The following is a 54,486-nucleotide window of genomic DNA, read 5'->3' as shown; positions in this document are numbered from 1 at the left end:
GGGTGTAGCCGCCGGCCAGCCAGTGCACCACGTCCAGGTCGTGGGCGGCCTTCTGCAGCAGCAGCCCGCCGACGTGCGCGCGCTCGGCGTGCCAGTCCTTGAAGTAGAAGTCGCCGCCGTGCCCGACGAAGTGCCGCACCCAGACGGTGCGCACCCGGCCGATGTCGCCGCGCCGGATGAGGTCGCGCATCAGCCGGACGACGGGCATGTGCCGCATGTTGTGCCCCACGTACAGCCTGGTGCCGCTCTCCCGGGCGGCGCGCAGGATCGCGTCGCACCGCTCCAGCGTGATGTCCAGCGGCTTCTCCACGAAGACCGGCACGCCCGCGCGCAGGATCTCGCAGGCGAGGCCGGCGTGGGTGTCGTCGGGAGTGAGCACGAGCACCGCGTCGACCTCGCCCAGCATCAGCCGGTAGTCCTCGTACGCCCGCGCCCCGAAGCGCTCCTCCGCCCGCTCGCGCAGCGACTTGTCCAGCTCGGCCACGGCCACCACCCGCGAGCCTTCGCCCGGCCGATGGGCGACATCGGCCAGGGAGCCGCGCAGGCCCAGCCCGATCACACCGATGCGCAGGTCGTTCATGAGGGCTCCAGGAAGAGTTCGATCACCGGGACCGTGACGTCCGGGCGGGTGATGGGCAGTTGCAGGGTGAGCGTGTCCTCCGGCAGGCCGCGCAGGTAGTGGTGGAAGGGCTCCTTGGGGTCGATCTCGACCAGGGGAACCTCCGAGGCGTCGTGCAGGAACTGCGCGTACCGGACCCGGCCGCCGAGTCCGGCGAGGTGCACGTACTTCATCGGCCAGGACAGCAGATGCAGGTAGAGGCGGTCACCGCGCTGGGTGTAGCGGCAGTCCTGCGGCGGCTCGAACGCCGAGGCGCCGGCGCCGTGAATGGAGCGGGCGTGCAGGCGCATCCACTTCCCGATGCCGCGCAGCCGCTCGATCGCGCGGGGCTCGAACTCGCCGCGCGCGTTGGGGCCCACGTTGAGCAGCATGTTGCCGCCCTTGGAGACGGTGTCGATCAGCATCTTCACCAGCAGGTCCACCGGCTTCCAGTCCTGGTTGTCGCGGTGGTAGCCCCAGCTTCCGTTCAGCGTCTGGCAGGACTCCCACGGGGTGTGGCCGGGCACGCCGCCGGGCGGCATGACCTGCTCCGGGGTGGTGAAGTCGCCGGTGCCGAGCCCGAGCCGGTTGTTGATCAGGATGCCGGGCCGCAGCTCGCGGACGAGCCGCTCCAGTTCCTTGGAGCGCCACTCCGCGGGCCCCTTGGCTCCGAAGCCGCGCCCCTCGTAGGAGAAGTCGAACCACATGGTGTCGATGTCGCCGTAGCGGGTGAGCAGCTCGCGGACCTGGCCGTGCAGGTAGTCCGTATATTTCCGGATGTCGCGGTCGCCAAGGTCATCGTCGCGTTGCGGGTGGTAGAGGTCGTTGGGGAAGTCGGGGTGGTGCCAGTCGAGCAGCGAGTAGTACAGGCCGGTACGCAGGCCGCGTTCCCTGAAGGCGTCGAGCATCGGGGCGAGCAGGTCGCGCCGCGCCTTGTAGTCGGTCAGGCCGGAGTCCCACAGGCAGAAGCCGTCGTGGTGCTTGCTGGTCACCACGGCGTACTTCATGCCCGCGCCGGCCGCCTCGTCCGCCCACGCTCCCGGGTCGTAGAGGTCAGGGTCGAAATGGTGGAAGTAGCGGCTGTACTGCTCTTCGGTGAGCCGCTCGTACGAGCGCACCCACTCGTGGCGGGCGGCGGCGGCGTAGATGCCCCAGTGGATGAACAGACCGAAGCGTGCCTCGGTGAACCAGCTCATTTCCCGTCCTTTTCCTGGACCGCGACCCCCGAGAGCCCGATCCGTCCTGTTCCGATCCGCTGCACCCGCACGTACCGGCCTTCGGCGTTCACCGTGACCAGCGACGGGCGCAGCACCTTGCCCGCCGGCTGCACCACGGTCGCGTCGGCGAAGTCCGGCGTGCGCGAGACCAGCACCTGGACGTCGGCCGTGGTCATGCTCGCGTCGTTCCACAGCTCGACTGTGCCGACCGCGACCTCCTGCCCGAGGTCCACCTGCCACCACGAGCCCTGCCCCGAGGTGGTCCTGCTGTCAGTGACGGTGGAGCCGTCGATGGCGTTGGCGGCCACCGCCGTCCCGTCGGTGGCGGACTGCGAAGCGCTGCCCGCCCTGGCGAGGTCACGTTCGAGCTGCTCGACCGGGCTCGGCCGGGCGCCGGGCGCGGCGGTCCAGGTCACGGTGTGCCCTTCGGGCCCGGAGTCGCGCCGGTCCAGGACGAGCGGCTCGCTCCGCCGGTACACGCCGCCGGTCAGGCGGATCTCGATGTCGCGGTCCATGCCTTCGGTGAGGGCCTGCCGGGCCTTGTCCCTGGCGCCCTCCAGGGAGCAGGGGTGGGGTCTGCTGCAGGCGGCGGAGCGGCCGTCGGGGGCGGCGTAGTAGACCTTCGGTCCCGGTGCCGCCGCCGGGGTCATGGTCAGCAGCAGCACCAGGGCGACCGCGCTGTTCACATGCCCTCCAACGGGGGGTTGTGGGCGCCGTAGAGCCAGTCGCGCAGGAATCCGTCCAAGCCGGGGCGGTGCGTGATGGCGGCGGCATGGGCGATGAAGTCCTCGGTGGAGGCGTTGCCGTTCCTGAAGCGCTTGACCCAGGTGCGCATGATCCGGTCGAAGGCGGCGTCGCCCACCTCGGTGCGCAGCGCGTACAGCACCAGGGCGCCGCCGTCGTAGATGTTGTAGCCGCCCAGCGCCTTGGGCCTGCCGGGCGGGCCGTCCTTGGCGCGGACCGCGTCGAGCTTGCCGTACACGGTGCGCATCCGTTCCAGCAGGGACGGGCCGCCGTGCTCCTCGGCCCACAGGGCCGCGTAGTAGACGGCCGGGCCCTCGTTCAGCCAGGCGTCCTGCCAGGTGGCGGGCGTGACCGAGTCGCCGAACCACTGGTGGACCAGCTCGTGCACCATCGTGTTGGAGTAGGTGGGCTGGTCGAACCAGCCGGTGCCGAACAGCGACAACGTCTGGTTCTCCAGCGCGTTGCGGTAGCCCGGGTAGATGTGGATGCCGTAGGTGGAGAACGGGAAGCGGCCGAACTTCGCCTCGGCCCAGGCGATCTGCTCGCCGGTCTCGGCGGCGATGGGGCCGTAGCGGTCCTCCTGCCCCTGGGGGACGACGTGGCGCAGTGGCAGGCCGTGCGGGCCCTCGCCGTACAGGTAGGCGCCCTTCACCACGGCCAGGGCGATCAGCTCCGAGGCCATCGGCTCGCGCGCCTCGAACCGCCACACGTTGCCCCGCCTGCTGGTCAGCTCGCCGTTGGCGGTGGCGACGTATCCTTCGGGCGCGGTGACGCGGAAGGTCCAGGTGGCCTTGTCCGACGGGTGGTCGTTGACCGGGAAGAACGTGTCGGCCCTGCTGGACTGGGCGGCGGCGGCGAACCCGCCGTCGGGGCCGAAGTTCCATCCCGTCAGGCCGGCGCGCGGTGCTTTGCCGTTGCCGCGGAAACGCACCTCGGCCGTGAACGGCACGTGCTCGCGCAGCGGTGCCGCCGGGGTGACGGTCAGTTCCTGCCCGCTCTGGCCGAGGGAGAGCGACCAGGTGGCGGGTTCGCCGTTGACGGTGACCCCGTCGATGGTGTGGCCGTCGGTGTCGAGGTTGAAGGACGACAGCGCCTGGGTGGCCTTCGCGGTGAACGCGACCGCGCCGGTGAAGTCGTAGGTGGCCGGCGTGAAGTCGAAGGAGACGTCGTAGTGGCGGACGTCGTAACCGCCGTTGCCGAGGGTCGGGAACAGCGGGTCGCCCAGGCCGGGCGCGCCCGGCGCGGGCGCGGCGGGGACAGCGGCGGGGACAGCGGCGGCCGTGCTGAGCAGCGCGGCGGCGGCGAGTAAGACGAGGTGTCTTTTCATGGTCAGCCTGCCTTCGGTGCTTGCTTGAGCGCTTCCTCGAACTCGGCGCGCGCCTTGTCCCCGCCCTTGGCGCGCCAGTCCTTGATCAGCCGGTCCAGGTCGCTGACGGGGGCGCGGCCGGCCACGATGGAGGTGACGCGGTCGTTGCGCATGGTGTAGAGCGACTCGTAGCTGTTCTCGTTGGCCGGCGAGTACGACCCCACGGTCGGGTCCTCGACCCCGACGGCGATCATCTTGCCGATCGCCTCGTGCATGATCTTCACGGCCTCCGCCGAGGAGGAGTCGAACAGGGGCTGGGTCGGCGCGGCGACCATCTTCCACGGCACCGTGGTGTCCCTGCCGCCTTGCTCGGTCAGCACGGGGTTGCCCTTGTCGTCGCGCGTGTGGTCGGCGCCCTCGACGCCGTAGTTGAACAGCGTGTACTCCTCGCTGCCGAACGGCGAGGCGAAGAAGTCGGCCACCCGCAGCAGCTCCTTGGCGCGGGCCTCGTCGCTCTTCTTCATCATGGTGATCGAGACGACGATGTTGTTGAGGTGGGCCTTGGCCGCCGGGCCGATGGGGATCATCGGCCTGGGGTCGGCCTTCTGGTCGATCTTCCTGGAGGTCTGCAGGTAGCCGGTGGGGCCGAGGTAGGCGGGCAGGCCGTCGTAGACGAGCGCCGCGCGGCCCGCGTTGAACTCGTTCTTGCGCTTGAGCCCGTCGAAGCCCTCGGAGCCGGGGTAGATGACGCCTGCCTCGCGCAGCTTGCGCACGTACTCGACGGCGGCCCTGTACTCCTCGGTCTCGATCTGGTGCACGAGCTTGCCGTTGTCCAGCCGCCAGAGGTTGGGCGCGCCGAAGAGCTGGGCGAAGATCGACAGGCCGTAGACGCCGCCGGTGTGGGTGACCAGGCCGTACTGGTTGTCCTTGGGCCGGGTCACCTCCTTGAGCAGCTCGAACAGCCGGTCCAGGTCGGTGACCTGCGCCAGATCGGTGACGCCCGCCCGCGCGAACATGTCGGCGCGGTAGAAGCCGAGCCCGCCCACCATGTTGCGCGGCACGGGGATGCCGTACAGCTTCCCGCCGACGATGCCCTGCTTCCAGAACACCTGCGGGATCGCCGCCAGGTTCGGGTACTCCTTGACCGCGTCGCCGCCGAGCAACGCGGTCAGGTCGGTGCACTGGCTGGCGACGAACGCGGGCAGGTTGTTGACGCCCTGTGTGGAGACGTAGGTGAACAGGTCGGGCAGCGTGCCGCCGGCGACCATGGTGTTGAACTTCGTCGGCCAGTCGTCGGAGGTGACCGGCTGCATGTCGGCCGTCCCGCCGAGCCGCTTCTCGACCTCCTGCCAGGCGGGGTTCTCGGCCCGTCCGGGCGGGGGTGGCGAGAAGGTCTGCACCGCGATGCTGACGGTGCCGCCCGACATGGGTGGCTTGGCCACCGCCTTGAACAACTCCTTGGGATAGGTGAAGTACCCGTCGGGCACGCCCGTGGCGTTGCCGGGCAGGTCGGGCTTGAGCGCGCCGGACAGCGGCGTGTACGCAGGCAGTGTGATGGCCAGCCCCTGGGCCTTGGCGGCGGGGGCGGCCGATCCGCCGCCGCAGGCGGACAGCGCGGCGGCGCCGGCGGCGGACACGGCCGCGGCGGCGCCGAGGCGCAGGAAACCGCGGCGGGAGACGGGTTCTCTCATGACGATCTTTCCTTGGGTCGGGGGGTTCAGCCCTTGATGGCGCCGGTGAGCACACCCTTGGTGAAGTAGCGCTGGAGGAAGGGGTAGACGAGCAGGATCGGCACGATCGCCACCACGAGCACGGCCATCTGGATGGCCTGCACCGGCGCGGGCGCCTCGGCGGCGGCCAGGGAGTCCAGCGTCCTGCCCTGCAGGACGAAGGTGCGCAGGATCAGCGGGAGCGGGAACTTGTCCGAGTCGTTGAGATAGAGCAGGGCGTTGAAGAAGGCGTTCCAGTAGCCGACGGCGTAGAAGAGCGAGATGACCGCGAGCACCGCCTTCGACAGCGGCAGCACGATCCTGACGAGGATGCCGAAGTCGCCGGCCCCGTCGATGCGCGCGCTCTCCAGCAGTTCGCGGGGCAGGCCCATGAAGAACGAGCGGAGCACCACCAGGTTGAACGCGCTGACCAGGCCGGGCAGGATCAGCGCGCCGAAGGTGTCGATCAGCCCGACCTGCTTGACCAGCAGGAAGTTGGCGATCAGGCCGGGGTTGAAGAGCATGGTGAGCAGGGCGATCAGCAGGATCCAGCGGGCGCCGGTCACCTCGCGGCGGCTCAGCCCGTACGCCATGCCGATCGTGGCCAGCATGCTGGCGGCCGTGCCGATCACCGTCACCAGCACGCTGACCAGCAGCGCCCGGGTGACGGTGCCGCCGTTGAAGACGGTCTCGTAGGCCGAGAGGCTGGGCGAGGTGGGCAGGAGCACGAAGCCGCCGCTCCTGGCGATGTCGCTCTCCGTCGACAGGCTGGTGCCGATCACGCCGACGAACGGGTAGGCCACCAGCAGGACCACGGTGAGCAGGATCAGGCCCTTGACGACCAGGCCGATCGTGGAGGGCCGCTCCATCCAGGCGGGACGGCTACTTGTCGGCACCGCGGTACACCCCCTCGTGGCCGAACAGATGGGCCACCTTGTTCGCGCCGAGCACCAGTGCGGTGCCGACGATGGTCTTGACCAGGCCGACCGCGGCGGCGGCGCCCCACTGGCCGTCCTTGACGCCGTTGAAGTAGACGAAGGTGTCGAGCACCTCCCCCGCGTCGGGGCCGACGTTGTCGCGCTGGAGCAGGATCTGTTCGAAGCCGACCGACAGGATGCTGCCGAGGTTGAGGATGAGCAGCAGGATGATGATCGGGGTGATGCCGGGCAGCGTGACGTGCCAGAGACGGCGCCAGCGGCCCGCCCCGTCCATGGCCGCGGCCTCGTACAGGCCCTGGTCGATGGAGAGCAGCGCGGCCAGGAAGATGATCGTGGCCCAGCCGGCGTCCTTCCAGATCACCTGCAACGTCACCAGCAGCGGGAAGACGTCCGGGTCGGTCATCATGTCGTAGCGCGGCAGCCCGACGCTCTCCAGGAAGTTCGGCAGCGCTCCCGCGCCGCCGAGGATCTGCTGGAACACCGAGACGATGATCACCCAGCCGATGAAGTGCGGGAGGTAGACCACGCTCTGCACGAACCTGCGCACCTTGTCGCTGAGCACGCTGTTGAGCAGCAGCGCCAGCGCGATGGGCGCGGGGAAGAACAGGACGAGCTGGGTGAGGGTGATCTTGAGCGTGTTGCCCAGGGCGTTCCAGACGCCCGGGTCCGCGAAGACGCTGACGAAGTTCTGCAGGCCCACCCATGGGCTGTCCACGAACCCGATGTAGGGCTGATAGTCCTTGAACGCGACCACGTAGCCGAACAACGGCCCGTAGTGGAAGACCAGGAAATAGAGCAGCCCGGGCAGCGCCAGCAGGAGCATCACCCGGTCGCGCCGGAGGCGGCGCCACAGCGACAGCTTGGGTGGCGTCCGGCGCCGCTCGGAGGCGGCCTCGGTGGGTGGAGCGTCGAGGGTAGCGGTCATGCGCTGTGGTCCTTCCGGTTGGCGAGGAAGTTAGTAAGCGCTTTCGATCCCGTCAAGACCTATAACGGAAAATATCCGCTTCCTGCTGCGCCTGGCTTGACCTTTCCGCAGGTGGAGTCCTAACGTGCGTGCTCGATGTATAGAATGCGCTTACTATCAGAAGGGACGCCGGTGAAACCTCCGCAGCCCCGGCTGAGACCGCGCGCCGTCCTCGCGATGGCGCCCGGAGTCCGAGAGGAGGTGTTCGGCGGCGGAACGCTGCGCAGGCTCGGCGATCTGGTCGAGGTCCACGATCAGGTGCTGCACGAGCTGAGCTCGGCCGGCGCGCTGGACACGATCGCCGGGGCGGAGGTCCTCGTCACCGGGTGGGGCTGCCCGAGGATCGGCGCCGACCTGCTCGACCGGGCACCCGCCCTGCGCCTCATCGCGCACGCGGCGGGCACGGTGAAGACCTTCCTCGACCCCGCGGTCCTCGACCGCGGGGTACGGGTGACCAGCGCCGCCGACGCCAACGCGGTGCCCGTGGCCGAGTTCACCTACGCCGCCATCGTCTTCGGCGCCAAGCGCGCCTTCACCCTGGCCCACCGCTACCGCGAGTCGGGCAGCCGGCGCGACTTCACCGGCCTGGCCTGGCTCGGCACCCGCGACATCACGGTCGGGCTGGTCGGGCTGTCGCGGATCGGGCGCCGGGTCATGGAGCTGTTGCGCGGGCTCGACGCCGAGGTGCTGGTGTACGACCCGTACGCCGAGCCCGCCGAGGTGGCCGCGCTCGGCGGCACGGCCGTCGACCTCGACACGCTGGTCAGGCGGTCACATGTGGTCAGCCTGCACGCCCCGCAGACCCGCGAGACCCACCAGATGCTCGACGCCAGACGGCTGTCGCTGCTCGGAGACGGCGCCGTCGTGATCAACACCGCCCGCGGCGGCCTGATCGACACCGAGGCGCTGGTCAAGGAGGTACGCAGCGGCCGGTTGGACGCGATACTTGATGTCAGCGACCCCGAACCACTGCCGGGCGGACACCCGTTGTTCGACCTGCCCAACGCGTTCGTGACCCCGCACCTCGCCGGTGCCCAGGGCAACGAGCTCACGAGGCTGGCCGAGTCGACGCTCGCGGAGATCGCGCGCTACACGACCGGGGAGCCGCTGCTTCACCAGATCCATCGCGACGAGCTCGACCGAATGGCATGATCGTCAGCCACGGAAAGGAGGGGCCGGTGACCGAGCAGAGCCTGGCGACCATGGCGGATGTGGCGGCGCGTGCCGGGGTCTCCAGCGCGACCGTCTCCCGGGTGATCAACGGCAACTATCCCGTCTCGGCCGCGACCAGGCAGCGGGTCGAGCAGGCCATCGCCGAGCTCGGATACGTCGCCAACGCGCATGCCAGGGCACTGGCGGGAGTCACCAACAGGACCGTCGGCATCATCATCAACGACCTGGTGGACCCCTTCTACGCCTACATCGCCCGCGGGGTCGAGCGCGAGGCGACCGCGCACGGCCGGCTGTGCATGGTCTGCTGCACCAAGGGCAGCCACGAGCAGGAGCTGGCGCTGATCGACCTGTTGCACGAGCAGCGCGCCGACGCGGTGATCCTGGTGGGCGGCGCCTACGAAGACCGTTCCTACGCCGCGCAGGTCGCCCGCAGGGCCCGGGCGCTGCACGCCAGCGGCTCCACGCTGGTGCTGTGCGGGCGCCCCTCGCTCGGCGAGGACGTGCCGACCAGGACCGTGGAGTACGACAACGAGGGCGGCGCCTTCGCCATCACCGACTACCTCATCACCCAGGGCCACCGGCGCATCGTCTTCCTCGGCGGCCCGCCGAACCTGTCCACCACCATCGCCCGCCTGGCCGGCCACCGCCGGGCGCTGCGCTTCCGCGACCTGCCCCATGACAAGGGGCTGATCCACACCGGCCAGCTCAGTCGCAGGTTCGGCTACGAACGGATGAAGGCGCTGCTGGCCGAGCGTGCCGACTTCACCGCGGTGTTCTGCGCCAACGACACCGTCGCCGCCGGCGCGATGCAGGCGCTGGAACTGGCGGGGGTGCCCGTGCCCGAGGCGATCTCGGTGGTCGGCTACGACGACGTGCCCATCGCGCAGGAGCTGCGCCCCCAGCTCACCACGGTGCGCATCCCGCTGGAGGAGATGGGCCGCCAGGCGGTCCGCCTCGGCCTGGACGTCGGAGAGGACAACGACTACCTCTCCCCCGTGCAGACCGTCGCCGTGGTCGGCACGAACATCGTGGTCCGGGCCTCGGTCGCGCCTGCCAGGTAGCAAGCGCGTACTCCCCTCTCCGACATTCGGCCCAGGCAACTGGGCCAGAAAGCCGTAGAAAGATTCAGTAAGCCCTTGACCGCCTTAGAAAGCGCTTACAAACTCCCTCCCATGACCCCCCTCAGCCGCAGATCCTTCCTCATGGCGGGCGGCACGGGCGCCGCCCTGCTCCTCGCCCGGCCGGCCCTGGCCGAGGAGGCCCGCCACACCGTCGTCCTGCGGGCCCGGCCCGGCGCCGAGAGCGAGCGCCTCCGGCTCCAGCAGGCGCTCAGGACCACCGACTTCCACCCCACCGGCGTCCACCTGCCCGCGAACGCCCCGCTGACGGTCGAGGTGGCGGCGCCCGACGGGCTCCTGCCCACCCTGCACGTCGGCGCCCCGGACACCCACGCCGACGTCACCTACAAGAACCCGCGCGCCTACCCGCTGACCGCGGGCGCCAACACCGTCACCGACCCCGGTGGCGGGCTGGTCTACCTGTCACTGGTCGGCGACGGGCAGCGTGCCAGGGTCCGGTTCCGGTCGGGCGGGGTACGCGTTCCGACGTTCAGGCTGGGCGAGACCACAGAAGAGAGCTTCCAGGCGCAGCTCGACACGCTCACCGACGCACCCCAGGCCGAACTGGTGTCGGAGCGGGCCATCGTCTCGATCAGCCGTGAGGGCATGCTCGCCTGGCGGGATCAGGATCACACGGCCCTGCTCAGGCTCCTGGAGACGATCATCGCTTCGCACGCCGCGATCTCCGGGCTCTCCCCAGCGGAGCGTTCCCCGCTGCCCTTCCACCTCGTCGAGGCCCCACGGATGCCGGCCGGCGCCGGAGCGTACGCCACCCACGGCTGGACCGCCTACCCGCGCACCTACCTGGACCGGCTGATCACCGTGGCCGGCCTGCGCACCAGGGGCTGGGGCGTCTACCACGAGCTGGGCCACCTGCACCAGCAGATGGCCTACAAGCCGGGCGACCTCACCGAGGTCACGGTCAACATCTACTCGCTGGCCGCCCAGCGCACCCTCGGGCAGCCGTCCAACCTGGTCGTCAACGGCTCCTTCGGCACCGCCCTGGCCAAGCTGCCCGCCGCCGACTATCGCAAGCTGGGCGCCTACGAGAAACTCGTGCCCTTCCGCCAGCTCGAACTCGCCTTCGGCGAGGACTTCCACCCGCGGCTGCACCGCCTGGTGCGCGCCGAGCGGCCGGACTCCGACTACACCGAGTCGGCCAGACGCTGGGGGTACCTCGCGCTCTACACCTCCAGGATCGCCCGCGCCGACCTGTCTGCCTTCTGGCGGCGATGGGGCGCTCCGCTGACGGACGAGCACCTCGCTCAGGTGGCGGCGCTCGGCCTGCCCGCCCCCGCCATCGACCCCTCGACGCTGACCGACTAGGAGGCGACCGTGCCCCTCACCCGCAGGACCCTCATCACCGGCCTGACCGCCGCCGGCGCGGCCTCTCTGCTGTCCCGGCCCGCGTCCGCGGCCCCCGTCCCGGCACCCAGGACCGTCGTGCTGCGCGGCCGTCCCGCGGCGGAGGCCGAGCGGCTGCGCATGCAGACCGTCTACCGCACCACCGAGTTCGTGCCGACCGGGCTCTACCTGCCGCCCGGCCGCGCGCTCACGCTGGAGGTGCGGGCGAACGATGGCGTGTTGCCCGTGGCCCACGTCGGCGCGGCCGACACCAACCCTGACACCGCCTACCGGTATCCCCGCGGCTACGCCCTGGCCGAAGGCGTGAACACCATCTCCGACCCGGGCGGCGGCCCGGTCTACCTGTCGATGGCCGGCGACCGGCGGGCGCGGGCCGTGGTGCGGTTCGGACCCGAGGGCGTGCCCACGCCGACGTTCGTGCTGGCGCCGAGCAGTGGGTGCGGCGACCCCGCCCTCGCCACGAGCCGGGCCTGGCAGGGCCGGGCGGGCTTCGCCGCTCCCGTGTTCGCCGCCCGGGGCACCACGGAGGCCGAGTTCCAGGCGCAGGTGGACACGCTGACGGACGCGCCGTTCGTGGAGCTGGTCTCACCGCAGATGATCGTGACGGTCCGGCGGGAGACCTTCCTCCAGGTGCGCGATCAGGACCACGCCGAGCTGATGCGGCTCCTGGAGCAGGTCGAGGACGTCGAAGCGGCCGTCTCGGGGCTCGACGGCTCGTCCGCGCCGCACGCCCCGACCCCGCTCGGGCGGCACCTGATCAACGTACGCCCCGAGTACGGCCCCAAGTCCACGGCGTACGCCACCCACGCCTACACCGCCTACTACGACGCCTACACCACCACTCGCCTCCTGCTGCCCGACAAGGTGCGGACCACGGGGTGGGGCGTCTACCACGAGCTGGGGCACCAGCACCAGCAGATGGCCTGGCGGCCGAGCGAGCTGACCGAGGTGACGGTCAACATCTACAGCCTCGCCGTGCAGCGCCACTTCGGCATGCCGTCCAACCTGGTGACCAACAAGGCGTACGAGACCGCGCTGGCCAAGCTGCCCGTCACGAGCTACGCGGGGCTGGGGGCGTTCGAGAAGCTGGTGCCGTTCAGGCAGCTGGAGCTGGGCTTCGGCGACGGCTTCTACCCTCGCGTGCACCGGCTGGTCAGGGAGGAGAGGCCGGCCTCCTCCTCCGGCGACTCCGCGCGCCGTTTCACGCTGATGGCGCTGTACTTCAGCCGGGCCGCCGGACACGACCTCACCACGTTCCTGCGGGCGTGGGCGTTCCCCGTACCGGAGAGCGGCTACGCGGAGCTGGCCGCGCTGGGGCTGCCCGCGCCCGGCATCGATCTGACGGCGCTGGTGGAGCGATGACCAGCCGCCGCGCCTTCCTCGGCGGCCTGGCCGCCGTGCCTCTCCTCGACCGGCACTCCGGCGCGCAGGCCGGTCAGGACGCCTTCTCGGAGCTGCGGGCCAAGGCCGCCGTCCTGTTCACCGGCGGCGGCGGCCTCGACCCCGGCGACCCCGTCTTCGCCGCGCCCCTGGCCCGGCTGGACGCCGGCGCCCGGGCGCATCGGGCGGCCATGGAGCTGTCGCCCGGCCGTGCCTTCCTCTGGCCCGACCTCCCGCTGACCGGCGTGCCGGGTGACATCGCCGGCAGCTACCAGCGCCTGCGCACGCTCGCCGTCGCGTGGGCCAGTCCGGGCACCTCCACGCATGGGAGCGCGTCGGCGGCCGAGGAGATCCTCTCCGGCCTCGACTTCCTCTACGAGCGCGCCTACAACGAGACCGGGCGCGAGACCGGCAACTGGTGGGCACTGGGAGATCGGCGCGCCCCGTGCCCTGATGGACACGACCGTGATCATGTACGACGTGATCAGCGCCGAGCAGCGGGCGGCGTGGACCCGCGCCGTGGACCGCTTCTGCCCGAACCCCGACCGCAGAACGAACCTCACCGACTTCGCCGAGACCGGCGCCAACCGGGCCGACAAGGCGCTCATCGTGGCCCTGCGCGGCATCGTCGGCGCCGACGCCGCCAAGCTCGCGCTCGCCCGCGACGGCCTGTCCGACACGCGCGACGCCGGCAGGCGCACCCTGTTCGGCCTCGTCACCTCGGGCGACGGCTTCCACGCCGACGGGTCGTTCATCCAGCACGGCGTGGTCGCCTACACCGGCTCGTACGGGGTGGTGCTGCTGCAGTCCCTGGCCACGACCCTGGGGCTGCTCGGCGGCAGCGCCTGGGCGGTCACCGACCCGGCGGTGGGCGTGGTGCTCGACGCGGTCGAGCACGCCTACGCGCCGTGGATCCACGACGGGCTGATGATGGACAGCGTGCGCGGCCGGGCCGTGTCACGGCAGTTCAACCGCGACCACGACGCCGGCCGCGACACCGTCGACGCGATCCTGCAACTCGCCACGGGCGCCGGCGAGCCCTACGCGACCCGGTTCCGGCAACTGGCCAAGGGCTGGATCCGGCGGGGCCGCTTCCTCGACGCCGCGAACGTCGCCGCCACCGCCAGGGCCGCCGCGCTGCTCGGCGACGACGCGGTGACCGCGGCGCCACGCCCGCGCGGCCACCGCGTGTTCGCCGCCATGGACAGGATCGTGCACCGCCGCCCCCGCTGGTCGTACGCGATCAGTCTGTCGTCGCGGCGGATCACCATGTACGAGTGCGGCAACGGCGAGAACTACCGCGCCTGGTACCAGGGCGACGGCGCCACCTACCTCTACCTGGACTCCGACCACTACAGCGACGGCTACTGGCCGACGGTGGACTCCTACCGCCTGGCCGGCACCACCGTGGACACCCGTCACCGCGACCCCGCCGTCTCCGTCAGCGGCACGGGCGCGTTCCGGCCGGCCAACGCCTGGGCGGGCGGCGTCACCGCCGCCGGTTACGGCGTGGCGGGCCTCGACCTGGCGGCGGCGGGCACCACGCTGACCGCCAGGAAGGCCTGGGTGTGCCTGGACGACGCGGTGGTCTGCCTCGGCGCCGGCATCACCAGCTCCGACGGCCGCCCGATCGAGACGGTGGTGGAGAACCGCGCCACCGCCGCCGCCCTGACCACCGGCGACGGCTGGGCCCACCTCGAAGGGGTCGCCGGATACGTCTTCCCGTCCGGCCCCGCGCCGCGGGTCCTGCGGGAACGCCGCACCGGCGCCTGGCTGGAGATCAACGACGGCCCCGGCACCAAGGGCACCGCCGATCCCGTGACCCGCGACTACACCACCCTCTGGTTCGACCACGGGACGAACCCCTCGGACGCGACCTACGCCTACATCCTGCTGCCCGGCGCGACCCGCCGGCGGACCGGGGACTTCGACGGGGCCCGGATCCTCGCCAACACCGGCCGCGTGCAGGCGGTACGCGCCCACGGGCGCTCGGCCGGCGGCGGAGAGGTGCTCGCGGCGCTGTTCTGGGCGGCCGGGGAGGCGGGCGGGGTGTCCGCCTCGTCGCCCTGCGCGGTCCTGATCAGGCGGGCGGCCGGCCGGATCACGGTGGCGGTCTCCGACCCGGGTCGCACGACCGCCACCACCACGCTCACCTTGCCGTACCCGGCGCACCGCCTCATCGAGGCCGGCGATACGGTCTCCGTCACGACGGGCGAGCGGCCCCGGCTCACCGTCGACCTGGCCGGCTCGGCCGGCCGCACCCACACCGCCGTACTGGCCACGGGGCGGAAAGGCTGAACATGATCCCTCCCTACCTGCCACTGCCGCCGTCCGACCGGGTGCTCTCCCCGCGCACCGGCTGGACCCGCGCCCATTGGGAGGCTCTGGCCGACCACCTGCTCGAGGCCGTCACGCCGTACGCCTCGCCGGGACAGGCGCAGATCCGGCTGCCCGGCCGGGCGAGCTGGTCAGGCGTGGCACTGGACGGTCTGGAGGGATTCGCCCGCACGTTCCTGGCCGCCGCGTTCCGGATCGCGGGCGCGCGCGGGAACGTGCCGCACCTCGTCGAGAGGTACGCCCGAGGTCTCGCCGCGGGCACCGACCCGTCCGGCGGCGAGTCCTGGCCGGTGCTGACCGACTGCTCCCAGCAGATGGTGGAGGCCGCCTCCATCGCGATCGGCCTGCACGAGACGCGGCCCTGGTTGTGGGACCAGCTCGACGACGGCGTGCGGGAGCGGGTCGTCGAGTGGCTCGGCGGCTTCGTCGGCAAGCGCACCTGGGACAACAACTGGATGTTGTTCCAGACCGTGACGGAGGAGTTCCTCAAGTCCGTCGGCGGGCCGTACGAGCAGCGGGAGATCGAGCGGGGCCTGGAGCGCATCGAGGACTGGTACGTCGGCGACGGCTGGTACACCGACGGCGGATCCCGGAACTTCGACTACTACTGCGGCTGGGCGCTGCACCTGTACCCGCTGATGTGGACCCGCATGTCCGGCGACGCCGGGCGGGCCGCGCTGTACGCGGGGCGGCTGCGCGAGTTCCTGGGCACGTACCAGCACTTCTTCGGCTCCGACGGCGCGCCGGTCCACCAGGGCCGCTCGCTCACCTACCGTTTCGCCGCCGTCGCGCCCGTCTGGCTGGGCGCCCTCGCCGACGCCACCCCGCTCACCCCCGGGCAGACCCGCAAGCTGGCCTCCTCCGTCGTGCGCCATTTCGCCGAGCGTGGCGTGCCGTCGCGCGACGGGCTGCTCTCCCTCGGCTGGTACGAGCCGTTCCTGCCCACGACGCAGGCCTACTCGGGGCCGGCGTCGCCGTACTGGGCCTCAAAGGCCTTCGTCGGCCTGCTGCTGCCTCCCGACCATCCGGTGTGGACCGAGCGGGAGCAGCCGCTGCCCATCGACGAGCGCGACGTGACCGCCGCCGTCCCGGCGACCGGCCTGCTCCTGCACGGCACCCGCCACGACGGGATCGTCCGGCTGCTCAACCACGGCAGCGACCACGGCGCCCCGCCCGACGACCCGCACTACGCCAAGCTCGCCTACTCCACCCGCACCGGCCCCGAGAGCGCCGAGCACGCCTGGCCCCGCGACCTCGACAACCACCTCGCCCTGGTCGCGGCGGACGGCACCCCCTCCCGCAGGACCGCCATCCGGCCGCTGTCCTGCCGCGACGCCACCGCCTCATCTTCGTCCGCGACCGGAACGGGCGCCGTGATCACGACCACCTCGACCGTGTCCGGCCCCTGGGAGATCCGCGTCCACGAGATCACCGGCGGCGAGGGGGGCACGGTGCGCGAAGGCGGCTACGCCCTCTCCGACACCAGCCCGCCCGCCTCGGTCACCGGCGACCGCTGGGCCCTGGCCCGCCGCACCGACGGCCTGACCTCCGCCGTCATCGGCCTGTACGGATGGGAGCGGGCGAGCCTGTCCCGGGAGGTGGAGTCGAACGCGTTCGGCCCGCACTCGGCCATCCCCTGCCTGCACGCCGGCACGCCCGGCCTGCACGTCTCCCTGGTGGTCCTGTCGGGGGACGAGGTGCACCCGGGCGCGCTCCGCGACGCCATCACCGTGGACGTACGCGACGAGGCGGTCGTCGTCACCTTCCCCGGCGGCACCTCCACAGCGGTGCCTCGCACCCCCGTGGATTGATCAGGCACCGGGCCGGACCGGAACCACGACGCCCGGAGCCGGCAGAGCGAGCCCATCCCGCAAGAACGCCTGAACGCCCTGCCTCGACCTCGCGAAAATGGCAGACTGTGACCATGCGGCCACCCCGAGCGAAGTACTTCAACACCACCGGTCCCTGCGACCCTCGGCTCCACTACATGCTTCCCCCCGCGCCACGGCTTCCCGAGGCGCGGACGCTGATCGAGATGGACCGCTACTTCGTGCTGCACGCGCCCCGGCAGACCGGCAAGACGACCATCCTGGACACCCTGGCGTCCGACCTGACCGCCGAGGGCGACACCGCCGCCCTGTCGCTCTCCTGCGAGCGCGCCAAGGCGGCCGGCGACGACTACGCCGCCGCGGAGTCGCTGCTGCTGGATTCCCTCCGCGAGGCCGCCGACCTGTCGGGCTGGCCGGAGAAGCTGCTGCCGCCGGATCCGTGGCCTCAGGTCACGCCGGGCAGCCGGTTCGGGGCGGCGCTGAGCGCGTGGTGCCGGCGCTGCCCGCGCCGGGTGGTGCTGTTCCTCGACGAGATCGACGCTTTGCAGGGCGACAGCCTGGTCAGCATCCTCAGCCAGCTCCGCGACGGCCACAACAAGCGATCGAAGGGCTATCCGTTCCCCACGTCACTGGTGCTGTGCGGGCTGCGCGACCTGCGTGACTACAAGGTTGCCTCCGGCGGCGACCCCAGCCGGTTCAACGCGGCCAGCCCGTTCAACATCATCGCCGACTCGCTGCGCCTGGGCGACTTCACCGCCGACCAGATCGCCGAGCTGTACGACCAGCACACCCGGGCGACCGGCCAGGAGTTCACCAAGGACGCGGTCGACCGAGTCTTCGAGCTGACCTGGGGCCAGCCCTGGCTGGTCAACGCCCTCGCCCATGAGATCACCGTCAAGATGGGGGTGACCGGGACGATCGGCGACAAGCAGGTGGAGGACGCCAAAGAGCGGCTGATCCGGGCCCGCGCCACCCATCTGGACTCTCTCGTAGCCAGGCTGCACGACCCGCGGGTCAAGCAGGTGATCGAACCGATCCTGGCCGGCACGTGGCCCGGCACCGACATCGCGTTCGACCATGCGGCCTCCTACACCCACGATCTCGGCCTCATCCGGGGAACCAAGGACCTGCAGATCGCCAACCCCATCTACCGGGAGGTCCTGCTCCGCGTGCTGGGCGACCGCACCGAGCGGTTCGTACGCGCCTCCCCGCACAACTTCGTGCTCTCCGACGGCCGGTTCGACCTGCCCCGCCTGCTGCGGGAGTTCGTGGTGTTCTGGCGCGAGCACGGCGAGGTCCTCATCCAGCAGGAGGGCTACCACGAGGCCGCCTGCCAGATCATCCTCATGGCCTTCCTGCACCGTCTGGTCAACGGCGGCGGCTACCTCGACCGCGAATACGCCGCCGGCACCAAGCGCCTGGACGTGCTCGTCCGCTGGCCGTACGACGGCCCCGACGGCGAACGGCTCATGCAACGCGAGGCCATGGAGCTGAAGGTGTGGCGACCGGGCGCGGACGACCCCGAGCCCGAAGGACTGGCCCAGCTCGACCGCTACCTCGACCGCCTCACCCTCACCACCGGCGTCCTGGTCGTCTTCGACCGCCGCCCCGAGGCCCCGCCCTGGAAGGAACGCGGCAGCTTCGCCCGGGCCACCACGCCGTCCGGCCGCGAGGTGACCGTCCTGCGGGCGTGACGAATCGGCCGTTCGCACGCTCGACCACACTCGCCGCCGGTAAGGGAGGCCCGTTCCGCCGGCGGGGTGGTCACGAACTCCGGTAGTAGGCGTCGATGGGGGCGCGTGCCTCGTCGAACAGCGCCGGGCCCTCCTGCTCGACCGCCGGCCAGGCGCCCGAGCCCGGGTTGAGCTCGACGAGCTGCTCGGTGGAGAGCGCGTAGACGACCCGGCCCAGCCCGGAGCGGACGATGCCGCCGGCGCACATGCCGCAGGGCTGGCAGCTGGTGTACATGGTGGTGCGGGCGGCGGTGCGCTCGTCGAGCTCGCGGGCGGCCCAGCGGGCGAGCTTGAGCTCCGGGTGGGCGCTGATGTCGTTGTCGCGGCGTACGGTGTTGTGCGCCTCGGCCAGGATCTCGCCGTCCGGGCCCGCCAGCAGGGAGCCGTACGGCGCGTCGCCCAGGGTGACGGCGCGCGCCGCGAGGCCGATCGCGCGCCGCAGCAGCCTCTCGTCGGCAGCCGTGATCATCAGCGGCCTCCCTTCTCGCCTGCTGCCGTGATCACGGGCAGTCCTCTCGTCCCGTCGGCAGTGGTGATCATCAGCGGTTCCTCCAATGGGTGGCGACGGCGGTGAGAGCGTGCCACGCCGTCTGCGGCCGGCGGGTCTCCTCCGGGTCGCGGTGGTAGGGGTCGAGGACGACGGTGGCGGCGCCGAGCAGGCGGAGCTGGTCGAGGTCGTCGAGGATCTGCTCGATGGAGCCGACACCGGCGGGGCGTTCGGCGTCGACGACCGGCGCGGTCGTCAGCCGCAGGAAGATGCGCGGGGCGAACCCGGACAGGCCGTGCTCCGTCACCGCCGCGCGGATCCAGGCCAGGGTGCCGTGCAGCGGGTGCCAGGGGGCGCCGTACGCGACGGCGCGCCTGATCCCCGCGCCGCTGTTGCCGCCCACCCAGATCGGGTACTCCGCCCCCCGCAGGACGCTCAGGTATTCGTCGGTCAGCTTCCCGCGTTCGGCGAACGGCACGCCCAGCGCTTCGTACTCCTGACGCGACCAGCCGACGCCCACCCCCAGCACGAACCTGCCCCCGCTCAGCCGGTGCAGGCCGGTGGCCATGCGCGACACCAGGAGCGGATGCCGGTAGGGCAGGACCAGCACGGTCGTGCCCAGCTTCACCCTGGTCGTGACTCCGGCCAGCCAGGACAGCGTGGTCAACGGCTCGTAGAACGGCTCCGGGTAGCGTTCGGCCACGTCGGGGGTGACGGCCACGTGGTCCGACATCATGAGCAGGTCGAAGCCGAGCCCTTCCACGATGCGCGCCCACTCACGCAGCACGCCGGGATCGGTGCCCGGCCCGAAGTTCGGTACGTTGACGCCGAGTTGCATGGCAGGAGGCTATCCCGGTCATCGTCGCCGCCGGAACCCAGCCTTCCCGGCCTTTCCGGCCTGTCGCCGGGAATCTACCGGTAGATTCTCCTCATGACCGTCAATCTCGACGAGGTGGACTGGGCGATCATCAATCAGCTGCAACAGGACGCCCGCATCTCGCTGAGCGAACTGGGGCGGCGCGTGAATCTCAGCCCGTCGGCCACCACCGAACGGGTCCGCCGGCTGGAGTCGCAGGGCGTCATCACCGGCTACCACGCCACGGTCGACCTGACCAAGGTCGGCTACCCCGTGCTCGCCCTGGTCCGGCTGAAATACCCGGGCAACCGCCACCAGCCCCTGCGGGAGCTCCTCGCCGAGCGGCACGAGATCCTGGAATGCCTGCGCACGACCGGCGACGACTGCTACACGCTGAAGGTGGCCGCCACCTCCATGGGGCATCTGGAGACCCTCATGGACGAGCTGGCCGGCCTGGGCAGCACGACCACGAGCGTCGTCTACAGCCGGCCCCTCCCCTACCGCGGCCCCGGCCGCCCCTGACCGTCCCGGCTCTCCACGTCCGGCCGCCGGGCAGCCGGCTCAGGACAGGACGGTGACCGGGTCGCCGATACGCAGCTCGCCCCGGTCCCAGGGGACCAGGCGGATGCCGAACCAGGTCTTGCCGTCCCAGCGGCGATGGCGGGCGAGCGTGCGCAGCGGCTCCTTGCCCTGCGCCAAGGTGACCGGGTCGTAGGTGGTGGCGGCGCAGCGGTCACAGCGCTCCGAGACGCGGAAGGCGAGCGCGCCGATGCGGATCTCGCGCCAGTCGTCCTCGGCGTACGGGGGCGCGCCGTCGATCACGAGGTTGGGGCGGAACCTGGCCATGTCCAGCGGCGCGGGCGGGTCATCCTGGCGTTCCCGGGCCTCCTCGCGGATCCACTCGTCCAGGCGGCGCAGTGAGGAGCGGGAGGTGAGCAGGACGGGGGCGTCGCCCGCGAGGCTGACGACGTCGCCGGGCAGGCCGCCGTGGGAGGCCGGGACGGCGCAGCGGCGGGGGTCGTCGAGCCAGACCAGGCGGGCCGGTTTGCCGAGCAGCCGGGTGAACCAGGCGTGCGCGGTGGGGTCGGCGAGCACCACGCTGTCCACTTCGGCGAACCCCACCGGAACCCGCTCTCCGGTGGCCGGCGGGACCTTCAGCCGGGGCAGGCCGGGCGCGTCGAGCAGCAGCCCGTCCTCGTCCGTGACGCGGGCGACGACGGAGAGCAGCCGGGGGTTCTCGCCGAGCCAGTGGATGTCCCCCTGCTCGTCCACGACGGCCCAGCGCCGGTCCTCCGCCAGCCCCCAGGGCTCCACGACCGACGAGTCCACCATTCGCCCCGCCACCGACTTAAGCGGATATTTCCGGATCTCCGCTAACTCCATTCCCACACGGTACGTCCGGGAGAGCCCGTTCACGAGGACGCGGCCACCCCCGGGCCCACGCCCCGGCGGCCGCCCGTCCGTACGTCGCCCGTCCCGGACGGATGAGCTCCGGTCTTCACCCGGCGGCGCGCCCGCCGGAGGAGGCGCCGGACGGATCGCGGCCTGAAACGTTCACGGAGCCGCCGCGCGCCGGGCCGCCAGGTGATCAGCCGACGGGCCGGAACTCGAACCTCCGCCCCACGACGAGCACCAGCGACGCCAGCAGCCCCGTCGCCGCCGCGAGGGCCAGCCAGCCGAGCGCGCCGCCGGACGAGACGACCAGGCCGAGCACCGCCGGGGCGGCGGCCGACGCGAGACCGTGCAGGGTGCCGAAGGCCGCGCTGTACTGGCCCTGCAGCTCGCCCGGCACCACCCTGAACTGCAGGTCCATCGCCCCGGCCGCCAGCGTGACCTCGCCGAGCGAGTAGACGACGGCGAACCCCAGCACGAGCACGGCCGCGGTGACGAGGGAGGCCCGCGCCGTCCAGGCGAAGACGAGGTAGGACGCCCCGATGGTCACCCCGCCCAGGAGGAAGGCGAGGACGGCGCCGCGCCCGGAGCTCACCCGGGCGTTCGCGTGGAGCTGCAGCACCACGCCCAGCACGGTGTTGACGACCAGGGCGATGCCCGCCAGCCAGGTCAGCCGCGGATGGGTGAGCGCCAGCCAGAGCGGCACGGCGAAGGGCAGGACGTGGTTGTGCACCGAGATGAGCGCCGAGATGCCCGCGAACGTCATGAACCGGCGATCGCGATAGACGTGGAACAGCCCGGCCGGCCGCCCGGGGCCGGTCGCGGGGCTGCCGGGCACCTCGAGTCTCCCGGCCAGCAGCGCGCACCACAGGAAGGTGACGAGGTTGACCGCGACGGCGACCAGGTAGCCCTCCGGCGCCCCCACCGCGAGCACGCCCGCGCCGGCGAGGCCGCCCAGCGCGAGGCCGGCGGTCAGGAAGGTGCGCAGCGTGGCGCGCGCCAGCACGGCGTCGGCGCCGGCGGCGCGGCGGATGAGCGCCACGTTCGACGACATGCACAGCCCCTGGCCGAGGCCGGCGAGCAGCCCCGCGGCGACGAAGACGGCGGTCTCGCCCGCGGCGAGCATCGCCGCCATGCCTGCCAGGGACACGACGAGACCGGCCCGGAACACCCGGCGGGGTCCCCTGGTGTCGGCCAGCCGGCCGCCGACCAGGTCGGCCGCCATGGCCAGGAGCATCGCCGTGAAGAGCACCGCGGAGACCAGGGTCAGCGAATGGCCGAGCACGGTGGTGAAGTAGAGGGCGCTGATCGTGGCGTAGAGGCCGTTTCCGACGGCGTTCACCCCGGTGATGAGGGCCAGCAGCGTCATCGCGCGGGAGCCGCGCACAACACGCCAGGCGCGCGCGTATGCCGAGATCAGGGATGCCTCCGGGTCATCAGGAAACGTCCAGCGGGATCGCCACGGTTTCCGGGTTGTATTTCGCGAGCAGGTAATAGGGCCGCAGCGCGCTGATCAGGGCGTCGGCGCCGGAGATGCCGCGCATTCTGGCGGCGATCTCCAGCTCGTCCGGGCCGACACCGTAGAGGTCGCCCGCCAGTTGCGCCAAGCGTTCGTCGGGGATGCCCTCCACGGAGAAGCCGGGGCGGCGGGACTCGGCGTCGCGGTTCATCGCGGTGGCGAGGCGGTGCACGTCGAGCGCCCGGGCGTCGAGCCCGGCGCGGCGCAGCCGGCGGCCGGCCTCGGCGTCCGGGGTGACGTCGGGCAGCAGCCGGAACGCCCTGGTCACCGCCTTCCTGAGCAGGGCGGGGGGCGGCCAGCCCGTTCGTCGAGGGCCGGAAGAGGGGGATCGCCCAGCGGTCGCGTACGGTGCCGTCGAGGCGGACGAGCTCGTGCGGCAGCCAGCGGGGCCGGTCGCCGTCGCGGGCACCGGGCAGGACGGGCTGCGCGCGGACCCAGTCGAGGCGCGTGCGCGGGGTCAGCAGGCTGCCGTAGGCGAGCGGAAGGCGCGCCGGGTCGTAGGAGAGCTCGGGCCCGAGACCTTCCGGGGTGTCCCTTCGCACGCTCGCCCGGGCGGTCTCCGCGTGCCAGAGCTCGATCGACTCCATCACCGCCGACGCCTGCGCCAGCGCGTCGGTCAGGCCCTTGCCCTGCGACACGGACAGAGTGGTGGACAGGGGCCGGCACGCCTGCCACACCGGTATGCCGATGTGGTCGAGGCCGGTGATGTCGGCGATCCGGGTGATGCCGACGCGCGGCAGGTGCGGGGCGACCCGGCTCAGCGTCTCCTCGGGCGGGACGGCGCGGTGGGTGCCGGCCCGCACCGCCTTGCCCGGCCCGCGGCTCATGCGCGGCCCGGGGCCGGCCCGGCGCCTATCACCGCGCACCCCATGACCAGCTCCGTGGCGTCGTCGAGCTCCAGCAGCCGGGAGAGGGTCTCGTCGCGCAGCGCCGCGGTGAACGTGCAGGAAAGCCCCATCGCCGCCGTCAGGAGATAGACCGTCTGGCTCAGGTGCCCGACGTCGTAGTGCAGGATGCGGTAGGAGCGGGAGACCTTGTACTTCCACTTGTTGCGGGCGAACACGCTGGTGAAGAAGAGGTACGCGGACGCGTCGCGGGTCCAGGTCTGGTCGCCGCACACGTGCACCAGCAGGTCGTCGGCGAGCGGCGGGGTGAGGCGGTCGAGCACCTGGTGCCGGGCGTCGTAGTGGTGGAGCCCCTCGGGGACGCCGGCCACTCTGCGCGCGTAGACGTAGAGCTCGGTCGGATGCCTGCCGCCACCGGACGGGCTCGTCTTGAGCGTCGTCCGGCTGACGTCGCTGCTCCTGATCGGCGCGGCCGTGATCGCCAGCAGCGCCGCCAGCTTCTCCCCCGGTATGTCGTCGCCGGAGAATGACCGCACGCTGCGCCGGTTGTAGAGCAGCGTCAGGAGATCGCGTTCGACGAGCGTGCCGGCGCAGGAGGCGTCGGCCGCGAACGGGACGCTGTCGAGCGCGTCCGGGTGTTTCTTGAACGCCGGCGGCGGCGGGTCGGCCGCCAGCTTGCGCCGGAGCTGCTCGTCCTGCTCGGCCTCGGACAGGAACAGGTTGGAGTCGAGGAACCGGGTCGAGTAGTGGAACGCCCTGGCGAGGGGCGACCAGGGGGCCCACGCCGCGCTCATGTGCTGCTCCCGGAGGTCGCGGGGCGAGCCCAGCTCGACGAGGATCTCGGCGCCGACGAGCGCCCGGATGACGCGTTCGGCGTGCTCGCGGCTGTGGGGGTCGTCGTGCCCGGCGAGCACCCGCGCTATTTCCCGCGGGCGTCTGAAGGCCGCCAGAAATGTTTCCGTGCCGCTCGCCAGAGCGACTTGCCGATGGTTGAGATAATCGTCCCAGACGAGATGTCCGTCGTCCACGTAAAGGACGCCGCAGATGGAGGTCCGATGCATCGCTTTTCTCTGTCGAGGGGCCGGGGCGACGGGGGCTCGGCTGCCGCCCCGGCGGGTTTTCCGGCTACGGCAGCTCGATGCTCTTCCAGTTGGGGCTGTAGGAGTCGAGGGACTTCTCCGTCTGGGCGTAGCCGTCGGTCCTGGCCTCGAAAGCGAGGTCCTCGTCGGCGGGGAACGCGATCCGCTCGGGCATTCTGCATCCTTTCCGCGATCGTCTTGCACGACCATTCGCGAATTTATCAAGGGCCCGGAACGAGCGTCAATTGAATTAAATGCGGGCAAAATTGGGCGCATTTATCAATAAATATCGCCCTATTGTGCGGCGGCCGGCGGCGCGGAGCCGGACCTGCTGCCGGGCATCGTGACGGCGGCATCGTGACGGCGGGCGGCGCGGCGGCCGGGGCGTGGCCGCACGCGAGCGCGCCGGCGGCGTGAAGCGAAAAGGCATTGCCGCCACGGCGGGCAGGTCCAGCGGTTAGTATCCCCAAGCGCCACCGAACGTCGCCAACCCGTTCCCGTACGCCGCGCCGGTCCCACGGAAGCCCCCATGCCGTCATCACGTTCGCGCGAGCACGACCCGCACGACGGCGGAGACGAGAGCCCGCCGCCGCGCCAGGACCACCCGCGTGCCATCGTGGTCCAGGCGGTGGTGAGCACGCTGGTCGGCGTGATCGTCACCCGGGTCTGGACCGATTTCGCCACCTTCACCGACCGGTTCCCCGGCGGCCACTACGTCGGGATGGCGCTGCTCGTCGGCGTGGCCTTCCTGGTCCTGGGGGCCGCGTCCCGGCTGAGCCCGCGCAGGCTCCGGCGGGCGGTCGCCGAGCGGGCCGGGCGGGTGTGGCGATGGCTCTGCGGGTGGATCCCGCACGGCCTGCGCCGGCCGGCGGCGACGCTGCGCCTCGCCTCCGTGTTCCGGCTGCTGCCGGCGGTCTACCTGGCCGCCGTCGCGGGGGCGTGCGTGGTCGCGCTGGGCCTGGGGGGCGGGTGGGCGTACCGGCAGCTGGGGTTCGTGCCGTGCGGCTCGCCGGAGGAGCTGACCGTCATGACCGCGCCGGAGAACGTGGCCGCGCTCCGCGCCGACGTCGAGAAATTCGTCCGTGACCGGTCGGAGCACGGGTGCGCGCTGCACCGCGTCTCGGTCTATCCCGAGGCGTCGGTCGAGGAGCTGGCGTACGGCTTCGAGAACGACTGGCAGCGCGACGGGTACAACCAGCACGGCGACCCGTACACGCGGCTGCTCATCCCGCGCCCCGACCTGTGGGTGGCCACCACGACGGAGGAGCTCGGCCTGGTGCTCGGCCCGGCCTCGCCCGTGGCGGCCGTCCCGCTGGGCGAGGCCGGCACCGACCGGATGACGCTCGCGGTGGCGAACCTGCGCTACGGCGACTTCGACCGGTTCCTGCCCGGGCGCGGCCAGGGCCGCAGCCTCGACGCGGCGCTGTCGGCCGCCAGGGAGCGGCTGCGGATGCGCCTGGTCTATCCCGAGCCGAGCCTGTCGGTGGCCGGGCTGGTGGCCGCCGCGCAGGTCGTCGACACCGACAGCGGCAAGGACATGGCGCGCAGCGCCGGGCTCGGCGGCACCGTGGTGGAGACGCTGTGCCGCTTCCGTACGGGACCGGCGGGCGAGCGGCGGCACCTCGCCTTCCTCGTGCCGTCCCGCGCCGTCGACGACCTCAACGCCGGCGGGCCGGGCCTGCCCGGCTGCCCGGGCCCGCCACTGAGCAACTCCGACGCGCTCAGGGACGTGAAACCCGAGGGTGGAGCGCTCCTGACGCACCCCATCTACGGGCTGACCTGGCCCGGCGACGACCGCGTGCGCCAGGAGGCGGTGCGCGAGCTGGCCGGCTGGCTGAGGGACAGGCGTCCCCTCGACGCGCGCCCGGGCCCCGCCGGGACGCCGATGAATCACGACCTCGGCGCCGTCCGCGAGCGGATCAGCGCCAAGCTGCCGTCCATGAGCGTCCAGGTGGCGCTGGACGGCTCGGGCTCGATGGCGGAGTCGCCCTCCTCGCTGCTGGCCAGGATCCGGGACGCGTTCGCCGCCGTGCGCCCCGCGCTGGGCCTCGACGACAGGCTGTCGGTGAGCCTGTTCCACCGGCCCGCGGACGGCGGGCGGGTGGTCAGGTTCGACTCCGCCGTCTACCACCGGCGCGACTGGGACCGGCTGCTGACCCGGCTCGTGCCCGGCCCGGCGCGCGCGAGGGACGCGCCGATCTCCCAGGTGCTGCGCGAGCTGGGCGGCCGGCTCGACGCGCCGGGCAGACCCGTCGTCGTGATCACCGACGGCGGCCCGTTCCGGTCGGACGAGAAGGACGACCAGGTGGCGCGGGCCATCGAGCGGGCGGCGAGGGACGCGCGGACCGTCCTGGACGTGCACATCCTCGTGGTCGGCGACGCGGCCTGCCCGCCCGGGCTCGGGCGGGGCCCCGCGCCCGAGGGCGGGGTGACCTGCGCCGCCGTGGCCCACAACAACCTGGAGGACGCCTTGCGTGACCTGGTCTCCGCGATGCGCGGGCGGGCCCGGTGATCGGCCGGTCGCTCACCGAGCGGGTGGTGGCGGGCGTCGCCTTCCTGGCGACCGTGAGCGTCCTTGCCTATCTGACGGCGACCGGCCGGCCGGCGCGGCCGGAGCGTACGTGCCCGCCGCACCTGCAGACGGGCCTGCGGGTGGCGGCCGGTGACGACATCAGCGCCAGCACCTACCGGCGGGAGCTGTTCGACGAGTGGAACGCGCGGCACCGGCCCCGGGTGACGCTGATCGAGGTGGGCGAGACCACCGACGACGAGCGCAAGGAGATGATCTCCGCGGCCCAGGCCGGCCGCTGCGCCTACGACGTCCTGATCATGGACGTGGCCTGGGTGCCGGAGTTCGCGCGCAACGGGTTCCTCCAGGAGACGCCGCTCACCGAGGAGCAGCGCGCGGCCTTCGTCCCGCAGGCCCTGCGCACCGGCGAGGTGGACGGCACCCAGTACGCCGTCCCCTTCGGCACCAACATCCCCGTGCTCTACTACAAGTCGGACCTGCCCTACCCCCGTGACCTCGACGAGTTCCTGAGTCTGGCGCGACGGCACGGCTACGCCGCCCAGCTCGACGACTACGAGGGCGGCACGGTCAACCTGCTGGAGGCGATGCTCTCCGGCGGCGCCCGGCTCATGGACGGCGACCGCGTGGTGCTGGACGAGCCGGGCGACGCGGCCAGGGCGGAGGAAGCGCTGCGGCGGTGGAGCGAGATGACGCGCGCGCTCCTGGAGCGCCGGCCGGGCCACGCGAACCTCCAGGAGCGCACGAGCATGCGCGAGTTCCGCCGAGCCGACATCGGCTACCTGCGCAACTGGGCGTTCTCCTTCCACGAGCTGGCCGCCGACCCGGCCCTGCACACCGCCGGCGGGGCGCTGCGCTTCGAGGTCGGCAGGTTCCCCACGCGCGGCGTCCTGGGCGGCTTCAACCTGGCCATCGCCAAGGACTCCCCGCACGCGGAGGAGGCGATGGAGCTCATCCGCTTCCTGACCGGGAAGGAGCACCAGAGCAGGCTGTTCGCCTGCGGCGGCTACCCGCCGGTGCTCAGGGCCGTGTACGACGAGTTCCGCACCCGCCCCACGGCCTGCGAGAAGAGGAGCGAGGAGGACCCCCGCGGCGCGATCGGCCCCGAGGACCTGCGCACGCTGGCCGCAGCGGTGCACGCCGGGTTGCAGAACACCGTGACCCGGCCCGCCTCCCCCTCCTACCCGGTGTTCAGCGAGGTGTTCCGCGCCTGCGTGCGCGACGCCGTCCTGGAGGGCCCGGACGCGCCCCCGATCAACTACCCGGCCTTCGCCGCCGCGCTCCGCGACGCCCTGGACGGCCGCCCCGCCGACCGCAACGCCTGCGCCGGATCGGCCTGAGCGGGTCGGCCTGAGCGGGTCGGCCTGAGCGGGTCGGCCTGAGCGGGTCGGCCTGAGCGGGGATCAGCCTGAGCAGGCTCGGGCTGAGCAGGGTCACCCCCGCGCCCGGGCCGGCCTCAGCCGCCCGCCCCCGGCGGATCGATGGACAGGGCGTGCCGGAAGACGCCGCGCGGGTCCCAGCGCGCCTTGATCCGCTGGAGGCGAGGGTGGTTGCCCTTGTAGTAGAGCGTGCTCGCCGGCACGCCCGAGCTGTTCCACTCCGGATCTGCCAGGTCGGCGTCGGGGTAGTTGATGTAGGAGCCGTCGCTGACCTCGCCGGGCACCGGCACGCCCCCGGTGCCGGCGTACACGTCCCGGTAGAAGGCGCGGATCCAGGAGAGCCGGGCCGCGTCGTCCGACTCGTCGGCCCAGGACGTGTAGTAGACCGCCTTCATGACCGAGTCGCGTTGCGCGAGGGCGGTGGCGTGCGGCGGCACCGCGCCCACCTGGCCGCCGTAGCCGATGAGCAGCAGGCCGGCACCGGCGTCACCGCCGGGGCCGGTCAGGTGGCGGTGGACGGTGGCGAGCTGGGCGCCGGTCAGGGAGCGGCGCAGGTAGGCGGCCTTGTTCTTGTACCGGCGGGCGCCCGCGTCGCCGGACTCGCCGGTGCCCGGCCAGGTCATCCTGTGCAGCCACGGCATCGTCCGCCGCAGGTCGGCGACCGGTTCGAGACCAGTGCCCGCGGTGACCTCGGACACGAGCCCGTTCACCAGCCGGTCGGCGCCGGGCAGGGCCGCGTCGGTCTGCACGGCCAGCGAGAGGTACCCGGCGCTGCGGTGCGACAGCATGAGGATCGCGTACAGGCCGGTGGCCGGCGCGCCGGGGGCGCTGTTGCGTTCGTGCCAGGCGCCGAAGTTGCCCGCCAGCCGGGTGAACGCCCGCTCGGTCATGCCCTCCCAGGGCCAGGCGACCACGGCCTCCAGCATGTCGCTCGGCGAGGGCGGCAGCAGCCGCGACGGATCGCCGGTGGCGCCGGGCGAGCGCAGCCAGTAGCGGGTGACCACGCCGAAGTTGCCGCCGCCACCGCCGGTGTGCGCCCACCACAGGTCGCGGTTCGGGTCGCCGGGCTCGCTGGTGGCGACGACCGCGCGGGCGGCGCCGTCCCGGTCGGCCACCACGACCTCCACGCCGTACAGGTGGTCCACCACGGAGCCGTACCGGCGGGACAGGGCGCCGTACCCGCCGCCGCAGAAGTGGCCGCCGGCGCCGACGCCCGGACAGCTGCCCGCGGGGATCGTCACGCCCCATCCCTTGAACAGGGTGCGGTACACGTGCCCGAGCGTGGCGCCCGGCCCCACCGAGAACGCGCGCATGCCGGCGTCGTAGCCGACCTCGTCCATCGGCGAGAGGTCGAGCAGCAGTTTCACCGCCGGGTCGGCGGTGAGGCTCTCGAAGCAGTGGCCGCCGCTGCGCGCGGCGATCCGGCGTCCGGCACGCATCGCGTCGGACACCGCGCGCACCACCTGATCGGTGGAGCCGGCCACCCGGATCTCCTCCGGGCGGCCCACGAAGCGGAAGTTGTTGCCGCGCAGCAGGCCGGTGTACCGGGGGTCGCCGGGCCGGACCGTGACCGGCCCGAAAGCCGAGGGCCCGCTTCCCGCGGGCTCGCGCGCCACGGGACCGCTCGTCACGGGACTACTCGTCACGGGGCCGCTCGTCGCGGCGCCACTCGTTGCGGCGCCGATCGTCACGGCGCCCGTGCCGGTGAGCAGCGTACGACGGCTCACCTGGTTGCTCCTCGGCTGATCCATCCCGGTCCCTTCGTGTCCTGGTCCGCTGACCGCTGGGCCTCATCACCGTCCCAGGGCGGCGACCGGGCGCGCATCAACCGATCGCACGGGCCAGGGGCTGAACCGGGTCCCCGCCGGTCGGCCGTGCCGGACTCCACCGATCGGCTGATCCGGCGGCCCGGGCCGGGGCCCCGGGCCGCCGGAGGCCCGGGGACGCCGCTCCGGGCAGCGCGACGTTGTGCGTCCTTTTACCTGGAACGCCCCGGGCGAGCCCGCCGATCATCTGGTGTGCTCCTCAGCAACCGTGCCGTCTTCGCCAGCTCCGACCTCGACGAGGTCCGCGGCGAGGTCGCCAAGGTGTTCTGCCCGCACCGGCTGGATCTGGCCGGGGACGCGGACCTGCTGTCGGCCCGGTTCAACTCGGTGCAGCTCGGCTCGGTCCGCGTGAGTTACCTCGACTACGGGGCCGGCGTGCACATCGAACCGGGCGACCTCGACACGTTCTTCCTGGTCATGATCCCGCTCATGGGGCGCAGCCTGATCCGCGCCGGCGACCAGGAGATCGTCTCGACCCCTTCCCTGGCCTCGCTGCCCTCACCGACCCGCCACCTCGACATGCGCTGGGCGGCCGGCTGCCCCCAGCTCCTGGTCAAGTTCGAGCGCGTCGCGATCGAGCGCGCGCTGGAGCAGATGCTCGGCGAGCCGCTCGACGGCCCGGTCGTCTTCGACCTCGGCCTGGACCTGACGACGGGCTGGAGCCGGTCCTGGCGGGACCTGGCCGACCTGCTCGTCAGGGAGGCCGAGCGCGACGACGGGCTGAGCGGCCACCCGCTGGCCATCGCGCACCTGGAGAACGCGCTGATCACCCTGCTGCTGACCATGCAGCCCTCCAACTACCTGGAGCGGCTGAGCGCGCCCAGGCCGCCCGCGCTGCCGAAGGTCGTGCGCCGGGCGATGGAGTTCATCGAGGGGCACGCGCACCTCCCGCTCACCACCACCGACATCGCCGGCGCCGTCGCGGTCAGCAGCCGCTCGCTCCAGGAGGGCTTCCGCGCGCATCTCGGGCTGACCCCGATGGCCCACCTGCGGCGGGTGCGACTGGCGCGGGTGCACGACGAGCTGAGCACGGCCGACCCCGCCAGGGCCACGGTGACCACGGTGGCCGCCCGGTGGGGCTTCCTGCACCAGGGACGTTTCGCCGCCCAGTACCGCGAACGGTACGGGCAGCCGCCGTCGGAGACGTTGCGCAGAGGTTCCGCGTCAGGTGGATGAAGTCCGCGTTCAGCGGATGGCCCGGGCGGTCGCGCCGGTCGTACCTTTCTGTCAGGCGCCGATCACCACCTCCACTCCTGACACCGAAGGGACACCCCACCATGCGTGACATCCTCGTCGTCGGCGCCGGTCAGGCCGGGCTCCACCTGGCCATCGGCCTGCTCCGGCACGGCTACGACGTGACCCTCGTCTCCAACCGCACCCCCGAGTCCATCCGCGACGGCCGGGTGATGTCCGGGCAGGCCATGTTCGGCACCGCGCAGGCCCGCGAGCGCGAGGTCGGCCTCGACTGGTGGGCCGACGTCTGCCCGCCCATCGAGGGCATCGCGCTCACCGTCCCCGGCCCCGGCGGCGGCAAGGCGCTCGACTGGGCGGCGCGGCTGCACGTCCCGGCCCGCGCGGTGGACCAGCGGCTGAAGATGCCGGCCTGGCTGGCCGAGTTCGAGCGGCTCGGCGGCACGCTCGTCCTGCACGACGCCACCCCCGAGGACCTGGAGGGCTACGCCGCCCGCCACGACCTGGTGCTGGTCGCCGCGGGCAAGGGGCAGATCGCCTCGCTGTTCGAGCGGGACCCGGCACGCTCGCCGTACGCGACCCCGCAGCGCGCGCTCGCGGTCACCTACGTCAACGGTCTCGCGCCCCGGCCCGATCACTCGGCGGTCTGCTTCAACCTGCTCCCCGGCGTGGGCGAGTACTTCGTCTTCCCCGGGCTCACGCACACCGGGCCCTGCGAGATCATGGTGTTCGAGGGCGTGCCGGGCGGCCCCATGGACTGCTGGGGCGACGTGCGCACCCCCGCCGAGCACCTGGCGCGCGGCCGCCGCGTCCTGGAGACCTTCTTCCCGTGGGAGGCCGAGCGCTGCGCCGGGATCGAGCTCACCGACGACAACGCGGTCCTGACCGGCCGCTTCGCCCCCACGGTCCGCCGTCCCGTGGCCGTCCTGCCCTCCGGCGCGCCGGTGCTGGGCGTCGCCGACGTCGTGGTGCTCAACGATCCGATCACCGGGCAGGGCAGCAACAACGCCGCCAAGTGCGCCGCCACGTACCTGCGGGCCATCGTGGAACGCGGGGCGCGGCCGTTCGACGCGGACTGGATGCGGCGCACCTTCGAGCTGTACTGGGAGCAGGCCCGGCACGTCACGAGCTGGACCAACGCGCTGCTGGCCCCGGCCGAGCCGCACCACCTGGCGCTGCTGGGCGCCGCCGGGCAGCGGCCGGAGATCGCCTCGCGCTTCGTCAACGGCTTCGACGACCCCTCCGACTACGCCGAGTGGTTCATGGACGCCGGCCGGGCCGAGGACTACCTGAGCAGGGTCGCGGCATGAGATCGCTGCGCGAGGCCCTCGGGCAGTACGCGACCGGGGTGGCGGTGATCACGACGGCGACCGCCGACGGGCGGCGGGCGGGCGTGACCGTCAACTCCTTCACCTCGGTCTCGCTCGATCCGCCGCTGGTGCTCTGGTGCCTGTCGAACCGGGCGCCGAGCGCGCCGCTCTTCCTGCGCGCCGGGCGGTTCGCGGTGAACGTGCTCGCCGCCGGCCAGGACCACCTGTCCAGGCGCTTCGCCACGCCCTCGGCCGACAAGTTCGCCGGGGTGGAGCTGCTCGGCGCGGCGCCGCCGGTCCTCGCGGGGACGCTGGCCCACTTCGTCTGCCGGACCGAACGCGTCCACGACGGCGGCGACCACCACATCTTCGTCGGGGCGGTGGAACACCATCAGCGGGCCGAAGGGGAGCCGCTCGTCTTCCACTCCGGCCGCTACCGGACGTTCCGGCCCGAACCGGCCGTGAGCGGGGGCCGCGCGGCCGGTCACCCGGCCGGCCGGGTGTCCCCTCGTTGTGAGGAACGCACATCCGGAGGTGACAACCGCATCTGGGAAGGCGCCGCGCACGCCTCTACGGTCGGGGCATGACTCTCAGACGCCTCGCCGCCGCGACCGGCGCCGCGCTCCTGGCCGTCTCTCTCGCCGCCGCCCCCGCCAGGGCGGACGGCTACCACGAGTGCTTCTCCGGCACCCGCACCCCCGACGGCGAGTACCACAGGCTGTCCGCCCACGCGTGCGCCGGCGCGGGCTACTACCAGGTGACCGTCGTCGTCATGGTGGGCGACGCCCGCGGCACCCACTCCTGCGGCAGCGTGTTCTCCTGGCACGGTGACCTGGTGGGAGAGCGCTGCCGCCTGATCTGACCGGCGGGACCGGCGATCTGAGCGGCGGGACCGGCGATCTGAGCGGCGGGACCGGCTACGGGTGGCTGGTGACGCTCGGGGCGCCTTCCCCGGGCTCGGAGCCGATCGGCTCCAGCCAGCCGAGCCGCTCGGCCAGCCGCCGGGCGCTGTCGATGACGGTGGCGATGTGCGGCGAGGGGTTGTCCTGGTGCCACAGCAGCGACCAGGGGTAGTGCGTGGCGGGTTCGACCAGGGGCCGCCAGGTGGTGCCCGGCCGGTTGGAGGTGCGGAAGGAGGAGGGGACGCAGTGCACGCAGCGGTGCTGGAGCACGAGGTCGGCGGCGGCCCGGCTGCTCTGCACGGTGCCCTCGTAGACGGCGGGCGCGAACCCGGCGGAGCGGCACAACGTGATGACGAACTGGTTGAGCTCCGGGGTCTGCGACTCCTCGCCGAGCAGCAGGAGCTCGTCGGCGAGGGCGGCGACGGGCACGCCGCCGAGCTCGGCGAAGCGGTGCTCGTCGGGTACCAGCACGCCGAGCGGATCGAGCCTGACCAGCTTGGAGGTCACCTCGGCCGGAGCCTGTGAGGCGTGCCCGATGGCGATGTCGAGGCGGCCGTCGGCCAGCTGGCGATACTGCTCCGGAGTGCCCGCCTCGACCTGGTGGATGGTGAGGCCGGGATGGGCGTGCTGGAGCTCGCGCAGGATCTGCGGCATGGTGTCGTAGCCGGCGTCGATGATGCCGGCCCGCAGCACGGGCGCGGACCCGGCGGCGTTGCGCGCCGCCTGCGCGGCCCGGCCCACGTGATCGAGGATCTGCCGGGCCTCGACGAGGAAGGCCGCGCCCGCGGCGGTCAGGTCGACGTGGTGGGTGCTGCGGTTCAGCAGGCGCACGCCCAGCTCGCGTTCCAGCCGCTGGATCTGCTGGCTCAGCGCGGACTGCACGATGTGCTCCCGCGCGGCGGCCCGCCCGAAGTGCAACTCCTCTGCCAGGGTCACGAAATAGCGCAACTGACGCAGCTCCATGCTCGCCACCCCTTCCCGCCCGGGCGGCGCCTATCCGGGCCGTCTCCTCCACTCTAGGCATCACATGGCGGTGCCGGTTCGTGGAGGAGGGCCGGAGCGGCGGCGTTGCATGCGCCGGCGGTCGGGCCAGTGCACGTTCCCGGCCCAGCCGAGCCGCTCGAACACGGCGATCAGGGCGGCGGACGGGTCGAGCTGGCCGCGGTCGACCCCGTGGCGGGCGCAGCTCGGCTCGCTGTGGTGGCCGTTGTGCCAGCTCTCGCCGAAGGACAGCAGCGCCAGCGGCCACAGGTTCGTCGAGCGGTCGTGGCGGCGGGTCCGGAAGGGCCTGGTCCCGATGACGTGGCACAGGGAGTTGACGCTCCAGGTGACGTGCTGGAGCAGCGCGACGCGGATCAGGCCGGCCCACAGGAAGGCGGTCAGGCCGCCGTACAGGGTGCCGGTGATCGCCCATCCGGCCAGGAACGGCAGCGCCAGCGACAGCGCGCACAACGCGGGGAAGGCGCGTGCGACGCGGGCCATGGCCGGGTCGGCCAGCAGGTCGGGGGCGTAGCGCGCGGGCGGGGTCGGGTCGTCGGCGAACAGCCAGCCCAGGTGGGCGTGGGCGAGCCCGCGGAGCTGGCCGCGCAGGCCGGTGCCGTAGCGGTAGGGGGAGTGCGGGTCGCCGGGCCGGTCGGTGAACGCGTGATGGCGGCGGTGCACCGCCACCCAGTCGATCACGTTGCCCTGGAAGCCCATCGAGCCGGCGACCGCCAGCGCCACGCGCAGCCAGGGCCGGGCGGTGAAGGAGGCGTGGGTGAGCAGCCGGTGGAAGCCGACCGTCACTCCCAGGCCGGTCACCACGTACAGGACCGCGGCCAGCAGCAGGTCGGTGAGCGTGACCCCGCTCCCCCAGGCCAGGAAGATCGCGACGGCCAGCGCGGCGAACGGCAGGACCACGATCGTCCCCGTCAGCGCCACCTGGAGCCGTCCGGCCGGGACGTGCTCCTCCGCTCCGGGGAAGGGCGAGGTGCCGTCGTAGTCGTGCCGGCGTTCCGCCGTCTGTTCGGAAGTGGTCATAAGGTCTCTTTCATCTCGTCTGTACGGTGGGGTCATCGGTGCGGGTGGAAGGCGGCTAGACGGTGCGGCGGTGCACGTAGCACCAGCGCCAGGTCGATCCGGGCGCCAGGGCGGCGACGACCGGGTGGTCGGTCTCCTCGTAGTGGGCGCGCGCGTGGCCGCCCCGCGAGTCGTCGGCGCAGGCCACCCATCCGCAGCTCAGGCACACCAGCAACCGCGTCCAGGGACGGCCGAGGCGCCGGCATTCCGCGCACTCGGGCGGTCCGGGCTCCACGACCGGGAGCTCGGCCACGTGATCGCAGCGCGGGATCTGGCCGTTCAGGCCCGCGCGGCCGGTCGTGTTCGTGCGTTGTGCGTCCAGGGTCATGACGACGCCCTCACCGTGGCAGCGACGCGAGCTGCGCCGTCTGGTCACCACCAGTCAAGGGGACGGGCGGGCCGGGGGAAATGCGCGATCCGAGCCTGCCTCATCAGCTGCGCCGATAACGGGCCCGCCGGCGCCGACCGGCTGCCCCCGTCGTCAAACCGCGCAGGAGGGTGACACTACTGTGGCGGGGCGGCGGGGGTATGCGGGCACGTCAGGGTAGGAGTGCGGAGGAAGCCCGGCAGAAGGCTTCCTCTCGATACCAGCCGAGGTGTGCTCCCTCGCGGCGCTTTTTCCTGACGGGGCGGCCTGCCAGACATGGAGCAGGACATGACCGTTCAGGACCTCACGCGTGCGGAGAGCACGACCGCCGAACACCTCTTGACGCGGATGGTGGCGCCGGAGACCTCCGACGCCGATCGGGCGCGGCTGCGCGAGCTGCTGGTGCGGATGCACGAGCGGCTGGCCAAGGAGATCGCCAACCGCTACCGCAACCGGGGCGAGCCGATGGAGGACCTGCTGCAGGCCGCCTACGTCGGCCTGGTCAAGTCCATCAACGGGTTCGACGCCGGCCTCGGTCACGACTTTCGCGGCTACGCGGCCGTGACCATGATCGGTGAGGTCAAACGCCACTTCCGGGACCGTACGTGGGCGGTGCGGGTGCCGCGCCTCTACCAGGAGCGCCGCGCCGAGCTCAACCGGGTCACGGCGGAGCTCACCCAGGACCTGAGCCGCGCCCCGACGGTGGCCGAGCTGGCGGACGGGATGGCCATGTCGCAGGAGGAGGTGCTGCTGGTGCTGGAGGCCTCGGCCGCCTACAGCACGCTGTCGCTGGACGTGCCGACCATCAGCGGCGAGGAGGACTCCGTCACGCTGGGCGAGCTGCTCGCCGACCATGACGACACGCTGGACACGCTGCTCGACGCGCACGTCGTCAAGCCGCTCATCGACGCCCTGCCCGACCGGGAGAAGCACATCCTGCTCCTGCGCTTCTACGGCAACTGCACCCAGGCCGAGATAGCCGCCGAGTTCGGCATCTCGCAGATGCACGTCTCCCGGATCCTGCGCGCGGTGCTGCACCGGCTGCACGAGACGTTGTCGCAGCAGAGCGACCCGCCCGCCGCCCCGCACGTCACAGGACGAGCTGCCGGTGCCGCTGGCTGCGCCACTCGACCGTGACCACGGTGGCGTCGTCCTGGAGGCGGCCGCGCTGGTGCTCCAGGATGTTCTGGATCAGCCGGCGCAGCGTCTCCGGCGCCGACATGCCGTCGGCCTCGCGGCGGACGACGAAGTCGATGAACCGTTCCAGCCCGAACAGCTCCCCCTCCGGGCTCTGGGCCTCGATGACGCCGTCGGTGTAGAACAGCAGCCGGTCCCCCGGCTGCAGCTGGTAGCGCAGCAGGCCCGTGGAGATGCCCAGCCGGAAGCCCATCGGCGGGTCGGGCACGCTCGACAGGGTGGCGACCTGCCGGCCGTCCCGCAGCACCAAGGGGGGATGGTGGCCCCGGTTGACCCAGCTCAGCCAGCCTGTCCGCAGGTCCAGGTCGGCCAGGATGCCGGTGGCGTACCGTCCGGTGAACTGCTCGGCGATCGCCTCGTCGGCCGCCTCGCTCGTCGCCGGGAGGTCCTTGCCCTGGCGGCGGTTGTTGCGGCAGGCGCCCATGGCGATGGTGGCGGTCAGGCCGGCGGAGGTGTCGTGGCCCATCGCGTCGAAGATCGACACGTGCAGCGTGTCGCCGCTGATGGCGAAGTCGTAGGCGTCCCCGCCCACCTCGTACGCCGGTTCCAGCGCCGTGCTGACCACCACCTTGTCGTTGGCGAAGGTCCCCGGCGGGAGCAGGTTCCACAACACCTCGGCCGACATCGCCATCGGCTGGGCGCGGACCAGGCGGGCGTAGGAGTCGCTGTGCGGGCGCTTGCTGATCACCAGCAGCGCGACCAGGGAGGCGAGCTGCCCGGCCAGCGGCTCGGCGGCCGGCGCGCTCACCGGCGCGGTCAGCCCGATCACGCCGACCCGCTCGGTGCCGTCCAGCAGCGGCACCCACAACCGCTGTGAGGCCTCGCCGTCCGGCCACGACCGCGCCGCCTCCTCCTCGGCGGGGTCGGCCACGCGCCGGGCCCTGACGATCTCCACGTTGCGGAAGGCGCGCCCCGCGACCGTGCCGTCGATCCTGATGGGCCGCAGCGCCTCGCCGGACACGTCGTGCTGGCCGGGCAACGGCACCAGGTACTGCTGCTGGAGATCGGCGACGAAGATCATCGTCTCGGAGAACCCGACCAGCCGGGCGTGCCCGGCGACCTCCCCCGGGACCTCCTCCAGCGCGGACAGATGATTGGCGCTCAGCAGACCGCCCAGCATTCGCTCGCCGTCGTCGGTCATGGTGACGCCCTCCCGAGGGGAATCCGTGCCAACACCATAGATCGTCACCCGCCCCGGGACGGCTTATCCGCGCCCGTGTGCCCGTCCTTCGACCGTTCCGTGCCGGGCCGGTGCGGGCGCAGGTCAGCCGGGAGTGCCCTGGTGCGCCGCCGGGATAGATCACCATAATGAGTGATCTACGGGGGTGAGCGGGGCGAGGGGAGTACGCGGGACATGTCGGTGATCCAGCCACTGCGTGAGGAAGATCCCACGGGGATCGGGTCCTGCCGGCTCGTGGGGAGGCTGGGCGCGAGCACCTATCTCGGGGAGACCGGCGACGGCGCGCGGGTGGTCGTCAAGGTGCTGCCCGCCGACGTCGATCCCGGCCGCTTCCTCAGGGCCGTCGAGCCGCTCCGCGACGTCTCGGCCTTCTGCACGGCGCAGGTCCTCGGCTCCGGCACGCTGGCGGACGGTCGGCCGTTCGTGATCAGCGAGTTCATCGACGGGCCGACGCTGCGGGAGGCCGTGGCGGCGGGCGAGCCCCCGCGCGACGCGGCGCTGCACCGGTTCGCGGTGGGGACGGTGACGGCCCTGGTCGCGCTGCACCAGACGGGAGCGGTCCACGGCGACCTGGGGCCGGACACGGTGGTGCTCGGGCCGGACGGTCCCCGGGTGATCGGGTTGGGGCTGGCGCGGGCGCTGGAGTCCACCGGCGGGGCCACGACCCGCAAGGTGGAGGTCCCCGCGTTCACCGCTCCCGAGCGGTTGCGGGGGGATGAGCCGGGCCCGGCCGCTGACCTGTTCTCGTGGGGGGCGACGATCGCGTACGCCGCCTCCGGCCGCTCGCCCTTCGACGGCGGCTCGATGGCCGGCACGGTGAACCGCATCGCCCGCGCCGAGCCGGAGCTGCCGCCGGAGCTGGGCGACCTGAGCGAGCTGGTGCTGGCCTGCCTGGACAAGGACCCGGCGCGCCGCCCCGCCGCGAGCGAGGTGTTGTTACGCCTGGTGGGAGAGACGAGCTTGCTGACCGGTACGGCCCCCGGGGCCGCCCGGGGAACGCGGGATTCGGCGGCTCCCTCGGACGCCCCGGAAGCGGACCTGGCGGAAGTCACGCCGGCCGTCACCGCACCCCGTCGCCGGCGGAGCCCGATGGTGATCGCGGTGGCCGCGTTCGTCGCGGGGGCCGTGTTGTCGGGCGGCGGCGTGTACGCGCTGACCTCGGCGGATCAGCGGGAGAGGCCGGTCGCCGCCGCGCCGGCCGGAAGCGCGGGCGCGGCGCCGTCTCAGGCACCGTCCCAGGCGGCGGGACAGGCAGGAGCGACGCCGGGACAGGCAGGAGCGACGCCGGGACGGGCGGGGGCGGTGCCGGGCCAGGCGGACGGGACGCCGGGCCGGGCAGGAGCGGTGCTCACGGCGCCGCCGCAGGTGACGGCCGAGGCGACGGTCGCGCCCGTGCCGCCGGTGGCGAAGCGGGCCGACCGGGACGTGAAGCTGCCCGACCTCGGGGCCACGCTGCACGAGCACCCCTCCGACGCGCTGCGCCTGGCGGCGTACCTCCAGGCCAAGGAGCCGTTCAAGGCGTTCGCCAGGGACGCCTCGGGAACGTTCAAGGAGGTCGGCTTCGGCGAGGAGCCGGTGGTCTCGCCGGACGGCGCGTGGGTGGCGCTGAACCCGTGGCTGAAGTTCCAGGACTCCGACCTGGACCAGGTCAGGTTCGTCAACCTCAAGACGGGCGAGCGGTTCTCGGTCACCACCGTGCGCAAGCCGAAGCAGACGTGGTTCCCGTCGTGGTCGCGCGACGGCAGGCGGCTGGTGTTGTCGATCACCGATGAGAAGCGGACCAGGATCAGCGGCTTCGCGCTGGTGGACGTGGCCGCCAGGACCGCCAGGGTGGTCGAGTCGGAGTACGCCGACGACATCACGCTGGCGTTCACCTTCACCCCGGACGGCGGGCTGGCACGCGGCTACCACGACGGCGACGCCATCGGCGTCGACTTCTACAACGACGCGGGCCAGGTGATCCGGAGCATGCACTGGGTGGGCAAACCGCGCAACCGCGACTGGTTCTCCCCCTCCGGCAAGCTGTTCGCCACCATCTGTCCCAAGGGCGGGAACGTGTGCGTGTGGAACGCCGAGACCGGCGTGCGCGTGGCCACCGTGCCGGGGATCGGCCCGAAGACGGGGCTGCTGGGCTGGTTCGACGAGGCCCACCTGCTCGTCCAGGAGCCGGACGGGAAGCGCAAGAACCGCGCCGAGGTGCGCATCGTGGACCTGGCCGGCGACGTGTCGCGGGTGCTCGCCGACGTCAACCCGGTCAACGGCGCCCTGAACTGGGCGCCTCCCGCGCGGTGAGCGCCGTGCCGGCCACGCCGCCGCTCGCCGGCGACCCGGTGAAGGTGGCGTCGTACCGCGTGCTGGGGCGGCTCGGCGAGGGCGGCCAGGGGGTGGTGTACCTCGGGGAGTCGCCGCGGGGCGAGAAGGTCGCGGTCAAGATGTTGCGGTACGACCCGGCGCGCGACCACGGGACGGGCGGCCTGGCCGGCTTCGCCAGGGAGATCGAGCTGACCCGGCGCGTGAAGGCGTTCTGCACCGCGAACGTGCTGGAGACCGGCGACCTGGACGGGGTGCCGTACATCGTCAGCGAGTACGTGGACGGCCCGTCCCTGGCACAGGTGATCGCCCGGCGCGGGCCGCTGCGCGGCGCGGAGCTGCGCCGGCTGGCGATCGGCACGCTGACCGCGCTGGCGGCGATCCACCAGGCCGGGGTGGTGCACCGGGACTTCAAACCGGGCAACGTGCTGCTCGGGCGCGACGGGCCGAGGGTGATCGACTTCGGGATCGCGCGCGGGCTGGAGGCGGGCGAGCGCGGCTCCGGCGAGCTGGTGGGGACGCCGCCGTACATGGCGCCCGAGCAGTTCTCCGAGGCGGGCTCCGGCGCGCCGGCCGACCTGTTCGCGTGGGCCGCCACGATCGTGGCGGCGGGCACGGGCCGGCCGCCGTTCGGCTCCGCCTCCACCCCCGTGGTCGTCAGCCGCATCCTCACGGCGGAGCCCGAGGTGGGCGATCTCCGGGGTGATCTGCGGGAGCTGGTGCTGCGCTGCCTGGCCAAGGACCCGGCCGAGCGGCCGGCGGCGCCGCACGCGCTGCTGACGCTGCTGGGACATCCCGTGCCGCCCCGGCGCCTGCTCGCGACCGGCCAGGAGTCCGCCGCCCCGCCTCCGGCCCCGGTCACGGGTGAGGTGCGGGGCGAGGTCCCGGGTGAGGTGGCCGGGGCGGGCAGCGGCGGGCCTCGCGCGGGGGCGCGGCGGCGGCCGCGGTACGGCGCCGCCGCCGCGGCGCTGGCGGTGCTCGCGGCGGGCGGCGCGGCGTACCTGCTGGCGCGACCGCCCGCCGGGCAGGCCGGCCAGATCACCGGGCAGGCCGGGCAGGTCACCGGGCAGGTCACCGGGCAGGTGGCCACGTCCGCTCCCGGGCGCCCGGCGCAGCCGCTCACGGCGCCGATGCGGACCTCCTCGGCGGCGACCGTCCGCCTCCCCGACTGGCCGATCACGGTGTACGACCATCCGGAGGACCCGATGTGGGTGTCGTCGGCCTTCGGGGCGGCGGCCGGCTCGGTGGCGGGTTCCCCGGCGTACGTCCGTGACCCCCGGTCGGGGACGTTCACCTATTTCGGCAGCTTCCAGACGCCGGTGGTCTCCCCCGGCGGCGCGTACGTCGCCGCCCTCACCCTCGGCAACCTGGCCCGCACCGACTTCAACGAGCTGCGCCTGGTGGACCGCCGCACCGGCGAGGACGTCCGGCTGCGCACCTCCGACAAGCCCGGCGACACCACCGACCTGCGCTGGAGCGACGACGAGCGCCTGCTGCTGACCGTGCACCAGGGCGCGGGGAAGAAGCGGCGCGCCAAGGGCTTCGTCGTGGTGGACCCGGTCACCAGGGCCGTCACGGTCCGCGACGTCCCGGGCGGCGGCCCCGGCCCGTACGTCTGGGGGCCCGGCGGCAGCGTGCTGCACCAGGGCGAGGACGGCACGGTCCGGGCGCACGACCTGACGGGCGCGCGGCTGCGCTCGTTCGCCGGCGTGGGCGACCTGTTCGCCGTCAACGCGGCGACCGTCCCGAGGTACGGCACGGTGTTCGGCACCCGCTGCCCGCCGCCGCGCCGCGGCCTGTGCCTGTGGGACGCCGTCACCGGGGAGCGCGCGGCCGAGGTGCCGCTCGGCGACGGCGTGGAGTTCGACGGCTGGCTGGACCGTGACCACTACCTGGCCAGGACCTCCGGCGGCGGGGTCACCAAGGTGGTGATGGCGGACCTGGCGGGCGAGCCGGTGCGCACGCTCGCCGAAGGCCCGGCGAAGGAGTTCGGCACGGTGACGATCCGGCTGACGCGCCGCTGACCGAAGGCCCGTCGCGCCCGCCACGGACCAGGCCCCACCCCCACGCCTGCCGTGGACGAGCGCGTTCCCCGGTCACACCCGGGCGGGCTCGGGCGCGTCGTCCCCCAGGGGCCTGAAGCGCCACTCGCCCGCGCCGAGCAGGGCGAGCTCGTGGGTGTGGTGCTGCTCGACCGTCGAGCGGTGGCTGACGCTGACCATGATGGTGTCGGGCAGCTCCGTGCGCACCCGCTGGTACAGGACGAACTCCAGGTGCTCGTCCAGCGCCGAGGTCGACTCGTCGAGGAACACCACCTTGGGCCTGGTCAGCAGGATCCGGGCGAACGCGATCCGCTGCTGCTCCCCCGGGGAGAGCACCTTGGCCCAGTCCTGCACCTCGTCGAGCCGGTCCACGAGGTGCGGCAGCGCGACCTCGCGCAGGACCTCCCGCAGGGCCTCGTCACCGGCGGCGCCCTCCCTGCCGGGATAGGTGACGACGGCGCGCAGGTCGCCGAGCGGCACGTAGGGCAGTTGTGACAGGAACATCGTCTCGTTCGGCCCGCACGGCCGGGTCAGCCTGCCGGTGGTGAACGGCCACAGCTCGGCGAGGCTGCGCAGCAGCGTGGTCTTGCCGCTGCCGGACGGCCCGGTGATGACCAGCGTGTCGCCGACGTCGAGCCGCAGGTCGAGCGGCTTGATCAGCTGCCGCCCGTCGGGGGTGCGGACCTCGACGGCCTCCAGCCGCACCGTGCCGTCGGCGCACGGCAGCGTGGTGACCTCGGGCAGTCGCCTGGCCTCCTCGTCGGCGACGACCAGGCCGTGCAACCGGATGATCGCCGCCCGGTACCCGGCGAAGGCGTCGTAGGCGTTCCTGAAGAAGGACAGGCCGTTCTGGATCTCGTTGAACGCCGAGGCCGACTGGGTGAGGTCGCCGAGGCGGATCTCGGCGGCGAACAGCCGGGGCGCCTGCAGCAGGTAGGGCAGGGGCACGATGCTCTGGCTGATCGCGAAGTTCCAGGCGTTGAAGCCGATGGTCCGGTTCAGGTAGCGCTGGTAGTTGGCGACGACAGGGGCGAACAGGCGGCGCAGCCCGGAGCGCTCCGCGAGCTCGCCCCGGTAGAACGCGACCGCCTCCGCCGCGTCGCGCAGGCGCACCAGGGCGTACCGGAAGGCGGCGTTGAACTTCTCGTTGCGGAAGGCCAGCCAGATGATCGGCTTGCCGATCCAGAACGCGACGACGGTGGCGAACAGCACGTAGACCAGCCCGATCCAGAACATCGCCCGGGGGATGTCCATCTCGCCGATGGAGAGCGTGCCGGAGAGGTTCCACAGGATCGCGGTGAACGACACGATCGCGGTGACCGCGGAGATCGCGCCGAACAGCAGCGTGCTGGACGTCCCCCCGTTGCTCGGCAGGTTGGGCAGGGGCCCGTTCCCGGCGGTGACCACGTCGATGTCGGACTGGATGCGCTGGTCCGGGTTGTCGATGGTGTCGTCGATGAAGCGCGAGCGGTAGTAGGCGCGGCCGTCGAGCCAGTCCCCGGTCAGCCGGTCGGTGAGCCACGCGCGCCAGGCCAGTGCGAACCGCTGGAACAGGAACAGGTCCAGCAGCAGCCGGGCGATGTGCACCGCCGCCAGGACGCAGAAGACCCACAGGGACGTCCAGAAGCCGCCCTCGCCGGAGACCTTCACCCGGTCGTCGCGGACGGCCATGCCCTGGACCGCGACCTGGAGGCTGGACAACATGTCGTTGCCCTGGTAGCTGAACAGCACGTTCAGCCGGACGCCGGTGATCACCGACAACAGCAGGACGCCGAGCCAGAGCCAGACCTTGAGGCTCTCCGGGCCGGTGAAGTACGCGCCGGTGATGCGCCAGAACTGCCTGCCCCACGTGGTGAAGCGGCCGATCAGTACGAGGACCGCCAGGGTGCACACCGCCGCGATCGCCCACGCCTTGGCGATCCACACCAGCGATGTCCACAGCTCGGTACCCCAGTCGAGCGTCGGGGTGAACAACTCCATTCCGGAAACGTATCGGCACGGAGCGTGACCGGCACGCCGGAGAGCCGAACTCGCACGAGGAAGTCGCCCGTCAGGCGTCCGCGGTCAGGCGTCCGCGGTCAGGCGTCCGCGGTCAGGCGTCCGCGGTCAGGCTGTCCACGGTCAGGCTGTCCACGGTCAGGCTGTCCACGGTCAGGGTCAGGTGCCGGACCAGCACGTCGGCGGCCGTGTCGGCGTCGCGGGCCAGGGCGGCCTCCTCCAGGCTGCGGTGCTCCGCGTGGCCGTCGCGCCCGGGGGTGCGCAGCGCCGACCAGCGGCGGGCCAGCTCACTGGCCGTCCACAACCGGTCGAAGGCATCGAGCAGCACCGGGTTGCCGCACCCCTCCAGCAGGGTCCGGTGGAACACGCGGTGGGCCTCCGACCAGGCGCCGCTGTAGTGCTCCCCCTCCTCCGGCACGTACGCCGGAGTGCGGGCCAGCCGGTGGTGGGCCGCGCGCACCCGGGCCTCCCAGTCGAGGTCGCCGCGTTCGATCGCCATGCGCAGCATCGCGGGCTCGATCGTGCGGCGCGCCTCGGCGATCTCCTGCCAGCGGCGGTCGGAGAAGTCGGGGACGGCGAAGCCGCGGTTGGGCAGGCGCACCGCGACGCCCTCGCCGACCAGCCCCACCAGGGCCTCCCGGACGACCGCCAGGCTGACCTGGTGCCCCTGGGCGAGCTCCTGCGGCTTGAGCGCCTGGCCCGGCGCGTATTCACCCCTCATGATCGCCTCCCGGAGCAGGGTGTGCACCCGCTCGGAGAGCATCTGCTTGGTCGCCGTGCCGGCCGTCTGCGTCATGCCAGCATCATAGACCATTCGACAAATAATCGATTTTCTGTGTTATCGTCGATGATGTCCGGCCGGGACCGCGACGGCTTCCCCCGTCGCTGCCAGAAAGGCCGGACCTCCCATCTCTCCTGACGCAAGGAACCGTGCGATGAACAACCCCTTTGCCCGCCTCCCCGAGGTGCCCTCCTTCACCGTCACCAGCACCACGCTGGCCGACGGCGCGCCCTGGCCCGCCGCGCAACTGTCCGGCGGCCTGCCCGGCGGACGGGACGTCTCCCCGCAGCTGTCCTGGAACGGCGCCCCCGAGGGGACGAAGAGCTACGCCGTGACCGTGTACGACCCGGACGCGCCGACCGGCTCCGGGTTCTGGCACTGGGCCGTGGCCGACATTCCCGCCGGCGTCACCGAGCTGCCGGAGGGCGCGGGCGACGAGAGCGGCTCGGGGCTGCCGGAGGGCGCCTACCAGCTCCCCAACGACGCCCGCGCGGCGCGCTTCATCGGCGCCGCCCCGCCGGCCGGGCACGGCCCGCACCGCTACTTCATCGTGGTGCACGCCCTCGACGTCGCGGCCATCGGCGTCCCGGCCGACGCCACCCCCGCCTACCTGGGCTTCACCATTTCCGGGCACGTCCTCGGCCGCGCGGTCATGACCGCCACCGCCGAGACCCCGGCCTGACCGCCCGCGAGGCGGAGGAAGGTTCGTCCCCGCATGACCGTGACCCCGATCGAGCTCTTCGCGTCCTGCATCCACCTGCACCCGGGCGGCCGGATCCACGCCAGGACCGCCCCTCCCGACGCCGGCCGGGACGGCTGGCGGCTGCGGGCCTACCACGCCAGGACCGACGCCGACGTGCACGGCGGCCGGTGGGAGGTGCATCCCGAGGCCGAGGAGGTGGTGTCCTGCATCGCGGGCAAGGTCCGCGTCCGCCTCCGCCCGCAGGCGCCGGGGCAGGCGGAGGAGGAGGTGAGGCTGTGGGCCGGGACCGCGGCCATCGTCCCGCGCGGCCGATGGCACCGCGTCCACCTGGACATCCCCAGCACCATCATGACCGTCACCCTGCCGCACGGCGGCCACCCGGAGGAGACCGCCGACGCCGGCCCGGGACGCTGAGCCCTCCGGCCACCGGCGTGCGCGGGCGGGGTCGGACCCGCGGCGGGGCGGGGATCAGGCCGGGGGCGCGAGCCTGACGGGCAGGGCGCGGAACCCGTTGGAGACGAAGGACTCCAGCGGCACCAGCTCACCGGCCTCGGGGGCCGGCGCGAGCCCCGGGAACCGCTCGAAGAGCGCGGGGAGCGCGATCGCCGCCTCCATCCTGGCCAGCGGCGCGCCCAGGCAGTGGTGCACGCCGTGGCCGAAGGCCAGGTGCTCCTTCACCGCCCGGGTGACATCGAACCGGTCGGCGTCCGGCCCGTGCGCGAGCGGGTCGCGCCCGGCGGCGCCGTAACAGGCGAGGATGGCCTCGCCCGCGCGCAGCACGACGCCGGCGCCGAGGTCGAGGTCCTCGACGGCGAACCGCAGCGGCAGGTTCGGCACGGGGGCCTGGTGGCGCAGCGTCTCCTCGACCACGTCCTCCCAGGTTGCGTCGCCGGCCCGGACCAGGGCGAGCTGCCCGGGGTGGGTGAGCAGCGCGACGACCGCGTTGCCGAGCAGGTTGACGGTGGTCTCGTGGCCCGCGCTCACGAACAGCGCCAGCGTGTCCACCAGCTCCTCCTCCGACAGCGGCGCGGTGTCGTCGCGGGCGGCGATCAGCGCCGAGGAGAGGTCGTCGCCGGGCCGTTCGCGCTTCTCCGCGACCAGGTCGCGCAGGATCTGCCGCAGGCGCGGGAAGGCGGCGGCGGTCTCCTCGGCCGACCTGCCGATGGTGAACAGCGCGTCCACGCAGCGGGCCACCTCCGCCCTGACGGCCTCGTCGCCGATGCCGAACAGCTCGCAGATCACCCTGATCGGCAGCCGCTGGGTGTAATGCTCGCGCAGGTCGACCGGCTCGCCGGGGGGCAGGCCGGCCAGCCCGTCCAGCAGCTCGCCGGTGATCGCCGTGACGCGCGGGCGCAGCGCGGCGACGCGGCGCACGGTGAAGGCCCCGGCGATCAGCCCGCGCAGCCGGCGATGGTCGGGACCGTACGCCGTGAGCATGTTGCGCACCGCCACCCAGGGGAACAGCGGCCACTCCTGGGAGATCTCGCCCTTGATCCAGGCCGGCCAGTGCCGGTAGGCGTCCTTGGACACCCGCGGATCGACGAGCAGCCGCCTGAGCAGCCCCGGCTCGCTCACCGCCCACGCCCGCACGCCGCCGGGCAGCTCGACGCGGACCGCCGGGCCGAGCGCCCGGATGCGCGCGGCCTCGCCGAGGATGTCGCGGCCGCTGGGATCGATGACGAAGGGGACGGTGCCGGCCTGCCTGTCCATGCTCTGCTCCAGTCTCGGTACGCGGGGCACGCCCCCTCCCGCCAGTAAAGGCGGCGTCCCCGCCCCTGTCGAGGCGGCCACCGTGCCGGAGTCTCAGCGGCTGACGGTGATCTCCCGTTCCATGTGCGCCAGCTTCTCGGGGTTGCGCACGGCGTACAGGCCGGTGATGAGGCCGTCCTCGACGCGCACCGCCACGACCGTGTCGGTCCGGCCGCCGAGCCGGAGGACGAGCCCGGGATGGCCGTTGACCAGGACCGGCTCCAGCGCCGCGCCCGCGACGCCGCGCAGCACGCCGGCCACCGCGCCCGCCCCCACGACGGGCTTCAGCCCGGCCCGCACCACTCCCCCGCCGTCGGTCAGCAGCACGACGTCCGGCGCGAGGAGGTCGAGCAGGCCCTGCACGTCACCGGTCTCGGCCGCCCGCCGGAAGGCCTCGATCACGCCGCGCGTCTCGGCCGGGGAGACCGGCCCGCGCGGCCGGCGGGCGGCGACGTGGGACCGGGCCCGGTGGGCGATCTGGCGGACGGCGGCCTGGCTCTTGCCGACGGCTTCGGCGATCTCGTCGTACGGCAGGTCGAACACGTCACGCAGCACGAACACCGCCCGCTCGACCGGCGTGAGCGTCTCCAGCACCAGCAGCATCGCCATCGAGACGCTGTCGGCCAGCTCGACGTCCTCGGCCACGTCCGGCGTCGTCAGCAGCGGCTCCGGCAGCCAGGGCCCGACGTAGGACTCCCGGCGCCGGTCCAGCGTGCGCAGCCGCTTCAGCGCCTGCCGGGTGGCGACCCTGACCAGGTACGCGCGCCGGTCCCGCACCTCGCCGAGATCGACGCGCATCCACGACAACCACGTCTCCTGCAGCGCGTCCTCGGCGTCGGCGGCCGACCCGAGCATCTCGTAGGCGACCGTGAACAGCAGGTTCCGATGCGCGAGAAACGCCTCCGTGGCGGGGTCCACGACCGGGGCCGCCGGCCGGTCGCCGCGATCGCCCGGCGCCGGACCCGTGACCGGCGTCGCCGGCTGCTCGCCGTGGTCGCTCATCTCCTGATCCATGGCCGGGGTGGCGGATCGGTCGCCGTGTTCGTCCATCGCCGGTTCCTGTCTGTTCGTTCGCGATCGTGCCTCCATACGATCCCGGCCGCCGTCGCCGTGTGACAGCCAGGGGCGGTGATCCATGTCACAGGCGTCCCGCCGGTCCGCCGGGGACCTCGGGCCGGCGGTCTCACGGTGGCGGCTGGCGCCCATGTGGAAGTTTCTCGCTACCGGCGGCGGGGAACCCCGGGGGCGCTTCTAAGATCCGAGGTGTGGCCAAGTACTTCGATCTGCATCCGGACAATCCCCAGCCCCGCCTGATCAGCCAGCTCGCCGAGATCCTGCGGGCCGACGGGCTCATCGCCTACCCCACGGACTCGGGCTACGCCCTGGGCTGCCGGCCGGGCAACAAGGAGGGCATCGACCGGATCAGGGAGATCCGCAGCCTGGGCAACGACCATCACTTCACCCTGGTCTGCCGGGACTTCGCCCAGTTCGGCCAGTACGTTCACCTGAGCAATGCGCTCTTCCGCCAGGTCAAGGCGGCGACTCCCGGCGGTTACACGTTCATCCTGCCCGCCACCAAGGAGGTGCCGCGGCGGCTGCTGCATCCCCGGAAGAAGACGGTCGGCGTGCGCATCCCCGACCACGTCGTCACCCAGGCACTGCTGGCCGAGCTCGGCGAGCCGCTGGTGTCGAGCACCCTGCTGCTGCCCGACGAGGCCGACCCCCTGACGCAGGGCTGGGAGATCAAGGAGCGGCTCGACCACGTGGTGGACGCCGTCATCGACGCCGGCGAGTGCGGCGCCACCCCGACGACCGTGGTCGACCTCTCCCAGGGCGAGCCCGAGATCCTCCGCCGCGGCACGGGAGACCCGGCCCTCTTCGAGTGACCGCTCGGCCCGCGCCGGGAAACTCCGCCGCCCGGCACGGGCCCCGGCCGGGCTCAGGCCGCGCCGAACCTCCACCGCCCGGCGCGGGCCGGGCTCAGCCCGTGGCGAGGAACTCCGCCGCCCGGCGCCAGGTGTCGCGCAGCACCGGATCGTCCACGGTCCAGGTGGTCGACCGGACCGTCCCCCGGCGGCGGAACTCGCGCATGATCTGCACGTGCACGGGCAGCCCCACGAAGTCCCGCATCGCCCGCGGGCTCGTCCACAGCGACACCGAGCCGGACCTGCGCCGCGTGGGCTCCATCCAGAGCCAGTGCCCGACGGCTCCCTCCAGGGTCGGCCACAGCCGGGCCAGGCGGGTGCCCGCCCGGTAGATCCGCGGCAGGTCGTACAGGTGGTCGCCGGTGAACGCGGTGACGCTGACGAGCACCTGCCCGTCGAGACCGGCCGGCCCTGGTGTCCAGGCGCTTCTCAGCACGGCTCAGCCCTCCGGCAGGACGGCGGGATCGGTGGCCAGGCCGCGCAGCCGCTCCAGGACGGCCCGGCGGGCGCGGGCGTAGGTGAGGTCGTGGCCCACCAGCCGCGCGTGGACGACCGTCGACTCGCCCAGCGCGTCGATCTCGTACGCGAGCTGCCCGGTGTCCAGGCCGGCGGGCAGCTCGCCAAGGGTGACCGCCTCGTCGAGCAGCGACCGGACGAACCCCAGCCAGTCGTGCAGCGACTCGGCCAGCCGGGCGCGCACCGCGCCGGGCCGGTCGTCGAACTCGGTCTGGGCGGCCAGGAAGAAGCAGCCGCCCGGCAGCGCGCCGCCGGCGTAGAAGGCCAGCCGCGCCTCGTGGAGCGCGAACACCCGGCGCACGCCGGCGGGCGCGCGCAGGGCGGGCCCCATGACGTGCTCGGTCCACTGGCGGCGCGCCCAGCCGACGGCGTCGAGCTGCAGGCGCTCCTTGTCCTTCCAGTGGGCGAACAGGCCGGACTTGCTCACGCCCAGGTGCTCGGCGAGGCGGGCGAACGTCAGGCCGTCCAGCCCGTGCACCGATGCCAGCGCCACGGCGGACTCCAGGACCGCCTCCCGGGTGCGCCGTCCCCGCAGCAGGCGGCCGTCGCCGCGCTTCTCGTCGTCCATGCCGACGACCGTACACCATAAAACCGACCGGTCGCACTTATTCTTTGACGCGAGGCTTCGCCGAGGCAGGCGCTTCGCACGCGAGCGCTGCCGGGGCCCGGCTCAGCCGGCCACCTCGAACAGCTCGTTGAGCTGCCCGTTGAGGCGGGTGAGCGAGGAGGCCGGGGCCTCGCCGAGGAAGAGGGCGTCCAGCGCGGGCCGCATCAGCGCGGTGACGTCGGCCGCGTTGGAGGTGACCGGCAGGGGGAACGTGGTGCGGTCGGCGATGTGGTCGGTGAAGGGCGACACGTCGAGGCCGCGCTCGGTCCTGTTGTACTCGATGGCCAGCTTCGTGCCCGCGGGCCGGGCGGGGAACACCACGCCGGTGCGGCCGATGATGTTCTGGCACTCCTCGCCCGACAGGAACTTCACCCACTTCGCGGCGTTCTCCGGCTGCCTGGAGAACGTCGTGATGGAGTCGGCCAGGCCGTTGAACATGGAGGCCCGCTTCCCGGTCGGGCCGATCGGGGTGGGGGCGACGCCGATGTCCAGCTTGTTGCCGGCGGCGTCGGTGAGCTTGCTGAACGAGGAGATCGTCCACGAGCCGCTCAGGCCCATGGCGGCGATGCCGGACTGGATCTGCGTGTCGGCCGTGATGGCGTTGTTGCCGCCGATCGCGGCGAAGCTCGCCATGTAGCCCTTGCGCACCAGGCCGAAGTACCAGTCGAGGGTCTCCTGCACGACCGGGTCGTCCAGGTTGAACCGGGTGCCCCAGGGGTTGCGGTCGGTGGGCTGCCAGCCCGCGCTGCCGGTGAAGGCCGACCACTGCGTCTGCCCCCAGTTGTCGCCGCCGCTGCCGTTGGCGGCCAGCCCGTACGTCTTGACCCGGGTCGGGTCGAAGCCGGGCTCGTCGCCGCGCACGCCGTTGCGGTCGATGGTCAGGCGGGCGATCGTCTTCTCGAAGGTGCCGCCGTCGCGCGGGTTCCAGGTCAGCTCGTCCAGCGTGGCGGGGTCGATGCCGGCGGATCTGAGCGCGGCGGCGTCGTAGAAGATCGCGATGGTGTCCCAGTCCTTCGGGGCGCCGTACCGCTTGCCGTCCTTGCCCTTCCACAGCTCGGCCAGGCCCTGCTGGTAGTCGGAGTCCTTGATGTCGCGGGTGGCGGCGAGGTCGTCGAGCGGGCGCAGCACCTGGAGGTCGACGAACTGGGGGAACTTGGCGAGCTGGTCGGTGAAGACGTCGGGGGCGGTGTCGGCGATGAAGCTGGCGGTGAGCTTGGACCAGTACTCGTCCCAGCCGTACTGGGAGATGCGGATGCGCAGGCCGGGGTTCTGCCGCTGGAAGGCGTCCGCGCACTTCTGGTAGCCGGGCTGCTGGGCGGAGTCCCAGAGCCAGTACTCGATGGTGCCGGTGGTGCCGCCGCCCCCGCCGCCGCCGCAGGCGGTGGTGAGCAGGAGGGCGGCCAGGAGGATTCGTCTGAGCATCACTTGATCCCGCTGAAGCCGATGGAGTTGACGATGCGGCGGGCGAAGAAGAGGAACAGCAGCAACATCGGCAGCGCCGCCACCAGCGTGGCCGCCATGAGGCCCGCCCAGTCGGGGCCCGCCTGCGGCTTCTGCGACTTGAACACGCCGAGGGCCACGGTGAGCACCCGCGACTTGTCGGTGTAGCTGACCATGAGCGGCCAGAAGTACTCGTTCCAGGAGGTGATGTAGGTGAGGATGGACAGCGTGGAGATCGGCGCGGCCGAGATCGGCAGGATGAGCCGGAAGAAGATCCGCGTCTTCGAGGCGCCCTCGACCAGCGCGGCCTCCTCGACCTCGCGAGAGATGCCGAGGAAGAACTGACGCAGGAAGAACACCGCGAACGGCGTCATCAGCATGCTGGGCAGCGCGATGCCGAGCACGGTGTCGATCAGGCCGAGCTCCTTGATGAGCACGAAGTTCGGCAGCAGCGTGAAGATCGCGGGGATCATCAGGCCGGACAGGAAGACGGCGAAGACCTTCTCGCGGTGCCGCCAGCGCAGCCGGGCGAAGGCGTAGGCGGCCATCGCCGAGAAGAACACCTGCCCGGCGGTGACCATCGTGGCCACCAGCACCGAGTTGAGCAGGTAGCGCCAGAACGCGATCGGCTGGCCCGCGCCGCCCGCGTCGATGGCCTCCTGGCCGGTCTGCAGGCCGAAGACGCGCTCGAAGCCGCCCCACGAGAACCGCACGGGCAGCAGGCTGTCGCCGCCGGCGTAGAGCGCGTTGTTGTCCGACAGCGCGGTGCGCAGCATCCAGTAGAACGGGAACAGGCTGGCGATGATCACCAGGACCATGAACGTCCAGGCCAGGGCGCGGCCGAGGCCGAAGCGGGGCTTCGGCGGCCGGGGCCCGGCGGCGCGGTCGTCGCTCGCGGCGGGCGCGGTCACGGTCGCCATGTCACCCTCCCTCGGCCAGGTCGGAGGTGCCGGCCCGGGTCAGCCGGTACTGCACGAACGTGATGATCACCAGGACGACCAGCAGCGCCACGGACATCGCCGAGGCGTAGCCGAACTGGAAGCGGCTGAACGCGGCCTCGTAGATGTAGTACTGCAGCACCCTGGAGGAGTCGACCGGCCCGCCCCTGGTCGTGATCGCGACGGTGTCGAACACCTGGAACGAGCCCACCACGCTGATGATCAGCACCACCGCCATGACGGGCCGCAGCAGCGGCAGCGTGATGCTGCGGAACAGGCGCGGCTCGCTCGCACCGTCCATGCGGCCGGCCTCGTAGAGGGTCCCGGGGATGGTCTGCAGGCCCGCGAAGATCAGCAGCGCGGTGTAGCCGGCGTGCCGCCAGACGTTGATGAGCGCGATGGTGGGGATGACCCAGGCGGAGTCGGCCAGGAAGCCGATCCGGTCCATCCCGATCGCCTCCAGCACCTTGTTGCCGATGCCGAGCTGGTAGTCGAGGATCCACAGGAAGACCAGCGCCGCGACCACGTTCGAGACCAGGTAGGGCGTCAGCACCACGCCGCGCAGCCAGGTCCGGCGGGTCAGCCGCTGCATCATCACCGCGATGACCAGCGCCAGCGCCGTCTGTACGGCGATGTTGACGACCACGTAGTAGACGGTGACGCCCATCGCGTTCCAGAACACCGGGTCCTGTGCCATGCGCACGTAGTTGTCGAGCCCGGTCCAGCGGGCGGGGGTGAGCAGGTTGAACTTGGTGAAGCTCAGGTAGATGCCCCGCAGCGTCGGCCAGAGCAGGAAGGCCAGGAAGCCGATCAGCGCGGGAAGGATGAACAGGAGCGCCAGGCGCGTGTCGTCGCGCGCCCGCCTGGCGGTGCCGGTCGTCGCCGGCCGGGTGGGGGTGGCCATGGTGTCTCCTTCACCGGTCACCGTAGGACCAATAAGGTGGCACTTCT

48 protein-coding genes and 2 pseudogenes are annotated in these 54,486 nt (G+C 72.5%); 21 read left to right on the top strand and 29 right to left on the bottom strand.

Annotated features, from left to right (window positions below; all coding sequences use genetic code 11):
* The 7 genes from IO39_RS09820 to IO39_RS09790 all read right to left on the bottom strand — a co-directional run.
* On the bottom strand, positions 1 to 580 hold a 580-nt coding region (locus tag IO39_RS09820), incomplete at its 3' end, for a Gfo/Idh/MocA family protein (protein ID WP_043619246.1).
* A complete protein-coding gene (locus IO39_RS09815; protein WP_043619244.1) occupies positions 577 to 1,794 on the bottom strand; it encodes an alpha-L-fucosidase in 1,218 nt (405 codons plus the stop codon). The genes IO39_RS09815 and IO39_RS09820, both read right to left, overlap by 4 nt.
* Entirely contained in the window at positions 1,791 to 2,501 is a 711-nt protein-coding gene (locus tag IO39_RS09810; RefSeq protein ID WP_043619243.1) for a discoidin domain-containing protein, read from the bottom strand. Before IO39_RS09810 ends, IO39_RS09815 begins: the two co-directional genes overlap by 4 nt.
* Positions 2,498 to 3,886: a M1 family metallopeptidase gene (locus tag IO39_RS09805; RefSeq protein ID WP_157548120.1), complete on the bottom strand. Its 1,389-nt coding sequence runs from the start codon at positions 3,884 to 3,886 to the stop codon at positions 2,498 to 2,500. The genes IO39_RS09810 and IO39_RS09805 overlap by 4 nt, the downstream gene beginning before the upstream one ends.
* Positions 3,887 to 3,888: 2 nt before the next feature.
* Positions 3,889 to 5,556: an extracellular solute-binding protein gene (locus IO39_RS09800; RefSeq protein ID WP_043619241.1), complete on the bottom strand. Its 1,668-nt coding sequence runs from the start codon at positions 5,554 to 5,556 to the stop codon at positions 3,889 to 3,891.
* A 26-nt stretch (positions 5,557 to 5,582) separates the two neighbouring features.
* A complete protein-coding gene (locus IO39_RS09795) occupies positions 5,583 to 6,470 on the bottom strand; it encodes a carbohydrate ABC transporter permease (protein WP_245641882.1) in 888 nt (295 codons plus the stop codon).
* Positions 6,457 to 7,437, bottom strand: a complete 981-nt coding sequence (locus tag IO39_RS09790; RefSeq protein WP_211266956.1) for an ABC transporter permease — start codon at positions 7,435 to 7,437, stop codon at positions 6,457 to 6,459. The genes IO39_RS09795 and IO39_RS09790 overlap by 14 nt, the downstream gene beginning before the upstream one ends.
* Before the next feature lie 216 nt (positions 7,438 to 7,653).
* On the opposite strand from IO39_RS09790, the gene IO39_RS09785 reads away from it, so the two are divergent.
* The 8 genes and pseudogenes from IO39_RS09785 (at position 7,654) to IO39_RS09755 (ending at position 18,372) form a co-directional block, all read left to right on the top strand.
* Positions 7,654 to 8,628 (top strand): hydroxyacid dehydrogenase, encoded by a 975-nt coding sequence (locus IO39_RS09785; protein WP_157548118.1) that lies wholly within the window; start codon positions 7,654 to 7,656, stop codon positions 8,626 to 8,628.
* Between the two features lie 26 nt (positions 8,629 to 8,654).
* Positions 8,655 to 9,710, top strand: coding sequence for a LacI family DNA-binding transcriptional regulator (locus IO39_RS09780; RefSeq protein ID WP_043619482.1), 1,056 nt, complete (start codon positions 8,655 to 8,657; stop codon positions 9,708 to 9,710).
* A 111-nt stretch (positions 9,711 to 9,821) separates the two neighbouring features.
* The gene (locus IO39_RS09775) at positions 9,822 to 11,093 is read left to right on the top strand and encodes a M60 family metallopeptidase (protein WP_052422659.1); all 1,272 of its coding nucleotides are present in this window, start codon (positions 9,822 to 9,824) and stop codon (positions 11,091 to 11,093) included.
* Between the two features lie 9 nt (positions 11,094 to 11,102).
* The gene (locus IO39_RS09770) at positions 11,103 to 12,494 is read left to right on the top strand and encodes a M60 family metallopeptidase (RefSeq protein WP_052422658.1); all 1,392 of its coding nucleotides are present in this window, start codon (positions 11,103 to 11,105) and stop codon (positions 12,492 to 12,494) included.
* Positions 12,491 to 12,925 (top strand): annotated as a pseudogene (locus tag IO39_RS59620) (hypothetical protein); the annotation flags it as partial. The gene IO39_RS09770 and the pseudogene IO39_RS59620, both read left to right, overlap by 4 nt.
* A complete protein-coding gene (locus tag IO39_RS09765; RefSeq protein ID WP_281200067.1) occupies positions 12,837 to 14,810 on the top strand; it encodes a polysaccharide lyase 8 family protein in 1,974 nt (657 codons plus the stop codon). The pseudogene IO39_RS59620 and the gene IO39_RS09765, both read left to right, overlap by 89 nt.
* Positions 14,811 to 14,812: 2 nt before the next feature.
* Positions 14,813 to 16,660 carry a DUF2264 domain-containing protein gene (locus IO39_RS09760; RefSeq protein ID WP_043619234.1) on the top strand — a complete coding sequence of 616 codons (1,848 nt, stop codon included), beginning with the start codon at positions 14,813 to 14,815 and terminating at the stop codon, positions 16,658 to 16,660.
* A gap of 113 nt (positions 16,661 to 16,773) precedes the next feature.
* Positions 16,774 to 18,372: an AAA family ATPase gene (locus IO39_RS09755; RefSeq protein WP_211266954.1), complete on the top strand. Its 1,599-nt coding sequence runs from the start codon at positions 16,774 to 16,776 to the stop codon at positions 18,370 to 18,372.
* A gap of 70 nt (positions 18,373 to 18,442) precedes the next feature.
* Here IO39_RS09755 and IO39_RS09750 read toward each other — a convergent pair whose 3' ends face one another.
* Positions 18,443 to 18,880, bottom strand: a complete 438-nt coding sequence (locus tag IO39_RS09750) for a nucleoside deaminase (RefSeq protein WP_043619231.1) — start codon at positions 18,878 to 18,880, stop codon at positions 18,443 to 18,445.
* Positions 18,881 to 18,950: 70 nt separating this feature from the next.
* The gene (locus IO39_RS09745; protein ID WP_043619228.1) at positions 18,951 to 19,736 is read right to left on the bottom strand and encodes an LLM class flavin-dependent oxidoreductase; all 786 of its coding nucleotides are present in this window, start codon (positions 19,734 to 19,736) and stop codon (positions 18,951 to 18,953) included.
* Between the two features lie 93 nt (positions 19,737 to 19,829).
* Between IO39_RS09745 and IO39_RS09740 the strand changes: the two genes are divergently transcribed.
* Positions 19,830 to 20,276 carry an Lrp/AsnC family transcriptional regulator gene (locus tag IO39_RS09740; RefSeq protein ID WP_043619226.1) on the top strand — a complete coding sequence of 149 codons (447 nt, stop codon included), beginning with the start codon at positions 19,830 to 19,832 and terminating at the stop codon, positions 20,274 to 20,276.
* A 39-nt stretch (positions 20,277 to 20,315) separates the two neighbouring features.
* Here the strand turns inward: IO39_RS09740 and IO39_RS09735 are convergent, their stop codons facing one another.
* The 6 genes and pseudogenes from IO39_RS09735 to IO39_RS58830 form a co-directional block, all read right to left on the bottom strand.
* Positions 20,316 to 21,137, bottom strand: coding sequence for an MOSC domain-containing protein (locus IO39_RS09735; RefSeq protein ID WP_043619223.1), 822 nt, complete (start codon positions 21,135 to 21,137; stop codon positions 20,316 to 20,318).
* A gap of 205 nt (positions 21,138 to 21,342) precedes the next feature.
* On the bottom strand, positions 21,343 to 22,515 hold the full coding sequence (locus tag IO39_RS09730; protein ID WP_157548117.1) for an MFS transporter: 1,173 nt from the start codon (positions 22,513 to 22,515) through the stop codon (positions 21,343 to 21,345).
* 67 nt (positions 22,516 to 22,582) lie between these two features.
* Positions 22,583 to 22,933, bottom strand: coding sequence for a hypothetical protein (locus tag IO39_RS57560; RefSeq protein ID WP_043619220.1), 351 nt, complete (start codon positions 22,931 to 22,933; stop codon positions 22,583 to 22,585).
* A gap of 31 nt (positions 22,934 to 22,964) precedes the next feature.
* Positions 22,965 to 23,492: pseudogene (locus IO39_RS59615) on the bottom strand (YcaO-like family protein); the annotation flags it as partial.
* A complete protein-coding gene (locus tag IO39_RS09720) occupies positions 23,489 to 24,424 on the bottom strand; it encodes a SagB/ThcOx family dehydrogenase (RefSeq protein ID WP_052422657.1) in 936 nt (311 codons plus the stop codon). The gene IO39_RS09720 and the pseudogene IO39_RS59615, both read right to left, overlap by 4 nt.
* A 211-nt stretch (positions 24,425 to 24,635) precedes the next feature.
* Positions 24,636 to 24,764 carry a hypothetical protein gene (locus IO39_RS58830; protein WP_281200066.1) on the bottom strand — a complete coding sequence of 43 codons (129 nt, stop codon included), beginning with the start codon at positions 24,762 to 24,764 and terminating at the stop codon, positions 24,636 to 24,638.
* Between the two features lie 354 nt (positions 24,765 to 25,118).
* On the opposite strand from IO39_RS58830, the gene IO39_RS09715 reads away from it, so the two are divergent.
* Both IO39_RS09715 and IO39_RS09710 read left to right on the top strand, forming a co-directional pair.
* Positions 25,119 to 27,101, top strand: a complete 1,983-nt coding sequence (locus IO39_RS09715; protein ID WP_043619208.1) for a vWA domain-containing protein — start codon at positions 25,119 to 25,121, stop codon at positions 27,099 to 27,101.
* Positions 27,098 to 28,456, top strand: a complete 1,359-nt coding sequence (locus IO39_RS09710) for an extracellular solute-binding protein (RefSeq protein WP_043619207.1) — start codon at positions 27,098 to 27,100, stop codon at positions 28,454 to 28,456. Before IO39_RS09715 ends, IO39_RS09710 begins: the two co-directional genes overlap by 4 nt.
* A 116-nt stretch (positions 28,457 to 28,572) precedes the next feature.
* On the opposite strand, the gene IO39_RS09705 is transcribed toward IO39_RS09710, so the two are convergent.
* Positions 28,573 to 30,222 carry an FAD-binding oxidoreductase gene (locus IO39_RS09705; RefSeq protein WP_043619476.1) on the bottom strand — a complete coding sequence of 550 codons (1,650 nt, stop codon included), beginning with the start codon at positions 30,220 to 30,222 and terminating at the stop codon, positions 28,573 to 28,575.
* Positions 30,223 to 30,513: 291 nt separating this feature from the next.
* Here IO39_RS09705 and IO39_RS09700 point away from each other — a divergent pair, with 291 nt between their 5' ends.
* The 4 genes from IO39_RS09700 to IO39_RS09685 all read left to right on the top strand — a co-directional run bounded on the left by IO39_RS09700 (position 30,514) and on the right by IO39_RS09685 (position 33,684).
* Positions 30,514 to 31,497, top strand: a complete 984-nt coding sequence (locus IO39_RS09700; protein ID WP_043619202.1) for an AraC family transcriptional regulator — start codon at positions 30,514 to 30,516, stop codon at positions 31,495 to 31,497.
* A 101-nt stretch (positions 31,498 to 31,598) separates the two neighbouring features.
* Entirely contained in the window at positions 31,599 to 32,822 is a 1,224-nt protein-coding gene (locus IO39_RS09695) for a styrene monooxygenase/indole monooxygenase family protein (RefSeq protein ID WP_043619200.1), read from the top strand.
* Positions 32,819 to 33,409 carry a flavin reductase family protein gene (locus tag IO39_RS54250; protein ID WP_157548113.1) on the top strand — a complete coding sequence of 197 codons (591 nt, stop codon included), beginning with the start codon at positions 32,819 to 32,821 and terminating at the stop codon, positions 33,407 to 33,409. Before IO39_RS09695 ends, IO39_RS54250 begins: the two co-directional genes overlap by 4 nt.
* A complete protein-coding gene (locus IO39_RS09685; RefSeq protein ID WP_043619198.1) occupies positions 33,406 to 33,684 on the top strand; it encodes a hypothetical protein in 279 nt (92 codons plus the stop codon). Before IO39_RS54250 ends, IO39_RS09685 begins: the two co-directional genes overlap by 4 nt.
* A gap of 55 nt (positions 33,685 to 33,739) precedes the next feature.
* On the opposite strand, the gene IO39_RS09680 is transcribed toward IO39_RS09685, so the two are convergent.
* Genes IO39_RS09680 through IO39_RS09670 form a run of 3 tightly spaced genes read right to left on the bottom strand, consistent with a single transcriptional unit; the run spans position 33,740 to position 36,110 of the window.
* Complete coding sequence (locus IO39_RS09680) at positions 33,740 to 34,687, bottom strand: LysR family transcriptional regulator (RefSeq protein ID WP_157548111.1); 948 nt, start codon at positions 34,685 to 34,687, stop codon at positions 33,740 to 33,742.
* Positions 34,688 to 34,747: 60 nt separating this feature from the next.
* On the bottom strand, positions 34,748 to 35,743 hold the full coding sequence (locus tag IO39_RS09675) for an acyl-CoA desaturase (protein WP_043619196.1): 996 nt from the start codon (positions 35,741 to 35,743) through the stop codon (positions 34,748 to 34,750).
* A 55-nt stretch (positions 35,744 to 35,798) separates the two neighbouring features.
* The gene (locus tag IO39_RS09670; RefSeq protein WP_084772576.1) at positions 35,799 to 36,110 is read right to left on the bottom strand and encodes a UBP-type zinc finger domain-containing protein; all 312 of its coding nucleotides are present in this window, start codon (positions 36,108 to 36,110) and stop codon (positions 35,799 to 35,801) included.
* Positions 36,111 to 36,437: 327 nt separating this feature from the next.
* Between IO39_RS09670 and IO39_RS09665 the strand changes: the two genes are divergently transcribed.
* Positions 36,438 to 37,286 carry a SigB/SigF/SigG family RNA polymerase sigma factor gene (locus IO39_RS09665; RefSeq protein ID WP_084772604.1) on the top strand — a complete coding sequence of 283 codons (849 nt, stop codon included), beginning with the start codon at positions 36,438 to 36,440 and terminating at the stop codon, positions 37,284 to 37,286.
* Here the strand turns inward: IO39_RS09665 and IO39_RS09660 are convergent.
* Positions 37,240 to 38,487, bottom strand: a complete 1,248-nt coding sequence (locus IO39_RS09660; protein ID WP_043619194.1) for a PP2C family protein-serine/threonine phosphatase — start codon at positions 38,485 to 38,487, stop codon at positions 37,240 to 37,242. The two genes, IO39_RS09665 and IO39_RS09660, sit on opposite strands and share 47 nt — an antisense overlap.
* A 213-nt stretch (positions 38,488 to 38,700) precedes the next feature.
* Between IO39_RS09660 and IO39_RS50430 the strand changes: the two genes are divergently transcribed.
* Entirely contained in the window at positions 38,701 to 40,818 is a 2,118-nt protein-coding gene (locus IO39_RS50430; RefSeq protein WP_052422654.1) for a WD40 repeat domain-containing serine/threonine protein kinase, read from the top strand.
* Positions 40,815 to 42,860: a serine/threonine-protein kinase gene (locus IO39_RS50425; RefSeq protein ID WP_052422653.1), complete on the top strand. Its 2,046-nt coding sequence runs from the start codon at positions 40,815 to 40,817 to the stop codon at positions 42,858 to 42,860. The genes IO39_RS50430 and IO39_RS50425 overlap by 4 nt, the downstream gene beginning before the upstream one ends.
* 72 nt (positions 42,861 to 42,932) lie before the next feature.
* Here the strand turns inward: IO39_RS50425 and IO39_RS09645 are convergent, their stop codons facing one another.
* Positions 42,933 to 44,858 carry an ABC transporter ATP-binding protein/permease gene (locus tag IO39_RS09645; RefSeq protein ID WP_043619191.1) on the bottom strand — a complete coding sequence of 642 codons (1,926 nt, stop codon included), beginning with the start codon at positions 44,856 to 44,858 and terminating at the stop codon, positions 42,933 to 42,935.
* 112 nt (positions 44,859 to 44,970) lie between these two features.
* Positions 44,971 to 45,672 carry a GntR family transcriptional regulator gene (locus IO39_RS09640; protein WP_043619188.1) on the bottom strand — a complete coding sequence of 234 codons (702 nt, stop codon included), beginning with the start codon at positions 45,670 to 45,672 and terminating at the stop codon, positions 44,971 to 44,973.
* A gap of 139 nt (positions 45,673 to 45,811) precedes the next feature.
* On the opposite strand from IO39_RS09640, the gene IO39_RS09635 reads away from it, so the two are divergent.
* Both IO39_RS09635 and IO39_RS09630 read left to right on the top strand, forming a co-directional pair.
* Positions 45,812 to 46,339 carry a YbhB/YbcL family Raf kinase inhibitor-like protein gene (locus IO39_RS09635; RefSeq protein ID WP_043619186.1) on the top strand — a complete coding sequence of 176 codons (528 nt, stop codon included), beginning with the start codon at positions 45,812 to 45,814 and terminating at the stop codon, positions 46,337 to 46,339.
* Between the two features lie 33 nt (positions 46,340 to 46,372).
* Positions 46,373 to 46,774: a cupin domain-containing protein gene (locus tag IO39_RS09630; protein ID WP_043619185.1), complete on the top strand. Its 402-nt coding sequence runs from the start codon at positions 46,373 to 46,375 to the stop codon at positions 46,772 to 46,774.
* A 54-nt stretch (positions 46,775 to 46,828) separates the two neighbouring features.
* Here the strand turns inward: IO39_RS09630 and IO39_RS09625 are convergent, their stop codons facing one another.
* Together IO39_RS09625 and IO39_RS09620 are read right to left on the bottom strand one after the other, a co-directional pair.
* Positions 46,829 to 48,070 carry a cytochrome P450 family protein gene (locus IO39_RS09625; RefSeq protein ID WP_043619183.1) on the bottom strand — a complete coding sequence of 414 codons (1,242 nt, stop codon included), beginning with the start codon at positions 48,068 to 48,070 and terminating at the stop codon, positions 46,829 to 46,831.
* Between the two features lie 93 nt (positions 48,071 to 48,163).
* Positions 48,164 to 49,159: an RNA polymerase sigma-70 factor gene (locus IO39_RS09620; protein WP_281200065.1), complete on the bottom strand. Its 996-nt coding sequence runs from the start codon at positions 49,157 to 49,159 to the stop codon at positions 48,164 to 48,166.
* Positions 49,160 to 49,374: 215 nt separating this feature from the next.
* On the opposite strand from IO39_RS09620, the gene IO39_RS09615 reads away from it, so the two are divergent.
* A complete protein-coding gene (locus IO39_RS09615; protein WP_043619181.1) occupies positions 49,375 to 49,995 on the top strand; it encodes an L-threonylcarbamoyladenylate synthase in 621 nt (206 codons plus the stop codon).
* A 94-nt stretch (positions 49,996 to 50,089) separates the two neighbouring features.
* Here the strand turns inward: IO39_RS09615 and IO39_RS09610 are convergent, their stop codons facing one another.
* The 5 genes from IO39_RS09610 to IO39_RS09590 form a co-directional block, all read right to left on the bottom strand.
* Positions 50,090 to 50,470: a hypothetical protein gene (locus tag IO39_RS09610; RefSeq protein WP_052422652.1), complete on the bottom strand. Its 381-nt coding sequence runs from the start codon at positions 50,468 to 50,470 to the stop codon at positions 50,090 to 50,092.
* 3 nt (positions 50,471 to 50,473) lie between these two features.
* A complete protein-coding gene (locus IO39_RS09605; RefSeq protein ID WP_043619178.1) occupies positions 50,474 to 51,118 on the bottom strand; it encodes a TetR/AcrR family transcriptional regulator in 645 nt (214 codons plus the stop codon).
* A 102-nt stretch (positions 51,119 to 51,220) separates the two neighbouring features.
* Positions 51,221 to 52,579: an ABC transporter substrate-binding protein gene (locus tag IO39_RS09600; RefSeq protein ID WP_043619177.1), complete on the bottom strand. Its 1,359-nt coding sequence runs from the start codon at positions 52,577 to 52,579 to the stop codon at positions 51,221 to 51,223.
* Positions 52,579 to 53,517 carry a carbohydrate ABC transporter permease gene (locus IO39_RS09595; protein WP_043619176.1) on the bottom strand — a complete coding sequence of 313 codons (939 nt, stop codon included), beginning with the start codon at positions 53,515 to 53,517 and terminating at the stop codon, positions 52,579 to 52,581. The genes IO39_RS09600 and IO39_RS09595 overlap by 1 nt, the downstream gene beginning before the upstream one ends.
* A gap of 1 nt (position 53,518) precedes the next feature.
* Entirely contained in the window at positions 53,519 to 54,439 is a 921-nt protein-coding gene (locus tag IO39_RS09590) for a carbohydrate ABC transporter permease (RefSeq protein ID WP_052422651.1), read from the bottom strand.
* Positions 54,440 to 54,486: the final 47 nt, after the last annotated feature.

Source organism: Nonomuraea candida (genome assembly GCF_000725485.1).
Classification (GTDB): Bacteria; Actinomycetota; Actinomycetes; order Streptosporangiales; family Streptosporangiaceae; genus Nonomuraea; species Nonomuraea candida.
This window is presented reverse-complemented; position numbering and strand designations above follow the sequence as displayed.

What these genes read in the sequence shown, in the direction of transcription:
- IO39_RS09660 (WP_043619194.1), bottom strand. Translation starts at nt 38,487, where the DNA reads ATGACCGACGACGGCGAGCGAATGCTGGGCGGTCTGCTGAGCGCCAAT.
- IO39_RS09730 (WP_157548117.1), bottom strand. Translation starts at nt 22,515, where the DNA reads ATGACGCTGCTGGCCCTCATCACCGGGGTGAACGCCGTCGGAAACGGC.
- IO39_RS09680 (WP_157548111.1), bottom strand. Translation starts at nt 34,687, where the DNA reads ATGGAGCTGCGTCAGTTGCGCTATTTCGTGACCCTGGCAGAGGAGTTG.
- IO39_RS09605 (WP_043619178.1), bottom strand. Translation starts at nt 51,118, where the DNA reads ATGGACGACGAGAAGCGCGGCGACGGCCGCCTGCTGCGGGGACGGCGC.
- IO39_RS09665 (WP_084772604.1), top strand. Translation starts at nt 36,438, where the DNA reads ATGACCGTTCAGGACCTCACGCGTGCGGAGAGCACGACCGCCGAACAC.
- IO39_RS09800 (WP_043619241.1), bottom strand. Translation starts at nt 5,556, where the DNA reads ATGAGAGAACCCGTCTCCCGCCGCGGTTTCCTGCGCCTCGGCGCCGCC.
- IO39_RS09645 (WP_043619191.1), bottom strand. Translation starts at nt 44,858, where the DNA reads ATGGAGTTGTTCACCCCGACGCTCGACTGGGGTACCGAGCTGTGGACA.
- IO39_RS09675 (WP_043619196.1), bottom strand. Translation starts at nt 35,743, where the DNA reads ATGACCACTTCCGAACAGACGGCGGAACGCCGGCACGACTACGACGGC.
- IO39_RS09670 (WP_084772576.1), bottom strand. Translation starts at nt 36,110, where the DNA reads ATGACCCTGGACGCACAACGCACGAACACGACCGGCCGCGCGGGCCTG.
- IO39_RS09805 (WP_157548120.1), bottom strand. Translation starts at nt 3,886, where the DNA reads ATGAAAAGACACCTCGTCTTACTCGCCGCCGCCGCGCTGCTCAGCACG.
- IO39_RS09590 (WP_052422651.1), bottom strand. Translation starts at nt 54,439, where the DNA reads ATGGCCACCCCCACCCGGCCGGCGACGACCGGCACCGCCAGGCGGGCG.
- IO39_RS09635 (WP_043619186.1), top strand. Translation starts at nt 45,812, where the DNA reads ATGAACAACCCCTTTGCCCGCCTCCCCGAGGTGCCCTCCTTCACCGTC.
- IO39_RS09750 (WP_043619231.1), bottom strand. Translation starts at nt 18,880, where the DNA reads ATGATCACGGCTGCCGACGAGAGGCTGCTGCGGCGCGCGATCGGCCTC.
- IO39_RS09715 (WP_043619208.1), top strand. Translation starts at nt 25,119, where the DNA reads ATGCCGTCATCACGTTCGCGCGAGCACGACCCGCACGACGGCGGAGAC.
- IO39_RS09760 (WP_043619234.1), top strand. Translation starts at nt 14,813, where the DNA reads ATGATCCCTCCCTACCTGCCACTGCCGCCGTCCGACCGGGTGCTCTCC.
- IO39_RS58830 (WP_281200066.1), bottom strand. Translation starts at nt 24,764, where the DNA reads ATGCCCGAGCGGATCGCGTTCCCCGCCGACGAGGACCTCGCTTTCGAG.
- IO39_RS09745 (WP_043619228.1), bottom strand. Translation starts at nt 19,736, where the DNA reads ATGCAACTCGGCGTCAACGTACCGAACTTCGGGCCGGGCACCGATCCC.
- IO39_RS09640 (WP_043619188.1), bottom strand. Translation starts at nt 45,672, where the DNA reads ATGACGCAGACGGCCGGCACGGCGACCAAGCAGATGCTCTCCGAGCGG.
- IO39_RS09740 (WP_043619226.1), top strand. Translation starts at nt 19,830, where the DNA reads ATGACCGTCAATCTCGACGAGGTGGACTGGGCGATCATCAATCAGCTG.
- IO39_RS50430 (WP_052422654.1), top strand. Translation starts at nt 38,701, where the DNA reads ATGTCGGTGATCCAGCCACTGCGTGAGGAAGATCCCACGGGGATCGGG.
- IO39_RS09765 (WP_281200067.1), top strand. Translation starts at nt 12,837, where the DNA reads ATGGGAGCGCGTCGGCGGCCGAGGAGATCCTCTCCGGCCTCGACTTCC.
- IO39_RS09815 (WP_043619244.1), bottom strand. Translation starts at nt 1,794, where the DNA reads ATGAGCTGGTTCACCGAGGCACGCTTCGGTCTGTTCATCCACTGGGGC.
- IO39_RS09785 (WP_157548118.1), top strand. Translation starts at nt 7,654, where the DNA reads ATGGCGCCCGGAGTCCGAGAGGAGGTGTTCGGCGGCGGAACGCTGCGC.
- IO39_RS09630 (WP_043619185.1), top strand. Translation starts at nt 46,373, where the DNA reads ATGACCGTGACCCCGATCGAGCTCTTCGCGTCCTGCATCCACCTGCAC.
- IO39_RS09600 (WP_043619177.1), bottom strand. Translation starts at nt 52,579, where the DNA reads ATGCTCAGACGAATCCTCCTGGCCGCCCTCCTGCTCACCACCGCCTGC.
- IO39_RS09755 (WP_211266954.1), top strand. Translation starts at nt 16,774, where the DNA reads ATGCGGCCACCCCGAGCGAAGTACTTCAACACCACCGGTCCCTGCGAC.
- IO39_RS09775 (WP_052422659.1), top strand. Translation starts at nt 9,822, where the DNA reads ATGACCCCCCTCAGCCGCAGATCCTTCCTCATGGCGGGCGGCACGGGC.
- IO39_RS09685 (WP_043619198.1), top strand. Translation starts at nt 33,406, where the DNA reads ATGACTCTCAGACGCCTCGCCGCCGCGACCGGCGCCGCGCTCCTGGCC.
- IO39_RS09595 (WP_043619176.1), bottom strand. Translation starts at nt 53,517, where the DNA reads ATGGCGACCGTGACCGCGCCCGCCGCGAGCGACGACCGCGCCGCCGGG.
- IO39_RS09625 (WP_043619183.1), bottom strand. Translation starts at nt 48,070, where the DNA reads ATGGACAGGCAGGCCGGCACCGTCCCCTTCGTCATCGATCCCAGCGGC.
- IO39_RS09735 (WP_043619223.1), bottom strand. Translation starts at nt 21,137, where the DNA reads ATGGAGTTAGCGGAGATCCGGAAATATCCGCTTAAGTCGGTGGCGGGG.
- IO39_RS09695 (WP_043619200.1), top strand. Translation starts at nt 31,599, where the DNA reads ATGCGTGACATCCTCGTCGTCGGCGCCGGTCAGGCCGGGCTCCACCTG.
- IO39_RS54250 (WP_157548113.1), top strand. Translation starts at nt 32,819, where the DNA reads ATGAGATCGCTGCGCGAGGCCCTCGGGCAGTACGCGACCGGGGTGGCG.
- IO39_RS09620 (WP_281200065.1), bottom strand. Translation starts at nt 49,159, where the DNA reads ATGGACGAACACGGCGACCGATCCGCCACCCCGGCCATGGATCAGGAG.
- IO39_RS09790 (WP_211266956.1), bottom strand. Translation starts at nt 7,437, where the DNA reads ATGACCGCTACCCTCGACGCTCCACCCACCGAGGCCGCCTCCGAGCGG.